The sequence below is a fragment of the Anabaena cylindrica UHCC 0172 genome (assembly GCF_034931625.1).
Lineage (GTDB): Bacteria > Cyanobacteriota > Cyanobacteriia > Cyanobacteriales > Nostocaceae > Anabaena > Anabaena cylindrica_A.
Genome location: NZ_JAYGGY010000013.1, coordinates 1 through 57,671, shown reverse-complemented (window position 1 = coordinate 57,671; position 57,671 = coordinate 1). Strand labels below are relative to the sequence as shown.

General features: G+C 38.8%; 53 protein-coding genes and 1 other RNA gene (1 of these 54 running past the window's edge). 25 read left to right on the top strand and 29 right to left on the bottom strand.

Annotated features, from left to right (window positions below; all coding sequences use genetic code 11):
- The 3 genes in view from VB713_RS05930 to VB713_RS05920 are tightly spaced (at most 28 nt apart) and all read left to right on the top strand, a layout consistent with a single transcriptional unit that may run on beyond the window.
- On the top strand, positions 1-1,023 hold the 3' portion of the coding sequence (locus VB713_RS05930; RefSeq protein ID WP_323310655.1) for a hypothetical protein. Its footprint begins 345 nt before the window's first position; the window shows 1,023 of its 1,368 coding nt (coding positions 346-1,368); its start codon lies off the left edge, out of view; its stop codon occupies positions 1,021-1,023.
- Between the two features lie 28 nt (positions 1,024-1,051).
- Complete coding sequence (locus tag VB713_RS05925; protein WP_323310654.1) at positions 1,052-1,189, top strand: hypothetical protein; 138 nt, start codon at positions 1,052-1,054, stop codon at positions 1,187-1,189.
- Positions 1,186-1,413 carry a type II toxin-antitoxin system MqsA family antitoxin gene (locus tag VB713_RS05920; protein WP_323310653.1) on the top strand — a complete coding sequence of 76 codons (228 nt, stop codon included), beginning with the start codon at positions 1,186-1,188 and terminating at the stop codon, positions 1,411-1,413. Before VB713_RS05925 ends, VB713_RS05920 begins: the two co-directional genes overlap by 4 nt.
- Positions 1,414-1,659: 246 nt before the next feature.
- Here the strand turns inward: VB713_RS05920 and VB713_RS05915 are convergent, their stop codons facing one another.
- The 4 genes from VB713_RS05915 to VB713_RS05900 all read right to left on the bottom strand — a co-directional run bounded on the left by VB713_RS05915 (position 1,660) and on the right by VB713_RS05900 (position 2,979).
- Complete coding sequence (locus VB713_RS05915) at positions 1,660-1,923, bottom strand: hypothetical protein (protein WP_323310652.1); 264 nt, start codon at positions 1,921-1,923, stop codon at positions 1,660-1,662.
- Positions 1,920-2,150 carry a hypothetical protein gene (locus VB713_RS05910; protein ID WP_323310651.1) on the bottom strand — a complete coding sequence of 77 codons (231 nt, stop codon included), beginning with the start codon at positions 2,148-2,150 and terminating at the stop codon, positions 1,920-1,922. Before VB713_RS05910 ends, VB713_RS05915 begins: the two co-directional genes overlap by 4 nt.
- Positions 2,151-2,221: 71 nt before the next feature.
- Positions 2,222-2,779: a Uma2 family endonuclease gene (locus VB713_RS05905; RefSeq protein ID WP_323310650.1), complete on the bottom strand. Its 558-nt coding sequence runs from the start codon at positions 2,777-2,779 to the stop codon at positions 2,222-2,224.
- 53 nt (positions 2,780-2,832) lie between these two features.
- Positions 2,833-2,979, bottom strand: a complete 147-nt coding sequence (locus VB713_RS05900; protein ID WP_323310649.1) for a hypothetical protein — start codon at positions 2,977-2,979, stop codon at positions 2,833-2,835.
- A gap of 405 nt (positions 2,980-3,384) precedes the next feature.
- On the opposite strand from VB713_RS05900, the gene VB713_RS05895 reads away from it, so the two are divergent.
- The 3 genes from VB713_RS05895 to VB713_RS05885 all read left to right on the top strand — a co-directional run bounded on the left by VB713_RS05895 (position 3,385) and on the right by VB713_RS05885 (position 8,306).
- Positions 3,385-4,071 carry an alternative oxidase gene (locus tag VB713_RS05895; protein WP_323310648.1) on the top strand — a complete coding sequence of 229 codons (687 nt, stop codon included), beginning with the start codon at positions 3,385-3,387 and terminating at the stop codon, positions 4,069-4,071.
- A 609-nt stretch (positions 4,072-4,680) separates the two neighbouring features.
- Positions 4,681-6,495: an ATP-binding protein gene (locus tag VB713_RS05890; protein ID WP_323310647.1), complete on the top strand. Its 1,815-nt coding sequence runs from the start codon at positions 4,681-4,683 to the stop codon at positions 6,493-6,495.
- A gap of 158 nt (positions 6,496-6,653) precedes the next feature.
- The gene (locus VB713_RS05885; RefSeq protein WP_323310646.1) at positions 6,654-8,306 is read left to right on the top strand and encodes an RluA family pseudouridine synthase; all 1,653 of its coding nucleotides are present in this window, start codon (positions 6,654-6,656) and stop codon (positions 8,304-8,306) included.
- Positions 8,307-8,557: 251 nt separating this feature from the next.
- Here the strand turns inward: VB713_RS05885 and VB713_RS05880 are convergent, their stop codons facing one another.
- Positions 8,558-8,959 (bottom strand): hypothetical protein, encoded by a 402-nt coding sequence (locus VB713_RS05880; RefSeq protein WP_323310645.1) that lies wholly within the window; start codon positions 8,957-8,959, stop codon positions 8,558-8,560.
- A gap of 277 nt (positions 8,960-9,236) precedes the next feature.
- On the opposite strand from VB713_RS05880, the gene VB713_RS05875 reads away from it, so the two are divergent.
- Positions 9,237-10,031, top strand: coding sequence for a type 1 glutamine amidotransferase (locus tag VB713_RS05875; RefSeq protein WP_323310644.1), 795 nt, complete (start codon positions 9,237-9,239; stop codon positions 10,029-10,031).
- Between the two features lie 185 nt (positions 10,032-10,216).
- Here the strand turns inward: VB713_RS05875 and VB713_RS05870 are convergent, their stop codons facing one another.
- On the bottom strand, positions 10,217-10,819 hold the full coding sequence (locus VB713_RS05870; RefSeq protein ID WP_323310643.1) for a hypothetical protein: 603 nt from the start codon (positions 10,817-10,819) through the stop codon (positions 10,217-10,219).
- Between the two features lie 121 nt (positions 10,820-10,940).
- On the bottom strand, positions 10,941-11,768 hold the full coding sequence (thiD, locus tag VB713_RS05865; protein WP_323310642.1) for a bifunctional hydroxymethylpyrimidine kinase/phosphomethylpyrimidine kinase: 828 nt from the start codon (positions 11,766-11,768) through the stop codon (positions 10,941-10,943).
- Positions 11,769-11,812: 44 nt separating this feature from the next.
- On the opposite strand from thiD, the gene VB713_RS05860 reads away from it, so the two are divergent.
- Positions 11,813-13,291 (top strand): PAS domain-containing sensor histidine kinase, encoded by a 1,479-nt coding sequence (locus tag VB713_RS05860; protein ID WP_323310641.1) that lies wholly within the window; start codon positions 11,813-11,815, stop codon positions 13,289-13,291.
- Between the two features lie 108 nt (positions 13,292-13,399).
- Here the strand turns inward: VB713_RS05860 and VB713_RS05855 are convergent, their stop codons facing one another.
- Together VB713_RS05855 and VB713_RS05850 are read right to left on the bottom strand one after the other, a co-directional pair.
- On the bottom strand, positions 13,400-13,864 hold the full coding sequence (locus tag VB713_RS05855; RefSeq protein WP_323310640.1) for an SMI1/KNR4 family protein: 465 nt from the start codon (positions 13,862-13,864) through the stop codon (positions 13,400-13,402).
- A gap of 14 nt (positions 13,865-13,878) precedes the next feature.
- Positions 13,879-14,310, bottom strand: coding sequence for a hypothetical protein (locus VB713_RS05850; RefSeq protein WP_323310639.1), 432 nt, complete (start codon positions 14,308-14,310; stop codon positions 13,879-13,881).
- Positions 14,311-14,401: 91 nt separating this feature from the next.
- Here VB713_RS05850 and VB713_RS05845 point away from each other — a divergent pair, with 91 nt between their 5' ends.
- The 5 genes from VB713_RS05845 (at position 14,402) to VB713_RS05825 (ending at position 17,700) form a co-directional block, all read left to right on the top strand.
- Complete coding sequence (locus VB713_RS05845) at positions 14,402-16,243, top strand: S8 family peptidase (protein WP_323310638.1); 1,842 nt, start codon at positions 14,402-14,404, stop codon at positions 16,241-16,243.
- Between the two features lie 69 nt (positions 16,244-16,312).
- Positions 16,313-16,540, top strand: coding sequence for a hypothetical protein (locus VB713_RS05840; RefSeq protein WP_323310637.1), 228 nt, complete (start codon positions 16,313-16,315; stop codon positions 16,538-16,540).
- Between the two features lie 131 nt (positions 16,541-16,671).
- Positions 16,672-16,965 (top strand): hypothetical protein, encoded by a 294-nt coding sequence (locus tag VB713_RS05835; RefSeq protein ID WP_323310636.1) that lies wholly within the window; start codon positions 16,672-16,674, stop codon positions 16,963-16,965.
- A complete protein-coding gene (locus tag VB713_RS05830; RefSeq protein WP_323310635.1) occupies positions 16,966-17,370 on the top strand; it encodes a PIN domain-containing protein in 405 nt (134 codons plus the stop codon).
- Between the two features lie 126 nt (positions 17,371-17,496).
- Entirely contained in the window at positions 17,497-17,700 is a 204-nt protein-coding gene (locus VB713_RS05825; RefSeq protein ID WP_323310634.1) for a hypothetical protein, read from the top strand.
- A gap of 193 nt (positions 17,701-17,893) precedes the next feature.
- Here the strand turns inward: VB713_RS05825 and VB713_RS05820 are convergent, their stop codons facing one another.
- The 12 genes from VB713_RS05820 to VB713_RS05765 form a co-directional block, all read right to left on the bottom strand.
- Complete coding sequence (locus tag VB713_RS05820; RefSeq protein ID WP_323310633.1) at positions 17,894-19,216, bottom strand: CO2 hydration protein; 1,323 nt, start codon at positions 19,214-19,216, stop codon at positions 17,894-17,896.
- 121 nt (positions 19,217-19,337) lie between these two features.
- On the bottom strand, positions 19,338-20,012 hold the full coding sequence (locus VB713_RS05815; RefSeq protein WP_323310632.1) for a GUN4 domain-containing protein: 675 nt from the start codon (positions 20,010-20,012) through the stop codon (positions 19,338-19,340).
- Between the two features lie 177 nt (positions 20,013-20,189).
- Positions 20,190-21,692, bottom strand: coding sequence for an NADH-quinone oxidoreductase subunit M (locus VB713_RS05810; protein WP_323310631.1), 1,503 nt, complete (start codon positions 21,690-21,692; stop codon positions 20,190-20,192).
- 115 nt (positions 21,693-21,807) lie between these two features.
- Positions 21,808-22,518, bottom strand: coding sequence for a carbonic anhydrase (locus VB713_RS05805; protein WP_323310630.1), 711 nt, complete (start codon positions 22,516-22,518; stop codon positions 21,808-21,810).
- A gap of 71 nt (positions 22,519-22,589) precedes the next feature.
- Positions 22,590-24,449 carry an NAD(P)H-quinone oxidoreductase subunit F gene (locus VB713_RS05800; RefSeq protein ID WP_323310629.1) on the bottom strand — a complete coding sequence of 620 codons (1,860 nt, stop codon included), beginning with the start codon at positions 24,447-24,449 and terminating at the stop codon, positions 22,590-22,592.
- Positions 24,450-24,708: 259 nt separating this feature from the next.
- A complete protein-coding gene (locus VB713_RS05795; protein ID WP_323310628.1) occupies positions 24,709-26,553 on the bottom strand; it encodes an HTTM domain-containing protein in 1,845 nt (614 codons plus the stop codon).
- 141 nt (positions 26,554-26,694) lie between these two features.
- Positions 26,695-27,933, bottom strand: coding sequence for an NAD(P)/FAD-dependent oxidoreductase (locus VB713_RS05790; RefSeq protein ID WP_323310627.1), 1,239 nt, complete (start codon positions 27,931-27,933; stop codon positions 26,695-26,697).
- Between the two features lie 93 nt (positions 27,934-28,026).
- Positions 28,027-29,052 carry a hypothetical protein gene (locus VB713_RS05785; protein WP_323310626.1) on the bottom strand — a complete coding sequence of 342 codons (1,026 nt, stop codon included), beginning with the start codon at positions 29,050-29,052 and terminating at the stop codon, positions 28,027-28,029.
- A 45-nt stretch (positions 29,053-29,097) separates the two neighbouring features.
- Positions 29,098-30,654 (bottom strand): MBOAT family protein, encoded by a 1,557-nt coding sequence (locus VB713_RS05780; RefSeq protein ID WP_323310625.1) that lies wholly within the window; start codon positions 30,652-30,654, stop codon positions 29,098-29,100.
- A gap of 16 nt (positions 30,655-30,670) precedes the next feature.
- The gene (locus VB713_RS05775; RefSeq protein ID WP_323310624.1) at positions 30,671-31,069 is read right to left on the bottom strand and encodes an acyl carrier protein; all 399 of its coding nucleotides are present in this window, start codon (positions 31,067-31,069) and stop codon (positions 30,671-30,673) included.
- Entirely contained in the window at positions 31,035-32,843 is a 1,809-nt protein-coding gene (locus tag VB713_RS05770) for an acyl-CoA dehydrogenase family protein (protein ID WP_323310623.1), read from the bottom strand. The genes VB713_RS05775 and VB713_RS05770 overlap by 35 nt, the downstream gene beginning before the upstream one ends.
- A 10-nt stretch (positions 32,844-32,853) precedes the next feature.
- Positions 32,854-34,653, bottom strand: coding sequence for a fatty acyl-AMP ligase (locus VB713_RS05765; RefSeq protein ID WP_323310622.1), 1,800 nt, complete (start codon positions 34,651-34,653; stop codon positions 32,854-32,856).
- Between the two features lie 1,991 nt (positions 34,654-36,644).
- Here VB713_RS05765 and VB713_RS05760 point away from each other — a divergent pair.
- The 3 genes from VB713_RS05760 (at position 36,645) to VB713_RS05750 (ending at position 40,428) form a co-directional block, all read left to right on the top strand.
- The gene (locus tag VB713_RS05760) at positions 36,645-37,007 is read left to right on the top strand and encodes a hypothetical protein (protein ID WP_323310621.1); all 363 of its coding nucleotides are present in this window, start codon (positions 36,645-36,647) and stop codon (positions 37,005-37,007) included.
- A 453-nt stretch (positions 37,008-37,460) separates the two neighbouring features.
- Positions 37,461-39,950 carry a cell division protein HetF gene (gene hetF / locus VB713_RS05755; protein ID WP_323310620.1) on the top strand — a complete coding sequence of 830 codons (2,490 nt, stop codon included), beginning with the start codon at positions 37,461-37,463 and terminating at the stop codon, positions 39,948-39,950.
- Positions 39,951-40,089: 139 nt separating this feature from the next.
- Positions 40,090-40,428 (top strand): P-II family nitrogen regulator, encoded by a 339-nt coding sequence (locus VB713_RS05750; RefSeq protein WP_323310619.1) that lies wholly within the window; start codon positions 40,090-40,092, stop codon positions 40,426-40,428.
- A gap of 782 nt (positions 40,429-41,210) precedes the next feature.
- Here VB713_RS05750 and VB713_RS05745 read toward each other — a convergent pair.
- The 4 genes from VB713_RS05745 to ruvC form a co-directional block, all read right to left on the bottom strand.
- Positions 41,211-42,614 carry a hypothetical protein gene (locus VB713_RS05745; RefSeq protein ID WP_323310618.1) on the bottom strand — a complete coding sequence of 468 codons (1,404 nt, stop codon included), beginning with the start codon at positions 42,612-42,614 and terminating at the stop codon, positions 41,211-41,213.
- 38 nt (positions 42,615-42,652) lie between these two features.
- Complete coding sequence (locus VB713_RS05740; protein ID WP_323310617.1) at positions 42,653-44,983, bottom strand: hypothetical protein; 2,331 nt, start codon at positions 44,981-44,983, stop codon at positions 42,653-42,655.
- A gap of 31 nt (positions 44,984-45,014) precedes the next feature.
- Positions 45,015-45,434 (bottom strand): hypothetical protein, encoded by a 420-nt coding sequence (locus VB713_RS05735; protein ID WP_323310616.1) that lies wholly within the window; start codon positions 45,432-45,434, stop codon positions 45,015-45,017.
- 704 nt (positions 45,435-46,138) lie between these two features.
- Positions 46,139-46,630 (bottom strand): crossover junction endodeoxyribonuclease RuvC, encoded by a 492-nt coding sequence (ruvC, locus tag VB713_RS05730; RefSeq protein ID WP_323310615.1) that lies wholly within the window; start codon positions 46,628-46,630, stop codon positions 46,139-46,141.
- 269 nt (positions 46,631-46,899) lie between these two features.
- On the opposite strand from ruvC, the gene VB713_RS05725 reads away from it, so the two are divergent.
- Together VB713_RS05725 and tsaE are read left to right on the top strand one after the other, a co-directional pair.
- The gene (locus VB713_RS05725) at positions 46,900-48,273 is read left to right on the top strand and encodes a gluconeogenesis factor YvcK family protein (protein ID WP_323310667.1); all 1,374 of its coding nucleotides are present in this window, start codon (positions 46,900-46,902) and stop codon (positions 48,271-48,273) included.
- A 116-nt stretch (positions 48,274-48,389) separates the two neighbouring features.
- The gene (gene tsaE, locus VB713_RS05720) at positions 48,390-48,845 is read left to right on the top strand and encodes a tRNA (adenosine(37)-N6)-threonylcarbamoyltransferase complex ATPase subunit type 1 TsaE (protein ID WP_323310614.1); all 456 of its coding nucleotides are present in this window, start codon (positions 48,390-48,392) and stop codon (positions 48,843-48,845) included.
- On the opposite strand, the gene VB713_RS05715 is transcribed toward tsaE, so the two are convergent.
- Entirely contained in the window at positions 48,831-50,150 is a 1,320-nt protein-coding gene (locus tag VB713_RS05715; protein ID WP_323310613.1) for a dihydroorotase, read from the bottom strand. The genes tsaE and VB713_RS05715 overlap by 15 nt on opposite strands.
- Positions 50,151-50,379: 229 nt before the next feature.
- Here VB713_RS05715 and lepB point away from each other — a divergent pair, with 229 nt between their 5' ends.
- From lepB to VB713_RS05690, 5 genes are all read left to right on the top strand, one after another.
- Positions 50,380-51,033 carry a signal peptidase I gene (gene lepB, locus VB713_RS05710; RefSeq protein WP_323310612.1) on the top strand — a complete coding sequence of 218 codons (654 nt, stop codon included), beginning with the start codon at positions 50,380-50,382 and terminating at the stop codon, positions 51,031-51,033.
- Between the two features lie 203 nt (positions 51,034-51,236).
- Complete coding sequence (gene corA / locus VB713_RS05705; RefSeq protein WP_323310611.1) at positions 51,237-52,379, top strand: magnesium/cobalt transporter CorA; 1,143 nt, start codon at positions 51,237-51,239, stop codon at positions 52,377-52,379.
- A 66-nt stretch (positions 52,380-52,445) separates the two neighbouring features.
- Positions 52,446-53,165: a hypothetical protein gene (locus VB713_RS05700; protein WP_323310610.1), complete on the top strand. Its 720-nt coding sequence runs from the start codon at positions 52,446-52,448 to the stop codon at positions 53,163-53,165.
- A gap of 45 nt (positions 53,166-53,210) precedes the next feature.
- Positions 53,211-53,611: RNase P RNA component class A (gene rnpB, locus VB713_RS05695), an RNA gene on the top strand.
- 214 nt (positions 53,612-53,825) lie between these two features.
- Positions 53,826-54,164, top strand: coding sequence for a hypothetical protein (locus VB713_RS05690; RefSeq protein ID WP_323310609.1), 339 nt, complete (start codon positions 53,826-53,828; stop codon positions 54,162-54,164).
- 230 nt (positions 54,165-54,394) lie between these two features.
- Here VB713_RS05690 and psaK read toward each other — a convergent pair whose 3' ends face one another.
- Positions 54,395-54,655, bottom strand: coding sequence for a photosystem I reaction center subunit PsaK (psaK, locus tag VB713_RS05685; protein ID WP_323310608.1), 261 nt, complete (start codon positions 54,653-54,655; stop codon positions 54,395-54,397).
- Between the two features lie 464 nt (positions 54,656-55,119).
- Here psaK and VB713_RS05680 point away from each other — a divergent pair, with 464 nt between their 5' ends.
- Positions 55,120-55,554 carry a SufE family protein gene (locus VB713_RS05680; RefSeq protein ID WP_323310607.1) on the top strand — a complete coding sequence of 145 codons (435 nt, stop codon included), beginning with the start codon at positions 55,120-55,122 and terminating at the stop codon, positions 55,552-55,554.
- Positions 55,555-55,607: 53 nt separating this feature from the next.
- On the top strand, positions 55,608-56,513 hold the full coding sequence (locus tag VB713_RS05675) for an alpha/beta hydrolase (protein WP_323310606.1): 906 nt from the start codon (positions 55,608-55,610) through the stop codon (positions 56,511-56,513).
- 137 nt (positions 56,514-56,650) lie between these two features.
- Here the strand turns inward: VB713_RS05675 and VB713_RS05670 are convergent, their stop codons facing one another.
- Together VB713_RS05670 and VB713_RS05665 are read right to left on the bottom strand one after the other, a co-directional pair.
- On the bottom strand, positions 56,651-57,067 hold the full coding sequence (locus tag VB713_RS05670; RefSeq protein ID WP_323310605.1) for a hypothetical protein: 417 nt from the start codon (positions 57,065-57,067) through the stop codon (positions 56,651-56,653).
- 12 nt (positions 57,068-57,079) lie between these two features.
- A complete protein-coding gene (locus VB713_RS05665; RefSeq protein WP_323310604.1) occupies positions 57,080-57,457 on the bottom strand; it encodes a papain fold toxin domain-containing protein in 378 nt (125 codons plus the stop codon).
- Positions 57,458-57,671: the final 214 nt, after the last annotated feature.

The window sequence follows — 57,671 nt, the reverse complement described above, 5'->3', positions numbered from 1 at the left end:
GGAAAATTAGATTTAATTGACTTTCTCAAACGTATCTGGTCATTAGATACAATGCCACCTAGCGACAAATATTTTAAATCGGCAACACAAGAAATTACACAGCGTATGGTTATGACCCATGAATGGGACTACCATCACTTGTTCAATAGTTATTTAGGCTTAACAGATAGTTCCGACGAAATTTTATTTCGATTTATAGAGGAAGTTACTCATCCATTAGTACAAGAATTAGAGATTCAAAAATTTCTAGTTAATCTCATAAATAATCATTTAGTTAAAGATGGTTATCGCTTAGAAGCAAAAGAAGAGATATCAGGACTTCCAATTTACAAAGTAGTTAAGATTGGATCAGGTGTTAGTGGTAACATAAAAAACTTAATCTTTGCAGCAAATGGACCCAAACCAGAATTAATACTCGAAGACTCTATCAACAATGATATTCGTATTGTTAAAAATGAAAATTTTTGTCTTATTTATGACCAACCTATTCCTATCTCTGGATTATTTTGGAAAGACTTAGTTTCTTGGTGGGCAAAAAAATTAAATGATGAATGTCCTACTATAGAAACAGAGCGATCACTTTATAAGCGTTTAGTAAGTTCTTTAGCTTCCTCACCTGAAAAATTATTATTTTATACGTATTATAAAAAATTGCGGCATACTCCCGGTGAATTTTTGCCCGCCTTGATACCTCAAGTTTATTTACACTATGATCCATACACTTTAAGGGAATTAAAGGAAAAAAGAATACCAAGACAAAGAATGGACTTTTTAATCCTCTTTTCTCATCAGGAAAGAGTAGTAATAGAGGTTGATGGTAAACAACATTATGCTGATGATGATGATATTGCAAAGCCTAAAAAATATGCTGAAATGGTTGCTGAAGATCGCAAACTGAAACTAGCTGGTTATGAAATATATAGATTTGGAGGATACGAATTACAAGGAGAGTCTGGCAAAGATTTAGTCGATATATTTTTTGATAAACTTATCCAAAAATATATTAATAGAAGTAAATTCTGACCATACACCATACCCCAGTTATTTAATATTGGATTTTATAGAAGGTAAACCAATTCATGTTGTATTTTCCTATGATGAAGCTACAGATACAGGATATGTAGTAACGGCTTATATTCCTGATGCTAATATTTGGTTAGATGGGTTTACAACTAGGAGACTAAGATGATGAAATGCGTAATTTGTAAGCATGGAGAAACCAAGCCAGTTTTAGTAATTGTGACATTAGAAAGAGATGAATGTATTATTGTCTTGAAAAAAGTTCCAGCAGAAATTTGTGATAACTGTGGTGAATATTATTTAAGCGATACAGTTACCGAACAGGTCTTAGAAAAAGCAGAATTAGCTATTAATAATGGAGCAAAATTAGAGATTATTAGATACGCGGCTTAGTGTTTTTATTGATTAATTTTTGTGTCTTATATCTAGACTTGTAAGCTGTAAAATATAACTGTCTGAATCAGGATTTACAGGATTTAAGGATTTGCAGGATGAAGAAAAACAACTAACATTCAGAATCTGGAATTGGACAAAATAGTTTTTTATACAAAATCCTGTTCGTCCTTTAATCTTGATAGCGTACCCTACTGGAAGCAAGCCACACTTAGTGTGCCGTAAGCCATAAAATCCTGATTCTGACTATGAAAAAAAACTCTCATAATCGTCATGACTACCAATCCAGAACCATGTAACTGTATCACCATCCAAAACCCCAATTGCTCGATAATTGCGAGTTATTCTGACAGACCAAATATTTTCCTGATTATTTATACATTTGAAATGTAAAGATGGATGAAAATGATTTTCTCTCCATAACCGATAAGCTTTTCTCGCGCTTTGTCTAACTTGCTTGTCAAGAGACTGATATTCATGCCAAAAAGAAGGAAGAGTTGCGGACTTCATAATTTGTCGTAGTCCATTGGCTTTGCAAGTCCTTCTGCTATATCTCTTTTAGCACGTTGAGCAGATGCAATCAATGTTTGTTGAGTTTTTTTAAATGAATTATCCCATTTTAATTCATCTTGTAAATCTTCCAGGTATTCTCGAAGATGTTCTACAACTTTGTCTTGTACATCTTCAGATAAAGATTCCATCATTTGAATTACAGTGGTAATTGCTGGAGATGACATAAAAAATTTCCTTTTCAACTATATCAGTTTATTTTACTAAAAAACTCAATTGTAAATCCTGATTCTGACATTTAAGGGATTCCCGCTTGTTGAAAAATTTGTTGAGGTGTAATTTCCAATCCTGGAAAAAGAGCATCTTCTAAACTATTTGTACCTCTTTTTGTTTGCGGGCGTGCATCAGGATAGAAAATAGTCACAGTTTTAGCTTTTGCATCTACAACCCAAACTCTCATGACACCAGCATCAAGATAATCTGTAGCTTTTGCACTCATTTCTCCAAAAGATTGGTCAGGTGATATAATTTCAATCGCCAAATCTGGGGGAATAGGACAAGCTTCATTCTCAATTACATCACTCGAAAAACGCGAATAAGAGATATAAAGTAAGTCTGGAACAGGAACCCAATCTCGACCATCACGTTTTAAAGTCACTGCCCATTCTATCCCAACCTCACCTTGATTTTGCGCCCATTGAGTAAGGAGCAGACACAACGCAATAGTTAATCGTGAGTGAAATCTTTTTGGTGATATTTTGGGTTTGGCTTGGCCGTTAATTAATTCGTAGGTAATATCCTCTTCTGGAAGAGCAAAGAATTCTTGTAGTGTAAGTTGATGTTTAACAGAAACCATAGCTAGTTTATCCTTGACAAGGATGCTATTTTATAGATGAAAACATCTCTAGCTTATTGTCCTAAAAAACCAGCAAGCAGCAGGGGTATGAGTATCAAAGTAGAAGCAATCAAAACCAGGGTGGCTGGATCAATTTTAATATGGTTTTTCTGTGGATCTCGCATTTGATACCATTCCCAAAAATAGCTACTTAAACTCATTTTAAATTATTCATAACTCTTTTGTGCAACTTCATGAGTTGAGAAATGTGAAGCAGTCATAAGTTATTTTTTCCCAGGTAGTTTAGTACCCATTTCCGTTAAGGCAGAGAAGATGAGATAGGCAATCAGTAAACCCGCACCTGCGAAAAAAGCCAGTAAATCGTTATTCATGACCCTAAATTTAATCAAACGCTACACGTAGCTAGTATACAGCAGTAATACTATTTGAGAAGTCAGAGATATATCTTCTGTGGGCTATCTTAATAAAGAATTATACAATTTATTTATATTTTACTCAGTGATACTCACAAGATCCTCAAATTTTTTGTTTAAGGTTGGAGGTGTTAGAAAGAAGCTGAAAGTTCGAGCAATACCTCAGAAATTGATATTTAATGGAGATTGACAATGATTAAGTTGCTTGTGGGAATACTTGTTTTTGTTATTAATACGGTTTATCGCGATCGCCCTTATCCTCGCTTCTATGTCCTGGAAACCGTTGCACGAGTCCCTTATTTTTCCTATCTCTCTGTTCTGCACCTCTACGAAACACTGGGAATTTGGCGGAAAGCCGATTGGCTAAAAGTGCATTTTGCCGAATCCTGGAATGAGTTGCATCACCTGTTGATCATGGAATCTTTGGGAGGTTCACAATTTTGGGGCGATCGCATATTAGCAAGAACAACCGCACTAATTTATTACTGGATTATAGTTGCGCTCTATATTGTCTCTCCTAGTTCTGCTTATAATTTCATGGAATTGGTAGAAAATCATGCTTATGAAAGTTACCAAAAATTCTTGACAGAAAACGAAGCCGAATTGAAATTAAAACCTGCCCCAGCAGTAGCAATTAGCTACTATCGTGATGGTGATTTGTATATGTTTGATGAGTTTCAAACTGCTAACTCACCAGAAACACGCCGTCCAAAAGTTGATAATCTTTATGATGTCTTTGTGGCCATTCGTGACGATGAAATGGAACACGTCAAAACAATGGTTGTTTGTCAACAAACAAATGCTCAACTCACGTTTAAGAGTCCTCACGCTCTTCCCCAATCTGATATTAATGATAGTGAAGTTTTATCTACTCACTAGTCTAAAATAACGATATAAAAAATAATAACTTCGATTTTTAAAGAGATCGGAGTTATTATTTGTAACTCTATTTTATTTAATTTTATGAAAAATTGCATATTTTTTTATTAGAAAAACCGGCATTAGTGAATAAAGGTATGAATTTTTCTCACGCAGAGGCGCAGAATCCCAGAGAGGAAGAGTTTAAGAGATGGAATTTTTGATTTTCATACTTCAATTCAGCAAAGCCGAAAAACCAATTTATAAACTACATACAGTAGAATTCAGGAGACGCTACGCAGACCTTTAAGAGTAGAGCAGTATTTGACAAGTAGTGAAGACTTTAAATATATTTAAGCTTAATTAGCAAGCAACCAAAATTTGCATCCAGGTAACGAAAGAGCAAAGCCTAGTGATATTACTTTGATTAAAAGTGTACATCGTGCATAATTTCCCGGATAATGTTCTTATTTTAAGACAATAGGTAATTATAAGCATAAATAAATCTATGCTCTGAAACAAGCACACATTGATGCTCCAGCATATATTGTTGCAGTTTCAGGTTGAAAAACCATAATTCATATCCTTCTAGAGAATATGAACTGTGAACCAATTAGGGAGTTACAAAGCATGAAACAACTAATAAATAGCTCTACCAAATTGAACTTAAGTTCAATCAGCAGTATGAAAATTTGGCAACGATTTCTGGGATCTTCGATAATATTTGCTGGGCTGATCTGTTTAACAGGTGGTGGTGCTTATTATTTATATCAAGCTGAAATAGCTGCGGAAAAAACTCATAAAAAAACGGCACAGGCACTTACTATTACTGATGGTCTAGAAAAATCTCTCAAAGATCAAGCTCTCATACTCAAAGATTTTGTAGTTTTAGACCACAACGCTACAAGCATGATGGAATATCAGCGAATCAGGTCTAATTTTATAATTGATCTTGATAAGTTAGAACTATTGATTAACAAAACATCAGAGTTATTGGTTGTACGTCGTCGTCATGATTTTTTGACGCGTTTAGTAAATGAGCTAGATGGCAATATAAATACTTTAGTAATATCGCAGGAGGATGTACAAGCAATTAAATCTTATATACAAGATATTGATTTTTATTTAAATATCATTTCTCAAAATGCTCAAAAACAGGATGATATAGCAAGTAAAAAAGTTGTAAAGATCAGGACAATTAATGCTAACTTTATATTCGCTGGCATTTTGAGTATATTGTTAGTATTCTTAGCCCAATTTATTATTATAATAATTCCAGTTATTCGCTCACTTCATCAACTTCAAATTGGAGTAGCAAAAATTAGTGCAGGAAACTTAAGTTATCATTTAGATATTCAAACTAATGATGAAATCGAACAATTAGCGAATGATTTTAATCAAATGACGTTGAAATTAAGTAATTTTTATCAGTCGCTAGAATCTAGAGTTACCGAAAGAACATCTGAGCTTTTTCAAGTTAATCAGGATCTAGAAAATGAAATTATTGATAGACGTAATACAGAAATTGAGCTCAAAAAATCTCAGCTACAGTTAACACAAAAAGCCGAAGAACTTGAACAAACACTAAAAAAACTTCAGCAAACTCAAATTCAATTAATTCAAACTGAGAAAATGTCAAGTTTAGGACAGTTAGTAGCTGGTGTAGCTCATGAAATTAATAATCCAATAAACTTTATACATGGAAATATTCAGCCATTTCATGAATATTTGCAAAACTTAATCGAATTAATATATTTATATCAAAAATATTATCCTCAACCAGTTGATGAGATTCAATATTATATTGAAGACATAGATTTACGCTTTATTCTTCAAGATTCTACTAAACTAATTTCTTCTCTGGAAATAGGAACTAAAAGAATTCGTGAAATTGTTGTATCGTTGAGGAATTTCTCTCGACTAGACGAAGCTGAAATGAAAGAAGTAAATATCCATGAAGGTATTAATAACACTCTATTGATCCTCCAGCATAGAACTAAAGCAACACCAGAATCTGCTGAAATTGAAATTATTAAAGACTATAGTGATTTGCCATTAATTGAATGTTATGCAGGTCAGCTAAATCAGGTATTTATGAATATATTAAGTAATGCAATTGATGCTTTGGAAGAGTATAATAATCCACATTATATTCAAGAACAAAATACTAACTATAAAAAAATTCATATTCAAACAAAAGTTATCAAAAAAGATCGTATTGCTATTCATATCACAGACAACGGTATGGGAATTCCTGAAGCAAGTCGTAATCGGATATTTGATCCTTTTTTCACAACAAAAGCAGTTGGTAAAGGAACAGGACTTGGTTTATCAATCAGCTATCAAATTGTGACTGCAAAGCATAAAGGTAATTTGCGATGTATTACTAAATCTGGGAAGGGAACAGAATTTATTATTGAGTTGCCAATTAAGCAGAATTATTAATTGCTATAAATGGGAATTATAGAATTATATATAATAGATATCTCCGGTAATGTAGAGACATTCCATGGAACGTCTCTACAGGGGTTTCAGATCACGCATATTTAATTTTTGGAGATGTCTAATTTATTTATGATTTAAAAATAAAGCTGAAAGTTTCTATGAAATTAATCCACCCCCTGTCAGATTTTATTAACTCTAATTCCACAATTCTCTCCACACCTCCCAGCTATTATTACGAAGGGAAATGTCCTCAAACTGGGGAACTGCTGAGACTACCTCGCACCCCTTTAGCTGAAGCTATAGCTGAGGGTTTAATGCAGCAACTTCAGCAAAATCACCTTTATTTCTCTGAAGGTAAAATGTATGGGATATTACTAGTTGAATTATCTAATGGTGAACAAGGGGTAATTAAAGCCTTTTCCGGTTTATTACATGGTTGTAGTGTGCATGAGGGTTGGGTTCCACCTATTCCGGGACGTGAAGAAATTGCACTAGCAGAAGCCAATACTTTAGCTGAGTTAGAAGCAATTAAACAAGAAATAATTCATCTGCAACACCTTCCAGAACGAGAACAATATGAAACATTATTGACTGAGTTTAAACAGCAGTTAGAAATAATGAGTTGCCAACATAGCCAAAGTAAAAAACAACGACAGGAAAAACGTCAGCAATGCGGTGACAAATTGACAAGAGAAGTTCTTGAAGAACTGGAAGCAGAAAGCCGTCAACATGGGATTGAGCGAAAATACTTCAAACGTCATCAAAATGAAGTTTTGCAACCATTTCAGCAGGTTATAAATGTTGCAGATGACAGAATTAGGGAACTAAAACAACAACGAAAAGAATTATCTCGGCAATTACAAACACAGATGCACGCTGTTTATAGCTTAACTAATTTTCATGGAAAATCCCTATCTTTACAGCAATTACTACTAGGAAGAATACCTACAGGTACAGGAGATTGTTGCGCTCCTAAGTTGTTGCATTATGCTGCAACTCATGGACTAAAACCCCTGGCAATGGCTGAATTTTGGTGGGGTAAGTCTTCAGTACAAGATAAAATTCAGGGACAATTTTATGGTGCTTGTGCAGAAAGATGTCAGCCATTAATGGGGTTTTTATTATCAGGCAAATCTAATTCTATTCCTCAATTTTCAATCAAAAAAGAAGAAGTTATTAACTCTATTGGTGAATGGGTTATTTATGAAGATAAATGGTTGATTGCTGTGAATAAATCACCAGGGTTGTTATCTGTACCTGGACGTTATTCTTATAACCAAGATAGTGTTTTGAGCCGATTGAGGAATTTGTATGATATGGAATTGATGACGGTACATCGTTTAGATCAAGATACTTCTGGTATTTTGTTATTAGCTAAGAATTTATTTACCTATTCTCAACTAAGTAAACAATTTGAAAACCGGCAAATTAATAAAGTTTATGAAGCTATACTTGCAGGTTCCCTCGCTATAGCAGAAGGTGTTATTGATTTACCATTATGGAAAAATCCTGAACAGAGTTTTTATCAGAAAGTTGATTTAGAACGGGGTAAACCTAGCTTAACGCGCTTCCGAGTTATGGGAAAAGCAGGTGACTATACCCGTGTAGAATTTATCCCTCTGACAGGACGTACCCATCAATTAAGGGTTCATGCTGCTGATCTGCGAGGATTGGGTATAGCTATTTTGGGCGATCGCTTGTATGGTTGTAATATTGATGCCTGTAGACTATATCTGCACGCGAGAGAACTGAGTTTTTATCATCCCCATTTAGATGAAACTATTCATTTACAGACAAAAACGCCATTTTAATTTGTTGGGGTTGGTAATTGGTAATTTTTTTTCCTGGGAATACTCCAAGAGGATGTTTTAAAAGTTTTCGGCTGATGTATGAGAAACTTTAGATTCTCCTAAATCCTCCTTAAAAGGAGGACTTTGAGAAGTTTATTCCCCTATTAAAAAGGGGTTAGGAGGGATCTTGATACAACTTTAAACTTCTAAAACATTCTCTTAAGGAAATATCGTCAACCACATTTAAATTATGTTCTGAGGTTGGGGTTGAGTTATTGCAATTTTACCGCAGCACGTTGTAAAGGTAAAACTTCTTCTAAACTCAATTCATGGTCAGTAGTAAGATGACTACTACAACAAATTGTACTAAAGAAAATAGGCTTGCCAACAACTTCTGAAAAATGCTTTTCTAGCAATAATCGGGAGGTGATATCACCTAATAATTCACCTATATCTTTTGTTAATTGGTCTTGATCATCTCGGTGAACCATTCTAAACTTAAACTTGGGTTCTCCAACTAAATTTTTAATTGCAGAATCAAATTCATGTGCTTTACCTTGAACATAAGCAAAAGCTTGTTCTTCTAAAAACTTCCAAGCTTCTGGAAAAATCTCCTGGATTTTTTCTAGATGATTTTCCGTTTGGTAGACCAAAGTTGCAGTTTTACAATCCATATATTGATGTATTTGGTTGGGAAATAAACCCGATTACTTCTGTAATCTCAACAGAAGCAGTAAAATTTTTTGCCTATATCCTTAAAATTATGGACATAAGGTGATAATAAAACTGTTACATAAAATACAAAATATCTAGAAATTATGGCAAATAGAACAAATAAGGTGTTGCTGAATTGGAGTATAAAAATCAACAATTCCCTGACTTTAAATCAGCAATATCAAAAATAAGCTAACATTGAACGCAAATTAATTGGAATTGCTAGAGTGAGGATTTATGAGTTCTGCACAGATGGAAATTATTATTGGTTGGCTATATCCTAAATTAATGAGTACCTATGGCGATCGCGGAAATGTTATAACTATAGAACGCCGCATCCAATGGCGGGACTATGATGTGACCGTTTTACCCCTTGACCAAAACTCCACTGCAAATGATATAAAATCAGTAGATGTGATCGTCGGTGGAGGCGCACAAGACCGTCAGCAAGAGATCGTTATGCGCGACTTGCAAGGTGCAAAAGCTGACGCAATGCGGGAAAAAATTGAAAATGGCACACCGGGAGTTTTTACCTGTGGTTCTCCCCAACTGCTGGGAAATTATTATGAACCAGCCTTTGGGAAAAGAATTGAAGGTTTAGGAATACTCGATTTAGTTTCCATTCACCCTGGTGAAAATACTAAACGCTGCATAGGTAATTTAGTTATAGAAGTTACAGCATCACGCCTAGCCCAAGAACTCGAAGCAATGACAGGGACAAAACCTTATCTAGTCGGCTTTGAAAATCACGGTGGACGCACCAAATTAGGGAAAGTGGAAGCTTTGGGGCGTGTGGTATACGGTTTAGGTAATAATGGTGAAGATGGCACAGAAGGTGCTTTTTATCAAAATGCGATCGCTACATATTCTCACGGGCCATTACTACCGAAAAATCCCTTTGTTGCAGACTGGTTAATTCAAACAGCCTTGCGGTTAAAATATCAACAAGAAATCAAACTTTCACCTTTAGATGATACCTTGGCAATGCAAGGAAGAGAAGCGATGTTTAAGCGGTTGAAGGTTAGTAGGTAGTACTGAGTTGTGAGTACCGAGTGCTGAGTACCGAGTGCTGGGTTGTGAGTTGTGAGTTATGAGTTATGAGTTATGAGTTATGAGTTGTGAGTTATGAGTGCTGAGTTATGAGTTGTGAGTGCTGAGTTGTGAGTTGTGAGTTGTGAGTTATGAGTGCTGAGTTGTGAGTGCTGAGTTGTGAGTAATTAGGAATTATTCTGGTTTTGCAACAAAGGACGCACAATCAAATACCCAGCACCAAAACCAGTGATCATCATCAACACAATCGTCATGATTAACCACCAACCATTAAGCCCTTTCAACTCTGACTCTGGAGTGGGATAATAGTGTACCTCTTGTTCTTCAACAAACACTGTTTCTGATACCGGAAAATTCATATCCATGATAGGTACAGAAAACTCCTCTCGTCGGCTTTTGCTAGGTGGAACTTTTGTAACTGCGGGTGGACGAGGACGAGAAGCCTGTTGACGTGGAGGTGCAGCTGTAACTGGGGGCTGACTTACCTGTTTTAGTTCAGTATTAATACGTGGCTTTGGTTCAGCAATAGGTATATTAGAAGATTCAACCAAATTTTGCAGGTGATTAAAAGCCTGAATAACTTTAGTAATTTCTTGACGCAGAAGTTGATTTTCTTGGCTTAACTTTTGATTGTGGGTAGTAACTACATCTAACTTTGATTGTATTGCTTGTAACTCCGTTGCTAATTCCCGGTACACATGAAGGGGTACAGAGGGGGAATAACTGGGAGTAGGTGGTTGACGGTGAACATGACCTGTAGTTGTTCGCATTGGGAATATTATATAAAAATAAGGACTTTAGATTAACAAAATATACTATCAGCGTAAAGGTATCCCGGAGACTATAATCCAAAAACTCTTTGATGGTAATTGTTTAAGTTTGAGTCTATTTCTAAACGTCGCTTTTTTGCAACAACGGGAAAAAGTGTCCTACAGGCCCTTGTCCTTTACCAATATCAAGAGAGTAGGTGAGTGCAGTTGTTACATATTCTTTTGCGTGTTGGACTGCTGTCCATAAATCTTTGCCTAAAGCTAGATTAGCAGCGATCGCAGCTGATAGAGTACAACCAGTACCATGAGTGTTTTTTGTCTCTACCTGTTGCGTCGTTAAAGTCTCCAACTTTTCCCCGTCAAACCAAATATCCACCCCTCGCAAATTTCCAGACATTCCCCCACCTTTAACCAAAACAGCCTTATTTCCTAATTTTTGATGGATGATTTGGGCGGCAACCTGCATATCTTCTAGGGAATCAATCTGTACCCCGCTTAAAATCTGTGCTTCATAACGATTTGGTGTAATTATAACCGCTTGAGGAATAAGTTCATGACTGAGAATTTGCACAGCATCATCATCAATCAACTGCGCCCCTGTGCGTGATACCATGACTGGATCAACTACTAAGTTATTAATTTCGCAAACTTTTACTTGCTGGGCTACAGCCGAGATAATTTCCTGGTTAAGTAACATTCCCGTTTTCGCAGCTTGGACACCAATATCTGCAACTACCGCCTGAATTTGCGCCACCACAGCCTCTGAAGGCATTGCATCAACCCGTAACACACCGAGAGTATTTTGGGCTGTAATGCAAGTAATAGCACTTGTACCATGAACACAATGAAAAGCAAAAGTTCTTAAATCACTTTGAATTCCTGCACCACCACCACTATCCGAACCGGCAATAGTTAAAGCAACAGGAGTGAAAGTTGTGTTTGTTGTCATTATGATAGATTCTAAATATTAAAATACATATATATTACTGTTTTATGTCCAATCAATCTCCAGATGAGGAAATTGCATTTTTACGTCAACGTGTTGCTGAACTTGAGAAAATATTAGAACATCATCATCAATTACAACAAGAGCTAGAAGAATGTAAACAAGCCAAGGCCGTATTAGAAAAAGATTTACAAGATACGGAAGAACAATCTTCACTACTTAAAATGATCATGGAGGAAACCCTTGATTGGATATTTGTCAAAGATCAAAATTATCGTTATCTTCTAGTTAATGTAACCGTAGCTACTTCTCTTGGTCACACAATTGAAGAAATTATTGGTAAAAATGATTTAGAAATCGGTGTTTCCGAAGAAATAGTATTTGGCAATCCTGATAAAAAAATTCGTGGGTTTCGCACAGACGATAAACTGGTTCTATCCGGTGAAACAATTCATAATCCTTATGATCCTGTACCTGGTTATGATGGTAATTTATATATTTTAGATACACATAAAATACCTTTACGTAATAGTAAAGGAGAAATTTTTGCTATGCTAGGTGTAAGTCGAGATATTACTGATCGTCATCGAGCCGAGGAAGAATTACGAGAATCAGAAACTCAACTTAGACAGCAAACATTAGAATTAGAAGCTACTTTACAAAAACTACAATACACCCAATCTCAACTTATTCAAAGTGAAAAGATGTCTTCTTTAGGTCAATTAGTAGCAGGAGTTGCCCATGAAATTAATAATCCGGCTAACTTTATTTTTGGCAACCTTATTCATGCGGATAAATATACCCAAGATTTATTAAAATTATTAGAACTTTATCAGATTAATTATCCACATCCAGTTAATGAAATCCATGAGCAAGCCAAACTTATAGAACTAGATTTTTTGCAAGAAGACTTACCAAATCTCATCTCTTCTATGACAATTGGTACAGAACGTATTCAGCAAATTGTTGATTGTCTGCGGACATTTTCCCATCTTGATCAAGCTGAGTTAAAGCCTACTAATATTCATGACGGTATTAATAGCGCATTGATGCTTTTGAAACATCGGTTAAATAATCAGCCGCATATTTCCAGAATTCAAGTCATTAAAGAATATAGTGATTTGCCATTAATTGAGTGTTTCCCAGGACAACTCAATCAAGTATTTATGAATATTTTAATTAATGCTATAGATGCTTTGGAAGGAATAGGAATTCAAAACGCTATATTACCCATTCCCGAACCCAAAATTCACATTTCTACTCATGTATCTAATTCTGATTATATCACTATTCGCATTGCTGATAATGGTTTGGGAATGTCAGCAGAAATACAACAAAAAGTATTTGATCCTTTCTACACGACAAAACCAGTTGGTAAAGGTACAGGATTAGGTTTATATATCAGCTATCAGATTATTAATGAACAACATAACGGTTCATTAAAATGTATTTCTTCTCCTGAAAAAGGATCAGAGTTTGTGATTGAAATTCCTATTCGTCAAACATCCTCTAAATCTTCAATTTAAACTTCTGACTTTTCTTATATTTTGTAGCCTCATATTTTCAGTAAGCCCAAATTAGCAAAATGGTTTGCACCACAAGAAACTTTTGGGTATTTTTTTACTTGGAAGTCTCTAACTCGCTAGAAGCATCGAATACTCCAAATAAAGCTCGATTTCCACTGCTAGAAAGTCACTAAACTGATCATGGATTTTAACAAAATAAGGCTCTTTCTGCCCTTCACAATATGAGTAAGTTGGTGGGTTATCACCTTCTGAAAGCCTGAAAAAGCTAAACTGATAGCCCTGGTGCATGAAAAATACAAAAGCATCCTCTGGTAAAGCTTGAGGAAAATCATTTTCTACTAAAAGTTGTTTAGCCCATTCTTGAATTTGTGGTAAATGCTGGTAGAAACAATCTGAACCACGCAGAAACTTACCTGCTCCATTCCCCATCATCTTCAGAAAGTCTTTGTAAGTGCTGGGCAGAATAATACCTTGTTGTTGTTCAAGCTGAATTATTTCTAAATCCGAACATGAGACACACTGATTCCCTTCAAAAATAAGTCTAAGTGGTTTGGGTAAATTACAAATTGACATTTCTACTGACTCCTTTATGCAATGTTTCCTGGTTGCAAATTCTTCAATGTCTTCTGTAAAAATTTACCCCATTCTGCTGCTAAGGGAATTTCTGTAAACGGCACGCGAATTGATTTATCGGCAGTCAATAAAAACTCTAATTCAATTTTTCGACCTTTTTGGGGTGGATTTTCTATATCTGCCGAATTACCATTTACCAAAAAGCGGATTTCTTGAACATTCAATAAAGAAAAAGTTTCTAATGCAATTGGTCCTTTAGTTGTAGGTTTTCCCCAAGTGATATCATTACCTTTTTGAGCTAATACTGCATAGATATCATATTTAGCTCGTTCAAACTGTTCTGCCCAGATTCGATAAGCTTCAAGTTTCTTAAATTCCTGTGAACCTTGCCATGCTAACCAGAAAAATGCCACTAATAAAGGCAACCATAAAAGACCACGTTCCATAATTCGTAATTCTTAATTTTTTCTAGTCTCTATTTTCCCAAAAATACCATGAGATGAGTTATCGTAGTGAGCAAACTGACAAGAAGCGGTGATGAAAAAATTTATATTATTGTGCTTATTTGTCATCGGTCTAACTGCGGCTGTGTTTGGGTTTCTGAATTTTCAGGGACTAGCAGCTAAAGGTGACTTTGAGACAATTTTGCTGGATTTTCGGGAAGATATTGCAGAAACTGTCATTCAGAAAGATTTGCAAGCGATCGCACAACAATACAATGTTACACCCCAACTGGATAATAAATATTCAGCGGCTGACAATGTGTATATTATCAAAGGCGATCGCACCAGGCTCAAAGAATTACGAAAATCTCCTTATGCTAAAGTTACAGAATTCATCGAGCCAAATTACATTTACAGGACAGTTCCCGAAGGGAAAATTGCTGGTTTAGCAGGACTCCCAGACGATAATCAAAATACCAATCCTTCATTAGTTGGTCCCAATGACCAATATTACAGCAAGCAGTGGAACCTGCATAAAATTGGTGTAGAAGGCGCTTGGACTCGGACTAAAGGTAGCGGAATTACAGTAGCCGTCATTGACACCGGCATTACTCAGGTACGCGACTTAGCTGAGACAAAATTTGTCAAAGGCTACGACTTTGTTAACGACAAAGAACAAGCCAAAGACGATAACGGACATGGAACCCATGTCGCCGGTACAGTCGCCCAATCCACTAACAATCAATATGGTGTCGCTGGAGTCGCCTACGAAGCCAGTCTCATGCCCTTAAAAGTGTTAAGTGCGTCCGGGAGTGGAACAGTTGCAGACATCGCCGAAGCCATCAAATTTGCTGCCGATAATGGTGCAGATGTGATTAATATGAGCTTAGGTGGTGGTGGTGCAAGCCAACTCATGGAAGATGCAATTGAATACGCCTATAAAAAAGGTGTAGTTATTATTGCCGCCGCAGGAAATGAAAGTACTGATGGCGCTAGTTATCCAGCCCGTTATCTCCATGTTATCGGCGTTTCTGCCATTGGCCCAGACGGAGAAAAAGCATCCTATTCTAACTATGGTGCTGGTGTCGATATATCTGCCCCTGGTGGTAGTGAAACTGGGACAATTCTCCAAGAAACCATCAACGAAAATGGTGAAGGCGTATTTTTGGGACTCCAAGGTACAAGTATGGCTTCTCCCCACGTTGCGGGTGTAGCAGCATTAATTAAAGCTGAGGGAGTTAAAGAACCAGATCAAATTTTAAAAGTCCTACAACAGTCAGCCAGAGTTATTCAAGATGATGGTTTGAACTATTATGGTGCTGGACAACTCAACGCTGAAGCAGCAGTAAAATTAGCCAGCGAAGGACAAATTAGTTTTCCCGATTTCTTCCGGTGGTTGCGGGATAACGGCTATATCAACCCTGGTTTTTGGATAGATGGTGGTGCGATCGCACTATTACCTAAAATATTAATGGTAGTAGGTTCCTATCTCCTTGCTTGGTTTCTACGGGTTTACTTCCCCTTCGCTTGGAGTTGGTCTTTATCCAGTGGCTTAATATTTGGTAGTTCTGGCTTATTCTTCCTCAAAGGATTGTATATCTTCGACCTTCCCCAATGGCCTTTCCGAGTTTTGGGTAGTTCCATTCCCGAACTAGGTAACAGCTTACAAGGAACAGGCGCTTTAAATCCTCTCTTTGCCAGCGTCCTAATTCCCATTGTTTTGATAGTATTACTATTAGGACATCCCAATTGGAAATGGTTTGCCATTGGTTCTAGTCTGGGAGTAGCAGCTTGTTTAACAATTAGCGCCATTTATGATCCCGCTGTTTGGGGATTAGGAGATGGTAACATAGCCCGTATTTTCCTTATTGTTAATGCTTTACTTTGTTACGGACTCGTGCGTTTAGCATTAAAAGACGAAAAACAAACAGCTTAAATAATTAGGTAATGGGAAAGATTTTTTCCTATTACCTATTACCAGTCAACCGATTACAAATTCCTAATTATGACTATTACAGTAACAGGAAAAATTGAACGTCGCAATATTGGACTTGGCGCTTGGGCATTTGTTACAGATGAAGGCGTTACTTATGAAATTCCCAAAAGCACTGATAAAAACTTACTCAAGTCAGGACAAACAGCCAAAATCACAGGAAAAGTGCGCGAAGATATCATGACAACGGCAATGATAGGTTCTGTTTTAGAAGTTCATTCTTTTGAGTTGATAACATAATTTTGTTCTCAGAAGTGGCTTAGGCCACGCTACGTGAACAGGAGTCTAAATCAGGGTGCTTGATTTTATAAAATGCTATAATTATGAATTAGAATTGTAAAACAATTCCTTTATTGTTAGGAGATGAAATCATGACTCAAGGTATTAACCAGCAATCAAATTATCAAAAATTAACAGAAATTGTCAACAATTTGATTGACAATAATCATCTTTATCAAGAAAATTTAGATGGACAGAAAATGATTGAAGTTATGAAAAATACCTTTGATCCCGGAAAAGTTGTTGATGTGAATAGTATTTCTGAGGAAGAATTAAGGAAACGTATTAAAAGAATTTTGTCTTTGCATTTAGTATCAGGAATGCTAAATGATTTTACTCCAGAGCAAATGAGACTTTTTGATGAATCTGTAAAACGTGGTGGGTAAATGGGTTATTTACTAGATACGAATATTGTTTCAGCTTCACTCAAACAGAATGTCACTATCAACTTAAAACTAGAAGAAGTAGGTAGTTTAGAAATAGACATTTTGATTAGCGGAGTAACTTATTATGAAGTTCAAAGGGGAATTTTGAGAAGCAATGCTACTAAAAAATTAGCTTTGTTTGCACAATTTTGTCAAGATTATCCGATTTTGTTCTTAGATGATCTGAGAATATTTCAGAAGGCATCGGAAATTCATGCTGATTTAACTAATAGAGGTAAAATAATTCAAGATGCAGATATTTTGATTGCTGCTACTGCGATTATTCATAATTTAATTTTAGTTTCTCACGATTCTGATTTAACTAGGGTTAATGATTTACAGTTAGAAAATTGGTTAGTTTCTTAGTTTATTTTTTATAAAATGTTAGTTTAGGTTGATGCAAAAAAAAATCAACAAATTAACATTATGAATGATTTTATTCAACGTAACGAGGAAGGAATATATTATGAAGAAGAGTGAACAATTGATCGGATGATGCAAAACTCTGATTTTCAAGCAAAATTTGAATCAGGATATGAGGAATTTTTACTATCTGAATTCTTAATATCTATAATGGAAAATGATAATATTGCTGTTGAACAATTAGCTAAACAAGTTAATCTTTCTCCTGCTGTTATTCAAGATATTTGCGCTGGGAAGCCAGGGGAAACGCATCTTATCAATAAGGACGATTAAATCTCAATAATGACCACAATATTCGCATTAATAACCACTTATTGACAATAATTTAATCCATCACTATGACCATAAAAAAATCAATCAAACGATAAATTGGGATTTATTGGTTTATACATTAAAACGGTATTTTGTCAATAAAATTTAGATGCGTTTCCCCTGAAAGCCCCCTTCTTAAGGGGGGTTAGGATGATCATCTATAATCCTGACTTTGAATACTTCGCAACTTCGCCGCATCACGCATACCATAATCAGCACGAGTGAAGCGATTTAACTGCATTTCAAAAAACTCACGATTTGCCTGTAAATGCTTGGGATTTGGATCATCTAGTGGATATAAAAGCGCAGTTCTTAAAGCTTGAATTACCGCAGACGTAACATTATACATTGAACGTTGGAAAGTCACACCCAACTGAATCAAGATATCATCTTCACCCCGACAATGTTTTTTATAATAATCAACAAGATATTCAGGGAGAAAATGCAACATATCCTGCATTAATAATGTGGGAGGAATACCCGCAGTTCCTACAGGGAAAACATCAGCATAAAGAATGCCATAATGAAAATCTTTTTGGTCATCTGGGACTTGTTTTGCTTGGGCATTATATGATTTTGTCCCTCTAAATGGTGCAGTTCGGTAAAACACAGCTTCTACATAAGGTAAAGCGGCTTCATATAACCAAGTAAAACCTTTAGATTTAGGGATAATCTCATAACATTCACCATCAACATAAAGATGATGATAAATGGGACGACCGGCAATGGCAAAGATACCATTAATCAAGAAATTCATGGCATCGGGAACACCTTTAAAACCGCCTTCATCGTAAATATCCGACATTTCAAAAAATACCGGTGCCATCACTTCCCAAAAAAGTCCTAAGTTGGAGTAATAGGACATCATTCGACACTGTTCCAAAAACATATCTGGAAACAGTTTATAAAGTCCCAACATGGCCGGATTTTTTTTGAAGTAGGCTTTAATGGCTTTATCAGCATTAGCTTTATATTCTTCCGAATCTAAATAAGCATCAAATTGGTTAACAGGGGCATACATTTGACGATGCCACAACATTGCCTGCATACAAGCTTCTGCAAATTCCATGTTGATTCTATCATGGAATAAATGATGCAGGATTTTTGGCATTTTGCGAGTTTCGCCTTTTTCCATAAATGCCAAAAGTTCAGGATGTGCTGTAGCGACACCACGCCAAATTCTTAAATCAGCATCATCACCTGCATAATGGTTATGCAGGTCTAAATATTCTTGAGGTAAGAAGTATTTAAAGGCTGGAAGAGGATTTAAAAATACTCTTTCGGCAATATAAAGCAAGTCTCGCCAATAGAAGTCCATCGGTACGGCGTAAGCTTTATAAATACCGATGATTTGCATTAAGTTTTCCGGCGTATCTGGCAGCATGGAACCACCAGCTTCGAGACGATGAATTACTTCTGCAAATTCGTGGTTTGATGGAGGTAGTACTGTGGTTGGTTTATCGGATATTTGTACCATTTTGGTTAACTTAAGAAGTAGGACTATTTTGTAAATTTTGGTTTAAAGTTTGAGAAATTTTTAAGGCGTGAAAAGGGAATCTCTAGTCAGAGAATAGGAACGAGATAAACTCCTTCTTAAATTACTTTAATGCCACTTTAACCCGTGCAAAAAGTTGGGGTAGATATGTATAAAATCGCTCATTCCGCAGGGACATTGCATCTATGCTACAGCTACCACAGTGTTGTTCAGGGGGAGGAACTGCAACCGACTGTACAACTGCGTCCGAAACACCAGCCCAAGGTAAGTGTCCGAGAGGAGCTTGCAGTGAATAATTGAGTTCGGATTCATTCAGCCAGTCGCTGCTGATATAATCATTTTCAGTGCGAGGAGCTTGGAGTTTCCAACCGACGCGATCGCGAAAGGTATTGACGGCAGTTTCGGAATTTTTGGGATGAGCTGCTATGATTTTTTGCCAAATCTTTGCTTGGACACTGAGTCCAAACCGTCCGCTACTAGCTACTAACCAGGCTCGATCAATCTCTTGAATCAAATCTAGGGGTATAGTAGCAGCGTTAGCTGCAAACGGGTCTTGTTCAGGTAACAAGAGACGACGGGTTTCTTTGTCGGCAGCACTCCAGTTTTGAGAATTGAGGAACTGCTGAAGTTTTGCGGTTGCTTTGGATGTGCTTGCTCCATTACTAGCAGGATTTTTCTGAGATTCAACAGTACGTGGCATGATTACCACTGCACCCAAAGTAGTCAGAGAAATTGTTGTGAAGAGAGAAAGAAATAATTTGTAGTGAAATTTCGCCACTATCTGTGATTTCCTTATTTGTTATCAAAGACTTAGAAATGATCAATACCTCCGCCAATTTACAAAATATAGGGTTGAAAGCCAATAAGATCGTTACGAGATAAATAGGTTTTCAGGATTTTGGCACGTTTCCATAGTCTATAACCTGTATGGGAACAAGGTAAACTCATTCTTAAATTACTTCAATACCACTTGTGAAATTACGGTTTTTTCAGGGGTAGGAATAGCAGCTACCATTGCTGTAGTTGTAGTTTCACTCCAACGCACTAACCAGGTGGGTTGTATTCCTAAAAAAACAATAAGGGAGGCTAATATTAATGCGGGTATTTTTTCTGCCCAAATAACTCTAGGATAATAGGCTAAGTCGTTGTTGAGTCTGCCAAAACAGGTACGATTGAGAAGAATAACGAAGTAAACCGCAGTTAAACCGGAGGAAGCTACGCATAGTAATGTCGGTAGAGGGAAGGTAGCAAAACTGCCTTGGAAAACGATAAATTCAGCAATAAAGCCTGTTAAACCAGGAATACCTGCGCTGGCCATGCCACCAAGAACTAGTAAGGCACTGATGAGAGGTAAACCGCGTATGGGACTCATTAGTCCGTTGAGTTTATCTAATTCTCTTGTACCAACTTTAGTTTCAATAACTCCGACTAAATGAAAGAGGATAGCGAGAATAATTCCGTGACTGAACATTTGCGCCACTGCACCAACTAAAGCTAGGTTGGTACTGGAGGCTGCTGCTAGGAGAATATAACCCATGTGTCCGATGGAACTATATGCTACCATGCGTTTGATGTCTTTTTGCGCGATCGCTATTACTGACCCATAAATTGCAGTGATAGCACCCCAAATGGCTAATGTTGGTGCAACCATATTCCAAGCTTGGGGAAATAAACCAAACCCAAACCGTAATAGTCCATAAGTTCCTAATTTTGCTAATACTCCACCTAATAAAATGGCAATAGGTGCAGAAGCTTCAACGTAAGCATCAGGTAGCCAGGTATGGAAAGGAATTAAGGGAATTTTGATGCCAAAACCTAAAATTATTCCTATTAACAATAACAATTGCATTCCAGCAGAAATGTTCTGGGTAGAAACTGCATTTAAGGCAAAACTATGAGAACCACTTAACCATACTATGCCCAAAAATGTCGCCAGAATTAACGCCCCGGAAACTGCCGTATAAATCAGAAATTTCATCCCTGCATAGGCTCGTTTTTCCCCTCCCCAAATAGAAATTAATAAATAAAAGGGGATTAATTCAAGTTCATAGAACAGGAAGAAAAGTAGTAAGTTTTGGGCTAAAAATGCACCTGCAACACCACCACTAACTAATAAAACCATTGAGTAAAAAAGTCGGGGGCGTTCGGTATCTTGACTACTGCTGTAAATAGATATCCAAGTTAATAAGCTATTTAATACCAACATTAGTATTGATAATCCATCAACTCCTAAGTGATAACTCAAACCCAAAGTTTCATTCCAAGGTAGATATTCTTGAAACTGCATTCCTGGATTGTTAATATCAAATTTCAGCAGAATGAAAATATTCCACAGTAGAACTAAAAACGCCAGGGTTAAAGATACTAGTCTAGTTTTCGTTTTAGAAATAACCGTATCTGGTGAAAATCCGATAATTGCCGCGCCAATAATTGGCACCCAAATTAAAACACTTAGCATAATTGGTAATTGGTAATTGGTAATTGGTAATTGGTAATTGGTGATTGGTAAGAGGTGATTGGTAAGAGGTGATTCTGTTATATGAAAAAACCTCTTCTCAATTTATTCAAGAAAACTAACTAACTAAGCTGACTATACCAGTGTCTAAGTCGTAGTAACCGCCAACTATTTTGAGTTTATTGGCATTGATTAATTCAGATAGAACTTGTGATGTTTTCAAGTTCTCAATTTGTACCAGAATATTAGCTTTGCTGGCATTCTCTAATTTATCTCCTGGTTGTCCTTTAGATTTTTCTACTCCGGGTTTAATCGCTTCTATTAATTTACCAATTTGCCCTGGTACTTCTTCACCTTTAAGAGTAGCAGTTACAGCACCACATCTTTCATGTCCCAGTACAAGAATGACTTTTGCACCTAATACTAAGCTGCCATATTCTAAACTACCAATTCCTTCTGGAATAGCAATATTACCAGCAACACGACAGACAAATAAATCACCTAATCCTTGGTCAAAAATAATTTCTGATGGCACTCTAGAATCTGCACAACCAAGGATAGAAGCAAAAGGTTTTTGACCTTTTGCAACTTCTAATAAGCGTGAATAACTTTGGTTTCCATAGCGACGTTTTCTGTTGGCAAATCTATTATTACCATCCAGTAATGCTTTGAGTGCTTCGTCAGGGGTAGTAATATTTTGAGCGGTGGCTACTTCAGGCGTAACTACATTGGAAGCTACACTTAAAGCAACTCCTGCACCAATTACACCTGTACCTAGTTGGAGTAAATTTCGGCGAGAAAGATAGTTTTTTTGCTGTTTGCTGCTCATTGATTTGTTCTCACAATTGTCAAGAGGTTTTTCTTATTCTAGATGTTTAGAGACATCTAAGACATAGAGATTTAAAAAATTAAATCAATGAACTGAAACCTCCAGAATGGCCATGTCATCCATGCACCTAAAATGCTAACTCCTAACAAAATTGTGAAGGCATAAAATTGAGTTTGTCCATTAGTGCTGTATTTTAAACCTTCGCCACCCAACAGGGAAAATAAACCCACAAAATTGACGATACCATCAACTACGAAGCGATCAAGCATATCGGCAAATTTGGAAAGTTGAGCAACTCCAAAAATTATAGTTACTTTGTAAAGTTTGGGTGTATAAAAGTCGTAAGCTAGTAAATTTTGTAAACCTTGCCAGGGCAAGCGTATTGGTTTGGCTATGTTACCTAAATAAATGACACCACCAATACTGCATCCAAAGATACTCGACCAAATTAAAAGCAGTACTACATCTTTATTCAAGATTGCCCAATTAGGTAACAAAGATAAACTTTGTAACACTAAAGGCAGATGTAAAACAAAGCCGAATAAAACCATCATTGGTAAAACCATCAACCAGATAACTTCGGGGGAACGTTCACTCATTTGTTTGGCTTTACCACCAAAAATTAAACCGAATTCTCTAGTTAAACTAAAAGCAGTTAAGCCATTGACAGCAATAATAATTCCGACTAACCAAGGTTGAGTTTCCCATAACCCATCAGCTAATTTTACTAATGCCCAAAAACTGCCTAAAGGTGGGAACCCAATTAATCCCAATGTACCTACAATAAATGCTAAACCAGAAATGGGACGACGTGACCATAAACCACCGAGTTGGGTAACATCTTGGGTGATATTGTTTAAGATGATGCTTCCAGTACTCATGACTAAAAGTGCAGCAGATAAAGCATGAGTGAGGACTAACAATAATGCGGCTTCGTCTTGTTGTGTGCCTACGGCGATAAATACTAATCCCATGTAAGCACTGACAGAATAAGATAAACAGCGTTTGATGTCAATTTGAGCGATCGCTATTAATGAACCTCCAATAGCTGTCACCGCACCAATACCTACCATTGCGGAAGAAGCCACAGGGGATAAACTCAACACAGGTTGCAATTTAATCAATACCCATGCACCACTAGCTACTACCACTGAGTTCCGCAAAATGGTACTAGGAATAGGCCCTTCCATCGCTTCATCTAACCACAAATGCAAAGGAAATTGGGCGCATTTACCCATTGGCCCAGCAATTAAAGCTAAACAAACTAAGGTAATAATTGTCGGGTCTACTTTTGCCGTTTGCGCCCATATTGTTAAGTCTTGATAATCCCAAGTTCCGGCTAAAGTCCATAGTCCCAAAACTCCCATTAGCAAGAATAAGTCACCAACCCGTTTGGTTAAAAATGCATCTCGCGCACCAGTCACAACCAGAGGTTGACTAAACCATAAACCCACTAATAGATAAGTTCCCAGGGTAAGAATTTCTAGAATTGCATAACTGAAAAACAGGTTATTACATAAAGCTAATGCACACAAACCAGCTTCAAATAATCCTAATAAAGAATAAAACCTTCCCCAACCCCAGTCCCTTTCCATGTAGCCCACAGCATATACTTGGGCAAGGAAATTTAAACCGGTAATGATAATTAATGCACCAACACTAATAGAAGACAGTTCTAAATTAATAGTTAGATCTAATCCAACTGTGGATAACCAAGGTATCAATACTTCTTTTGCTGGATGATTCCAGGTAGCGGTAAATGCCAAGACAGAATGCAAAAGAGAGAAGAACGTCATAATTAAATTGACGTAACCTGCCGGTCTTGATCCTGTACGACGAATAATTCCCGGCGACCAAGGTAAGGCTAAAATACCTCCTAATAAAGCATAGCAAGGGACCAACCAAACGGTCTCTAGCAGTGACTCAAACATGAATTTACCTCTATATTTGTATGAAAAAATCCTGACAGAGCATCATTTACCGTTGATCCCTGTAGTTTCTTGTGATGAAATTAAGACAATTTATCTTTGCTTAATATTTATGAGATATAGCTTACCGTTATTTTTACCAAAAATGAATTAGTTGATTAGATAAATTAACGATATGTACTCTAATTTATTCTTATAGTTATATGGATTGGATTATCTAATCAAGAACATTGATTTAAATCTATGCCATATTCTGAACGCCTCAACCAGTAGGGGCAGGGTCTCCCCGCCCAGTTGATGATGCAGAACAAGACTGTTCCCAAGTGAGCTTTTTCTCCACGGTTTGCTGTTCACCAGGTGGGACTGTACGCTCATCCATAAAGTAAATGTTGAATTTCTCTAGTTTTTCGCTGCCTTGGTGTTGAGTGTTCCAAACGCGACAGAGATATTTGCCATAAAAAGGATAAAGCTTTTTACCAACTGCTCGATTGAGATTAATAAAGTAAGTGCGCCATTGCATATTGTGATAAATAGCGCTTCTGACAACCAAGCTAGGTTTATCCCAATTCACAGCACTCCCATCTCGGAAAATATCCACTTCGCTGCCATTTTCCAGACTACCAGGAATTATATGCCAGCCATCATCTCTAGGTGGCGCAGGTGCAAAAATACTCCAAGATTGATCAAGTCGTGTAACTCGGCCAATAACTTCTGTATTTTGCCAGATTTTCCGCTTGAATAAATCAGGAGCATAACTACTGATATTCCAGATAAAAGCGTAGATTAACAGTACCACAGCCAAAATATTCAAAAACCGGGATTTACGAACTTCCAGAGGACGGAATTTCAGAGGTTTGGTGAAATTACCAGCGAATTTACGGTTAGATGCGATCGCTTCATAAAACTTTGTCCCCCCTGCCATTACAGGCTTCCAAGTCAACACCGGCACTAAAAACTTAAATATCGGCGACAAGCTCACCACATAAGCAATGCCTTTAAATTTAAAATATCGCTTTCCTTGCCAATCTTCAATTACCCAAGAATTATGAGCTTCCATATCAGCACAGATATCTGGGTATTCCTGCGCCATTAATAATGGTGTCTCCGGCAAAATCAACAGCGTTCTTAATATATGCACTACTTTTTTACAAAACCCACAATCAGCATCAAAATAAATTTTTAAACCTTGACGTGCTGGTGTTTGTAAATGCCTTTCCAAATAATTCCAAAAAGAACTGGGGAGGAATGCTAACCAACTAAAAATACTCAAAAATGGGAAAATACCGATATTTAAAGTTAAGGCAAATCCGGCATGAAGACCGATAAAAGTGATAACTGCACCCAATCGAAACCAGCTATTCCGAGAAGGAATGAATATCATCAATGGTCCAATCCATTCCAACACCAAAGTAATTTTAGTGAAGACATTTAAAATCGGCTGAAAATTGAGGAGAAAATGACCAAAAGGAGTGACATATTGGTCAAAACTCAAAGCATAATAAACCGCACTACCATCAACCCAAATGGGACTTTTAGTTTTAATTGCAGCGGAGAAGATATAGATAAAGCACTGCTGACACATGAGAGCGAAAGTAGCACCGGAAAATACTCGTTCTGGCAACTTGTGGCTAGAAGTGTTGAGCGCACTATCCAGGGAATAACAAGCTCCTAACGGCAGGAACATAGCCCAAAACATGAGAGCGCGGAGGACATCATCCGCTGCAAAAATCAGGGCTGGATTGCGATTGTGGAGGGATATCAGCAATACCCAGGAAGCAATGACAGCAACTCTTGTGCGATAACCCACCAACATCAAAAACGCCATCAAAGTTGCGATCGCAAATAATAGTACCTGAAAAATCGGTTCACCGCTAATGGCGTGTAAAGACCAATATCCAGTTTTAGCGATTTCCTTGAGTAAAGTCCGGGGAAGTACGCCGATATCAGTATAGTGGGCGGTAATATCTCTAAAGCGAGTAAATAAGTCTGTGAGGATGATTAAGGAGATACCGATGCGAAAAACTGCAAGCGATCGTAAATCTAGTCCTAAAATAGTTTCTAGATTTTTTCCCCAAGATGTTTTTGATGTTTGTTTGTGAATGGACATAATTTTTTTAATAAACCGCGAAGGAAGAAATATAAGTATTTTTTTTAGTTAGGAAGATAGGAGGGATGATTTTTATCACGCAGAGGCGCAGAGACACAGAGAGGATAAAGAGTTTGAGATTTCATCCTGATTCAGCAACACCTATTTTCTTTTTAGCAGTTTTTTCATACCTCCTACTATCCACCTTTTAGCTACTTGAAGTTTATGTTTTAGGGTTGGTAAACGTTGAATATACACTCCTTTGCGAATAATGCGAGCTAGATTACCATCTAAGGTGATCCCAAAGCTATGAACTACAGCATTCTTAATACCTAAAGTCAGCATTTCTCCCAGGTGTAAATAGCTAAATGATTTTAATTTACGTCCTGTGATTTTTGCCCAGATATTACGAGCCGCACAGGGAGCTTGTTGAAAAGCTGCTTGGGCTGTAGCAGGAGATTCATTACCTTGAATATCTCTAATTTCTGCCAAATCTCCTAATACAAATACATTTGGATATTCTGCTAGTTGCAAAGTTGGTGTAGCAATTAATTGTCCTTGTTGATTATGTTGACATTTTAGGTTTTTTACCCATTCAATTGATTGATTTCCTCCTGTCCATAAAACTAAATCTGTCTTGAATTCATGAGTTTTACCTTGATGATTAATAATAATCGCATCAGATTTTATAGCTTCGATATTGGTGTCCAATTCTATTTGCACACCCCGTTTCAATAAAGCCCTATATGAGGCAGTACGACTACCTTTAGAGAAAGTTTTAAGTATGTTATTTCCTCGGTCAATTAAACGAATTTCCCCGCGTTTTTTGAGTCTATCTGCCAATTTACAAGCTATTTCCACACCATTAGCACCTGCTCCAGCGATCGCTATTCTAATTAATGGTATATTTGATGCTTCCAAAAACCGTAACTGTTTTTTCAAATATTCAGCATCAGCCAAAGTGCGAAAGGTGCGAGCATATTTTGTTGCTCCTGGAACTACATCTAACCTTGTTTCTTTGCCAACAGCTAACACTAAATAATCATAAGTTAGTATTTCTCCATTTTGCAAATTTACCAATTGGTTTTCTAAGTCAACGCTTTGAATTTCTGCCTGATGAAATTGAGCTTGACTATCTGAGAGTAATTTTTTATAAGCTGGGGCAATTTCACTATTATGTAATTCTCCTGTTACCACTTCATAGAGTAGGGGAGTAAACAAAAAAAGCTCTCGTTTTTCAATTAAAATAATCTCATAATTAGGCTGACGAATTTGAGAAAATTTTCCTAATTCTAAAGCCGTATATAGCCCACCAAACCCACCACCTAAAATGCAAATCCGCACCGGATATGATTGTTTTATCTTACGTTTTTGAGGATTTTTGTCCTTTATTTCATACATGATTTATAATTCCGTCTTTTTTTATTGCACGCAGAGATACAGATGAAAATAGAAATTTTTTATTTAAATTGTATGAGGTATATCATAGCCTCCTCATCGCTTGCGGTGAACCAGCGCTGTAGGCGGGTTTCCCACCGTAGGGGGAGGGGGTTGGGGTTCTTGTAACTCATAATATCGGGAAGTGCTGTAATTACGAACTATATTTACAGCTTTCAACTGTTCCACGAGGTCACTTGTGCGAGTCCGGCGACCATCAGGATTAAGATGATAATGAGTATCAGCAAATAAACTAGAATCTTTTTTAACGTTTAAGGTTTGTTTGTCATAAAGTACAGGAGCAATTTTGCCCAAATCTTCTGCTGTCTTGCGGATATTATTGAGGGTTTTAGTATCAGTACTGCCATAAATCCAAGAAAGCCCTAATATCAAAGTTGCTCCCTTGGCTTCAACTTCTTGTTTAAATTGTTGAATCCGTTTGAGAGAATGAGGAGAAACGCTATCATTGATTTTCAATTCCCACCATTCGCTTTTAGTCCGTTTTTTCATGACTGTTGGATCACCTTTGGCTGTAATTGGGTCAGAATAATAGCCTGTTAAATGACCTTTTTCTAGCAAATCTAAAGATGATTTAGTGGCGGCGCGTAAGGAGGGTATACCTAATAACATCAAGTCTTGGGCTAGTTGCTTGGAGGGTACATTTCCTAAACCGGGTTTACCGATAGCAACACCAAATTGACCGGAGCGATCGCCCCATCCGTCTTTATCTAGTAACAATAAATATTCGGGAATAAGAATGACAATATCGTCTTTTTTGATGACATCGGCAACACTAGGCAAAATTACATCTAAACCGATTGGTCCATCTGTGGCTATGTTGAGGGTGGGGATTCCCAATTTTTGTTGTATTAGACCTGCATCTACTGTGTAGTGAGCGCCAGAGCCACCAACGATGAGAATCCGCTGGGGTGCTTGTACTTCCTTAGCTATAGCCATTTTTTGCTCATACATCATCCGCAACCAGCTAAGTTCACCACCATAACGGGCATTGTAGAAATAACCAACACCCCAAGTTAAAGTAGCGATCGCAAACCAACTAGAAAATCTAAGAAACTTTTTCATAACAGGTGACAGTTAAGACTAAAGGGTTTTAACTGATAACAAAATCTAGAACTCGAAGTAAATAAACGGAGAAGGTGTATTAGCTGCGAACAAAATAGTCAGCACTAAAAGCGCTCTCGATACCCAAGGAGAAATCAATAAATCATAGTCAGTTTCTCCTTGTCGCCAAACTCCTATTTGTTCCATCATTAATAATCCTATTGACAGTACTAAGGTTAATCCCAAAGCTACTGCTCCATTCCCATTAAAGAATGTCAAAGCTTCACCTAAATTAGATAAAGAATAATTCCCAGGATTTACCAAAACTTTCAGCTTTTCCACTAACCGCAAAGTATTGGTTTCCATAAAAAACAGACATCCTAAGATGATAGATCCAAAGGTCAAAGCCCAGGAAATGAACTGAGGCATGAGGAACTTTTGCTGTCCTAAAAATTTATAAAAAGGTCTGCCGGCATAACGCAGTACTAACAGCAGTAGTCCATGATAAGCTCCCCAAATAATGAAGTTCCAGGCTGCTCCGTGCCAAAAACCAGAGAGGGTAAATGTAATAAATAGATAGAATGGGGCTAACTTCATGTTTTTACCCATTAAAGGCAGAAAAACATAGTCCCGAAACCAAGTGCTGAGGGTGACGTGCCACCTACGCCAAAACTCATTAATACTCTGGGAAGTATAGGGAGCGAGAAAGTTAAGGGTTAAGTTAATACCTAAAATTTTGGCTAACCCCAGGGCAATAAAACTATATCCACCAAAATCAAAATAAATTTGTAGAGTAAATAAAAAGGCAAAAAACCAGACTAACCAAGGGTTTTCAACTTGATCTAATTTGATGTATGGTGAAATATTGTCTGCCAGGACAAATTTCATAAATAGTCCTAGAGACAACCAACGAAAACTAGATTCAAGGTTATCAAGTGTAAATTTGAACTGAAAGTTTTCAATCTGCGGAAATAAGTCGCTCCGACGTTCAATTGGCCCTGCGACAACTTGAGGGAAAAAGGAAACAAAGTTGACGTAATCTAAAGCTGCAATTGGTTGTTTTTTGGCACTCTTGTAGGAATCAACCACAAATGCCACCATCTGGAAAGTATAAAACGACAATCCAGGAGGGATTGAACCCATACCAGGAATAGAGCGTGATTGCCAATTTGCTGCCAATCCTGGTATGACTAAGCCCAAAACATCTTCGACAAAAAAGTTCAGATATTTGAAATAGGCCAGAATAGCGATATCAATCACAACTACAATTGTAGCGATCGCTTTGGCTGTCCATTTTTCTTGCCTCAACATCAACCACACCATCACGTAGTTGAAAATAATTTCGCAAATAAAGATGACAAAACTAGATTTAGAGGCGTTGAGAAACAAGAACAACGACATTGATACCAAGCCAACCGTGTCGAAAATACCTCTCCACAGGTTCAAAGACTTGGCAATATAACGGACTGTAAAATAAGGGATGCCAAATAGCAGTAACACCCACCAGAAGGAAAACTCTGAAAAATTCAATTCACCTTGCCTCCAGTTTGTGAAATGTTTAATTGGTAATTGGTAATTGGTAATTGGTAATTGGTAATTGGTAATTGGTAGAAGTTTTTCCAATCACCAATCTCTAGCATCAGCTACCACTGATTTTGCTCCAAATTCCACCCCAGCCTTTGCCTTGGATAGTTGTTTCTTCTTTTGGTTTGCTGGCAACAGTGGCTGGTTTAGCAACAGTGGTTGCGGCAGGTAATACACTCAATTCATTGACTAAATATTGAGCAGCTTTTTCAATAGTTGGATAGTCCCAAAGTAAAGTGGAAGGCAGTTCTGCATCTAACCAATCTTCCATATCACCAACAATTGTGACCGAATCAATGGAGTCTAAACCATAGCGAGTCAAAGGTTCAGTAACTTTGATAGTTTGAGCATTGATACCCAGTTGCGTGGCAATCTGATTAACTAACCATCCTTGGATAGTATCAACAGCATTCAGAGTATTAAGCTTGGAGTTGGAGTTTTGGACTTGCATCATTGGTAGTTTCCTGTTGTGTAGAATTTGCTAGTTGGAAGGGAACGATGGAAAACATCTGGTTTTGGGTGTACAAGTCGATCAACTGTTGGGTGACAGCCCCGTCGTCGATTCGTCCAGGCAATGCTTTGGCAGGACGAAATGTTAGCAGCAGTTTACGCAAGCTAAGTGCCAACCATTCTCCGTTAGCAAAGAAGTATCCCAGATGATTGCGGTTATGAAGCCACGTATGCACACAAGCAGCTGCTACGTGCATAGTGCAGTATTGTTTCGCCATATCGAATAATTCTGGCGATTGCTCATGCCCAAACTGGAAGGTAGAAGTTGTAATCTGCTCATCAAGAGTGTTTAACTCTTCCCCAACTATGTTGGTGAGGGTGATGATTTGGTACAGAATGTCTGGGTTGAGATTTGAGTCTGCTTTGAGCTTCTCCAGGGATATCAGAGCCAGGTTTAGCCCTTGGAGTACATCGTCACCGCCCCGATTGACCAATTCCAATTTTTTGCCGTCAAAGGGGGGTAAAGGCTGTGTTAGGTCAAAAGTTTTAACTAGACGTGTTTGTAGTGTGTCTAGATTGCATCCAGCATTTCTAGCGCGAGATTTAGCTAACTGCCGCAGTTGCAAAAGTAGGGCATGGAGATTAACGACGGTACTGCCATCAAACATACTAATAATGGCGTTATCCCGCAAAACTTTTTGGAAAATCCCCCAGTCATGTGCTTCCCGCATATAGAAGCGTGAACCTAAAACGACGGAGACATTCTGCACCGTTGTTTCCAGGGTGGTAGTAACGAAGTATTTAACGACTGCTGACCAAACGCTAATTTGCTCTGGCATGGTGTTAAATCCCCGCGCAACCCCGATGGTGGCACAGTCACAAATGAGGATATCCAAAAACGCATCGGTAAGAGTGCGTTGGGGTTGGGGCATATCAAAGACTGTTTTGCCATATAGTTTGCGTTTTAGGGCAAATTTGAGGGTAGTACGTAGGGCTGTATCTGCTGCTCCTTGGGAAAAGGCTGCACATAAAGCTCTGGTGATTTGGAAGCCTTTGAGTGCTAGTTCTAGTCCTGCACCTTCTGCTCCTAACCGCATGGATTCTGGAATAAAGCAGTTCTCGAAACGAATCCCACTCATATCAGAACCACGTACTCCGTGAGTGAGGATTTTTGGGAGGTGGCTATAGTTGGCTTGGTCAATTTTGCTCTTTTCTACCATGAACAAGGAAAGGCTTCTTGCTCCTCCTTCTTCGTCGGTTCTGCCTAGTACGAAAGCAATTCCAGAAATGGTGGCACGATTAATTGGCCATTTCTCCCCATTGAGGATGTAGCCTCCGGGAACTTTTTTGGCCTGCATATCTCCACCCAGGAGGTCGCTACCATGTGCTTTTTCTGAATAGGCTAGACACATAGTACCGTTGGCTTCTTTCATGAAGCTGGATAGGGTTTGCTTTTGCTCGTCAGTTCCTGCCATCCATACCAAGTAGGACCAAAACATGGTGGTGAATGCGATCGCTGCTGTTTGATCTCGCCGTGAAAGCACCCTCACAAAGGAGATAAACTCGTCAAAGCCAGTAAATTCACCACCGCATTCTGTGGGGATGTAATAGTGTTGGAGTTTCCAGTTATAAAGCCAGTTAATAATTTCGTGGGGAAACTCTTCCTTTTCATCCAGGTCTATCACCTGTTTGAAGGACATCATCTTATCTGGGTTGCCAGGGTCGCCTAAATCCTTTTCTAGTGCTTCGGCAACCCAAAATTGCTTGAGTGGCTGCATGGTTTTCTCCTTAGTGGGTAACTTGATCCAGCAAGGAATCGACTTCCTGTGATAGTTGTCGGTAGCTGGCACTGAATTTAGGGTTTTCGCTCCAGTCAGCTAAAACACCCAATTCACCTGTGAGGAAACTGGCTTTACAAGCACGACGCTGAATCTTGCCACTGGATGTTTTGAGGACGTTACCTGGCTTGGCTAAGACAATGGCATAAACTTGCAGTTCATGAATTTCGGCGATCGCTTGTCGAATACTGTTAATTAGCTCATCGGCTACAAACTCTTCAGAATTGCGTTTAATTTCCTGCACTATTACCAGTCGCTCTACCGCATCCACATCTATAGAAAAGGCTGCACCGTAGTCTGGACGCAGGGCGGGATGAATTTGCTGTACTGTCCATTCCAAGTCTTGGGGATAGTGGTTAGTACCCCTGATAATGATCAAGTCTTTGATCCTGCCCGTGATGAATAACTCACCACCTTTGATAAAACCTAAATCACCAGTTCGTAGGAATGGACCCTCTTTTGTATCGGCAGTATAGGCACGGAAGGTACTCTCGCTCTCTGCTGGACGATGCCAATAACCCCCAGCCACACTAGGATCAGATACCCAAACCTCACCCACCTCATCGGGTAGACAACGAGTTAAGGTATCGGGATTTGCGATCGCTACTTTGGTATCACACACCAACTGACCACATCCAGGAATAGCCCGCACACCATCACCCCAAGCACTGGCTTCGACAATCTTATTTTTCTCAATTTCCGACGTTTTTACCAGACAAAGTACAGGTGCTTCTTCTCTAGGACTCGTTGACACCAGCAATGTATCCTCTGCCAATCCATAAGCGGGAGCAAAGCTTTCCCAACGGAATCCACAAGGTGCAAACTTCTCAAAAAACTCTGCCAACACTCTAGGATTAATCGGTTCTGCCGCATTACCCGCTGCTACCCAACTGCTAAGATCAAGACCTTCCATTTGTAATTCGGTAACACGTCCGACACACTGCTCATAAGCAAAGTTAGGAGCCTGACTATGAGTACCCCGATAGCGAGAAATAGCTTGGAGCCAGCGAATCGGCTGTTTGATAAAAGCTAAAGGAGACATAACATAGCAAGGATGACCATTGTAGAGTGGCTCAGTCAATCCTTCCACCAGTCCGTAATCATGGAAGTAAGGCATCCAAGTGATAGAAACACTCTCTGCATCATAGCCACAAGCTTTTTGCAGATAGCCACAGTGGTGCATGATGTTGTGGTGGCTGATCATCACCCCTTTCGGTGTGGAAGTCGAACCCGATGTATATTGCAGATATGCCAGGGTATCTGGACTCACTTGAGGATCTTGCCACTGTTCCGCCATTTTCAGATCAATATCTTCAGTGGCTATCCATTGCATCTGCTCAAACTCTGGAAAATCTAATTCTGCCTCTTGCAAGATAGTGAGAAAACGTTGATTAGTTAAAGCAAAAGCCGCATTCGCATCTTTCACTATCGCCCTTAACCGAGGCAATGCTCGCTTCAACCTACCCGCATCAGGCGGTGGCACAGGTATAGCTATCACCCCACCATAGAGACTACCCAAAAAAGCCGCTATGACATCCAATCCTTGAGGATAAAGCAATAATGCCCGCTGCCCTTTGGCATTGTGTTGCTGCAACAGTGCGCCAATGGCACGGGCTTGGAGGTCAAGTTCTCCATAGGTTAACTTGCTTCCCTCTTTTTTTCCATCAATCAGAAACCTATAGGCGAGTTTGTCAACTTCATGGGTAGCACGCCAGCGCAGTAATTCTATCAAGGTAGAGGCGTTTGTCATTGGCAAATTTTGGGTAGAGGGGCATTGATTCATTTGGCAACACCATACAGAGTAGGGTGATCTGAATCTATGGCTCTACACATATCTCATCTGTACGGAGTAAATCTGTATAGCCATGTGTTTGATGGAATTTTTCTATCTCCACACTTAATCGTGACACATACAAGCAATTTAGTTAAATGCCTATCCGTATTTTTACTAAATCAATAAACTCAACCTTTCTTAACATCCGTTAATTCACTAGTTTTGAACTGGCCAAAGAATTGTTTCTGAAGAGGTTTGCCTTTTTAATCAGTGTAAATACGAGATAATAATAACGATTCTCTTTATGAATTTTCTATGAATTTTTTTTTGAGTAGAAAATTGTTGCCCTTATTATGCTTTGAGGGTTTTAACTACTTAGTCGAATTTTTACCTGAGAGACCACTTGTACTCACTTCAGGGTTTCTCATCTGGTAAAAACAATTGTTTAGTGACCTATTCCAAACCCCATAGTTAAAACTAGTACCGTGCGGCGTAAGTGAATGAACCATTTTCAAGCCTTGTAATCAATCAAACTTTCGTAGCTTTTAATGGTCATCCTATTTACGCTGTGTTGTACTAGTGGTCTGTCAATAACTAATTGACGGGTAAATAATTCTTCCTTCTTCCTTCACGTTCTTCGCGTCTATACCTACGGTACGCTACGCGAACGCGGTTCGTTTCTTCTTTATTCGTCAAAATATATTTGACAGACTACTAGTACAGCACGGCATAAATAAACCAACTATTCTAAATCTCCGACAATCCTATGCTGTCTTACTTTTGATTTCCGCCCTGCGGTACTAGGCTGCCGACGAGAGCGTTAATTGTGGAAAAATTATTAAGAACCCTATTTATATATCACGGCAATCATTCTGAAGTCATAGCTTCATCCCAAAATGGAGTGAAAGCGATTTAGGAACGGGGTTCTGTTTTTGGCAGACAACATGGTTAACCTGGGACTTTCTAGCCGGCGGTAATTAGGCTAAAATATTGCAACAGCCCCAGCCTGTTAGCAAATGGTTATATGCAGCTTGTCTTTGCCAACAAAAAACCCCCAGTAGGTATTAACCAGCTAGGGGAGATTAGTTATCAGGGTGCATCTACCAATTTAATTTTCTCAGGTGCTTCACCATCATCCGGATAAATTTCTCCTCCAGAAGTTTGTTTCTGTTTCTGAATCAAAAACTCTCAGTGAGTGTTAGTCAGCTAGAGGAAGTTAGTTATCAGGGTGAATATAGCAACTAACTGTTATTTTTAAATCTACTGGCTACGGATAAATTTTTCAGAGATAGGTGTAGTATGATTGTTGCTATACTGCAAACGGGTCAAACTTGGACTTATGTCATACTGACCGTAACGTAGTGCAGGGAAGTATCTCGGAGATTCTTCACTTCGTACCCTACGGGAAGCAAGCTACAGAATGACACTTTTAACCCGTTTTTAGTATAACTACAAAAAACCCCTAGCGGGTGTTAGCCTACCAGGGGAAATTAGTTATCAGGGTGCATCTACCAGTTTAATTTTCTCAGGTTTCACACCGTACTCCGGATAAATCTTTGAGAATCAGGGTTGTATTACATTACAAAACTTTAGTTGATTTATAGTCAGACATAGGCTATTTTAGGCATAAATAAACATCTTTACGCCTTCATAGTCGATAAACTAAGTCAATGTCTTGGTGAAATTCTAGCAATTAAGAAATAAACCCTGATATCTTTGTCTATGGTTTTATGAACTATGATTGGTAGTAGCTACAAAAAACCCCCAGTGGTGTTAGCCAGCTAGGGGAAGTTAGTTATCAGGGTGCATCTACTAATTAAATGTTCTCAGGTTTAATGTTATCTCCGGATCAATTCAGGTGCATGATTGTTTTTGTTTATGACTAAAAAAAACCCCCAGTGGGTGTTAGCCAGCTAGGGGAAGTTAGTTATCAGGGTGCATCTACTAATTAAATGTTCTCAGGTTTAATGTTGTCTCCGGAAAAATTTGGTGGCGTTTCAATCATTAATATTTGCCAACCACATAAAAAACCCCCAGTGAGTATTAATCAGCTAGGGGAAGTTAGTTATCAGGGTGCATCTACTAATCCAATGTTCTCAGATTTAATGTTATCTCCGGAAAAATTTGATGGCGTTTCAATTATTGATATTCACCAACTACATAAAAAACCCCCAGTGAGTGTTAATCAGCTAGGGGAAGTTAGTTATCAGGGTGCATCTACTAATCCAATGTTCTCAGGTTTAATGTTATCTCCGGAAAAATTTGGTGGCGTTTCAATTATTGATATTCACCAACCACATAAAAACCCCCCAGTGGTGTTAGCCAACTAGGGGAAATTAATTATCAGGGTGCATCTACCATTTAAACGTTCTTGTTTATCTAACTATGCTCCGGATAAATTCAACCAAATCGGGCTATTACTTACGGAAAAAAAATCCTGTGGCTAATAGTTGGTTAGGGAAGTTATTTATCAGAATTTGATCTACTGATAGTTTGAGAAGAAATTCTTGGGTCAAAGATTGCTTTTTTTGCCAAAATTAAAAAGAAAACCCCCGGCGGGTGTTAGCCTACCAGGGGAGTTGAAGATCAAGGTGCATCTACCATTAAAGTGTTCTAGTCTGAAGTAATCCAATCCGGATAAAGTTGTTCGTGCAAAAAAGGCGAAACAACACAAAATCAGAAACATTCCTTGGCAATATGCTTCTAAAGTATCAGCTAGAGGGAAAAAGGACTAGAAAATTTTTACGGTTCAAACCGGATTTAGGAGGCAAACAGGAGAAGTTGTGACCCAGGAATTTCACATTTCCGTAACCCCAGTAGGGCAGAATGACTACTTGGTGCGGACGGAACAAGTCGCACCTGGGGTGCCATTGGCAGAGGAACTGGTAACTTGGCCTGTGGCCGAGTGGTTAGTGGCAGCAGGACATTTAATGAATGACCCTTTACAGTTAGTGCTACAGGGGGATGCTGCAACGCAGTCTGCCGCAGGCATCGCTAGAAACTCTGTAAACTTGGTGGCATTGGGTCAACAATTGTATAATGCTCTGTTTCAAGGCACTCTGAGAGATAGTTGGATTACTGCCCAAGGTATTGCCCAGAATCAGCAGCAGGTGCTGCGTTTGCGTTTAGGACTTAAAGATAATAAGTTGGCGCGTTTGCCTTGGGAAGTGATGCACGCAGGCGATCGCCCTCTGGCTACTGGGCCATATATCGCTTTTTCTCGTTACCAAAGTGGAATTCCGGCAACATCAAGACTAGCAACTCGCAATATCCCCACGCTACAGGAAGATAGCGGGGTAAAGGTGTTGATGGTTATTTCTTCCCCCACTGATCAAGTGCGTCTTGATTTGCTCAAACAAGAAGCGATTAACTTACAAGCCGAATTACATCGCCAAAACCCCCGAACCACTGAAAATGGAAATTATCTTCCAGAAATTGAACTAACGCTCCTTGATCAACCAGGAAGGGAAGAGTTAACCCAAGCTCTAGAACAGGGACGATATCACGTTCTGCATTACTCTGGTCATAGTAACTTGGGGGCTAATGGAGGAGAAATTTATTTAGTCAGCAGAAGAACTGGCTTAACAGAAACCCTCAGCGGTGATGATTTAGCAGGGTTGCTGGTGAATAATAATATTCAAATGGCAGTATTTAACTCTTGTTTGGGAGCATACAGAGCTAAGTCTGATACATCTGGAGAGACAGGGGAACGTAACCTAACTGAAAGTTTGGTGAAAAGGGGTTTGAGAAGCGTTTTGGCAATGTCAGAACGGATTCCCGATGAAGTGGCGCTGACGTTAACGCAATTGTTTTACCGTAATTTAAGTCAGGGCTATCCCCTAGATTTGTGTGTGAGTCGGGTACGTCAAGGCTTAATTTCGGCCTATGGTTCTCACCAGATGTACTGGGCGTTACCAATGCTGTATCTACAGCGGGAATTTGAAGGTTTTCTGTCTCCGCAAATTGGTTTGTCTGCAAATGCGGAATTGTTCAATGAATATCACTCGCCGGTGGGAACATCAGTTAATTCGATGTATGCTGCTGTGACAGATGATGCCCAGATGGCTTTAAATTTTGAGGATATGATGCCCTCAGGTTTAGCACGGGATGCATCTGAGCTAGATTGGCTAGGGGATGATACTTGGGGGGATCTTTTAGATGAAATTGAGTATGATCAACCTGGTTATGATGAAGATTCGGCAATTGTTTCCGATTTGTTTCGTCAGTTAGGTAATCCACAAGTTTCTACTGAAGAAACTTCCATGAAGGCGGAACTAGAGCAACCTGTACGAGAAAATGATCACCAGGAAAAGCAGCCTTCAGAGGTAGAAGAAAATTTAGATTTATGGGGAGATAGTGTCACAGAAACAGCGTCAACTACGCCAATTGTTGAAGGTAATCAGGAAAACTTTCAACAACCCCCATTACCACTAATTCATCTACCACGTCGCCGTCGTCTATTATGGCCAATCCTTGGGCTTGTAGGTGCAGGACTGGCAATTCTGATGGGTGTGATGTGGTGGCAATATCGACCGTCAGTGATCGGCAAAATCCCGCCGATTCCTACCGATAATTTTGCTAACCGCAAATTAGAACCCATTAATCTACAAACATCAGCTACAGGAATTGTCACTGCTACGGCTACAGAACAATTGAGTCAAGGTAATTTAAAATCAGGGTTAGAGGCTGTAGATGAATTACTGAATCGTGGCGCTTTGAAATCAGCAGAAACTGCTTTAGCTTTGATTCCTACTAAGCAAACTGAAGATCCATCTGTCAACTTTTTACGGGGACGCTTGGCTTGGCAATTTGCTCAAACCAGAGATAACAAATACAGTTTTGATGATGCTCGTCGTTACTGGGAAATTGCAGTGCGAGATCGACCGGATTCTGTGTTGTATAATAATGCTTTGGGATTTGCTTACTATGCAGAGGGAAATTTAAATCGCGCTAATGATGCTTGGTTCAAGGCTTTGAATTTGTCACTCAATCCCCAGAATACAAATTTGACAGAAGCAGAATCTCCCAATCCGATTATGCCACCAGCGGCTTTAACTTCTTATGCGGGGTTAGCTTTAGGTTTATATAAATCTGTAAATAATCAACCTGTTGCTAGACAAGGGCAATATCTTAAAGAAGCAATTAAACTGCGTCAAACAGTTATTGAGAATGAACCGGCAAAGTTTACAGTCGATAAATTGGCTCAAAATTGGCTGTGGACAGAAAAAGCGATCGCAGATTGGCGATCGCTCCTTCAGGAACAAAGCCAGTAAGTAAGGTCTAGACACCTGAGCAGTGGTGAAATACAATACATCAAACTCAAGTTAAACGGTAGCTCTATAGTTACAGCTTTAGACAACTAATCTGGTTAGATATATAAACGATGCTCTTAGAAGTCAGGAATTGCAAAAAATGAGAAAAGTAGAAGCTATTATCCGTCCATTTAAGTTGGATGAGGTAAAAATTGCCTTGGTTAATGCGGGAATTGTGGGAATGACAATTTCTGAAGTCCGTGGTTTTGGACGACAAAAAGGTCAAACTGAACGCTACCGGGGTTCGGAATACACGGTTGAGTTTCTACAAAAACTCAAGGTGGAAATCGTAGTTGAAGATTCCCAAGTGGATATGGTGGTTGATAAAATTATCTCAGCCGCCCGGACTGGAGAAATTGGTGATGGTAAGATTTTCATCTCTCCTATTGAGCAAGTTATCCGTATTCGTACTGGGGAAAAGAATACGGAAGCAGTGTAAGTACTGTAAGCGGTAGCGGGGCATTTAGCCTGTGCTGAGTATTAAAATAGTGGGCGTTGTTGAATTAGAGGATGAGGTATTATCAAGATTTTTCTTCATCTCTAACATCAGCAGCGCCTTTTGTAGAACGAGAATAAAGATAGTTCGGTTCATTCATCTGAAAATCGCCATAATAACCAATCTAATTTTTTACCTGTTGCGCCAAAGATTCTAAAATTGCGATCGCTTTGCTCGCCGTAGGAATCGCATCACCAGTTAAGCTATAAGTCTCAAATGTATTAGCTGGTAGTTGATAGGCTTAAATTACAGATTGGAGTAAAACCATGCCAGCTTCTCCACTACTTTACTGTTGAGTACCGATGAGATCGCATAATGCTATGGAAAATCAGGGGGTGAATTTGGAAACCAATCTCCCAAACCACCATTTTTCGCATTGTGTGGCATCTAAGTCCGCTTTGGGTACTTATTCAGCAAATCCTACTTAGAGCTTGCTGAGTAAAGCTAGAATCGATTCTCAATAAGGGTTTCGCGGGTTTTGAGAACAAAAAAGTGCAAGGCTATGGCATTTAGAGCCTCAAAATCCTTGCATTTCTATGGAAAATCAAGGGGTAAATTTGAAAACCAATCTCCCAAACCACCATTTTTCGCACTGTGTGGCATCTAGGTTCGATTTGGGTACTTATTCAGCAAACCCTACTTATATTTTCAATAATCAAACCGGATTCCTATATCAAGCTTCTTCGTTACACAAATTGGGTTTTAGGGATTAATCAATCGGTATTTTATATAGCCGGAATTACGTCGTACCATTTACCTGGTGTGTATTCTCTAATTACAGGAATATCAGATCCAAAACCTACCTGTAAAGTCAGGAAAAACTCACCATCAACTGAGCCAGTCTTGGCCAATGCACCTACCCGATCAAATACCCATCTGGATTGGCTAGTAAATTTACCCTGAATTTTATTACCTTGTTTCATTAAGGTTCCTTGACTTTGAATTCCTACTTTAATCAAAGCGTCTTTAACTAAATGAGTAAATTGCTCCCCAATCATTCTTGATGAGTTTGGAGCATACGTTCTTGGTATAATTTTCGTTACTGTGAAGGAAATAGGAACACCATCAACTAAAAGAGAATTAAGAGATATTTCTGCTTGTCTACCTTCAATTTCTAGAGTAATTTTTTGAGTAGACGAATCATAGCCACCAGTTACTTGACTAACCCCTATTCCAGTAGGTACAACAGCAGGATAATCACTGCGTATAATTCGACCTGATCCACTTACCACTTTAAGAAAGTTTGATGAATTTGAGGCAATAGACTCGGTAGGTAAACCTAAAGCAGCACGATCAGAGGCTATTTGATAGCCTATACTATTGCTAACTCTTTCGGAAATATTGGGTGAAGACCAATTATTAGGATTTAAAAAATCCTGCATTTCAGGACTTCGGGCTATATCATTGGTATCAATTGGTGTAATTGTATCTTGCGGATAAGCATATCTTTCTCCAGCTTTGATGCGTCTCCCCCCTGGATTTCTGGCTGATTTCGCTAGGATGTCTCCTGCCAAAACATCAATAACAATACCATTGCCAGTGTTACGAGTTTGAATAGTTGTTGCTCCTATACCTGGAACAGCTACAACTTCATCATCAGCTTGAGCTTTCAATAAATTTTTGAGATTTTGCCCTAAATTAAAAGGTTTTATCAGAGGAAATATACTATGCGAATCTTTATTAGGTCCTACAGTTATACCCTGATTACAAGCTCTATCTTGGTTTTCTCCTTGAGATCGCCATGCAATTGTAAAACCGCCTTTAGCTCGACAAGGAAATCTATATTCAGATGACATAGGACTAGGAATAGTACTAATTAATAAACCAGCATATTCCCAAATTTGTCCGACTACAAACGCAAAGCTGGCTTGAGAACTTTTATCTCCAGGTACATAGAGAATATCATTGTAACTTTCTAATATGTTGCGTTCTCCTTGGCGTACAGATTTAACCTTGCGATTAGTTCCCTGGCGTATATATAAATTATCCCCTTTGGGTTTGACTACTATCGCAATTGAAGGATCTTCAGCCCCATAGCTGGGCAAACTATTTATCAATAAATATGAAGGTGTTAATATTGTTGATAAAATGAGAATTAACTGCTTTAAAATATATCTTGGATAGTTCATGGTTTTTGCACTACTATTATTTCACTTTGTTTATATTTTTAAGGCGTTGTTGTTGCTGGTATAGGTGCTACATGACAGCTATTAATTCGGTCAATAGGAATATTATAAGGGTAGACAAATACTAAATTTATCAGCGTTTTTCCACCTAATTCCCGACATACAGGTTCTTCATAGTAAGATTGAGATCCATACCATCCACAACGGTTAGCCGTTGAACGTCGCCACATTTCTTCAATAGCTTTGATAATTTCGCAAGGCATTCTCTCTGCCTCATCTTTGTTTTCAATTAAACCACTGTTGTTCAAGTCTGCTGCTACACCGAAGCGTCGCAAGAGGATAGCATAACTTGTCCGCAAAGCACCTTCTGTATACTGTTCTTCAAAGTCAGTGTATTTTAAGTTTTGGTCATCTTTCAGTTTTCCAAATTGTCCCTGTTTGAGTTGTGCTTCTAGTTGAGGTAGCCGAAATTTTTGAATGACTTCGCCTAGAGATTTTTGCGATTTTTGGGATATTTCTTGCAATTTTTGCTGATTTTCCGATGTTAGACTGATAGAGTTGGCTTTTACTTGGTTGAGAAGTTTGTTGCTTTCTGTTAAAATTTTGCGGTAGTAGGCGATCGCTTTATCCACATCTCCAGACTGGACGCGCTGGTCAGCAATTTTCAAAAATTCAGGTAAATTTGTTAGTAGTTCTGGAGTGCTTACGTCACTATTAATAGAGACATTTTCAATAATTTGAACAGACTGTTGGCGTTGCCACCAAGCAAAACTGCCAGAAACTACAATAACTATTAAAGAAGCAATAGTAAATCCTGCGGTAACTTGAGCCGCTTGGCGCGCTTTTCTCTCCTGTTGTAGTTCTCGCTGTTGTCGTTCTTCCTCCTGTTGTTGAAGGTGATCGCGTAACTCTGCACTTGTTTTAATAAAAACTCGTTCAGATGAGCTAATTTCTTCTAGACGTTGCTGCAACCAACTTTCTGCTTCTGATAATGCTACTCCTCGCAACAAAGCACTATCATCATTATCAATAAACTCCCACTGACGCATTGCTGCCTTTAGCCGCTCTTGCCAAACGCGAAAAGCACGATTATCCTCTATCCATCCTTGCAAATTGGACCAAGCTCTAATCAAAGCTTCATGCACGATTTCTACTGTATCTATTCGATCTTTCGTATTACTAACTACTAAACGTTCATTAGCTAGACGAGTAACTAAATCCCAATTTTCTTCTCCTACTTCAGCGCGAGTTGCTAATCGCTTGGTGTCTTCTGTTCCTTCCCCCGGAAGCACCAATTGAATAAAAATGCGCCGGACTTTTTCCTTATCTTTGTTTGTTAAGTTGCCATATTTTTCATCAGCATGACGAGCTAATGCACCTTCTACTTCACCAATTTCTTCATAGATTTTGTGGCTTAAATGTTTACCCGTTCGCTTGTTCCACAACTGTGTCAAAGCAAACTCTAGCAAAGGTAAATTTCCCGGTTGATCTTCTACATCTTTAAGAATGCGTTTTACTAGTCCCGTATCAAATGTAATTCCTACTTTTTGGGCAGGTTTTTCAATGACTTCTGTTAGTTCCTCCCGATTCATCGCTCCGAGTTTCACGTCAGCATTCTGCAAGACATCAGCAAAGGGACGATAGGAGAGAGCATTTCCCAAAAAATCTGCCCGCATTGTTGTCACCAAAACTGTAGCTGATGAAGACAGAGAAGTCGCAGTTTCTAAACTGACTAATAAGCAGTCTAGAAACTTACAGCGAATTTCCTGATTGTTACAGAGAGTATAAATTTCTTCAAATTGGTCAGCAATTAGTAGCACCCGATGATTAGGGTGATTTTGTCGAATTGTAATAAAAACATCAGATAGAAGAACAGAGCCATCTTGCAAGTAATTAGCTAACTTTCGCGCTTGGGCAATTTGTTCGGTTTGATCTAATCGGGGTGTATAAAGAGAAACAAGAGCTAAAGCTAAAGCATGAAAAGGATCTGAACCAGGACGGAAGTGAGTAAACTGCCAATGACCCTCTTTTTGTAACTTAGGGACTAATCCAGCTAATACCACTGAAGATTTACCGCTTCCTGATGCACCTAGCACGTGAATAAAATTATTGGTTTTAGTTGCACTATAAAGTTTTTCTATGAATGTTTCACGCCCAAAAAAAACATCCGCATCATTAGGTCCAAAATGAAACAAACCACGATAAGGACAAGGGATATTTTTATCAACAGCGTCCGTAGAATCAGAAGAAACTAATCTTGCTTCTTCCCAATAGTAGTAGTTGGTAATGGTGATAGTTGCATCGCCAGTCGCTGAGGTAGCAGCGATTTCAGCCCCTGTAACCCTTTGTTGGATCTTGCCTTGCTCAGACATGACAGCTACCCTGATTAATTAAGTTACAGTTTCAGTCCTCCTTTGATGTGCCTTTTTCCGTGATACCACTGATACTTGCATTACCAGAACCAGAAGTAGCGGCATATTTGACATTACTGATATTTTGGTTAATAGTCTGCTGTCCACCGGGCTGTTCTTTGACTTGATTGAGTAAGTTTTCAGCTAACTTAATAATTTCCTCATTCTTATCAAGTTTATCAAGCCCTGATTCTAGTAACTCATCTTCCAAAAGAGCTTTCGTCTTTTCTGGTTTATGTTCAAATTTATCCAAAATTGTTGAGGAATCGGCTTTTCCTTGCTCTGCAAACTTCTTCTTAATCAACGTTTTCAAACCCTGATAGGCATCTTTAACGGCTGTTCCTGCTGTTTCCTTACTAGCTGCGATCGCACCGGCACCCAAAGCAGCAATAATTAGAGAAATAGCTTCCATAGTTAATCATCAATAATTTGTAACAGCGAAAATACTTATCTTCGATACCTAGACTATTATACAATGTGTAACTTGTTTTTTATTCCCTAATTAAAAACTTTATTATTTGTAATCAAACTCTGTAAAAAGAGAATAGTTAGTTAAACTGGGAATGGCTAAAACCGCTGTTTTTGCGTGACAGTTTTTTTTACCCCACATTCCGCAGGTGTTTTTTGAATTTTCGGAATTATCCATAACCCAATGATAACAAGGCTTTCAGGCAATGACATGCAATTCTATATTAGGGCGATGCCTTCGGCGCGGCGTAGCCATCGCATCTCTATCTCAAGCTCAAATCAAGCTTATTGAGAATACTGTCAATAAATTAGTTGGTTTGAGATTAAATTCATTGAATACCGACCTAGATGGCAAAAAGTATGAAGTGGTTATTATGATTGGGTTTTAGCTGTTTTATGAAATTCTTTTTTTGACAAAATAACCTGCTAGGGAAAATATTTTGAGTATATTTACTCATGCTGAATGTGGGTTTTACAACTGAAAAATAGGTAATATCCAGAGTAGTGATATTAACCGCAGTAGTGTGAATTATACTCCGGGAGAAAGTAGAAATTCTGAGTCGATCTCCCGTAACCTCAGTCATCCTTATTACTGGTCTCCTTTTATCTTGATTGGTAATGGGTTGTAGATCGCAAATAGCAGGAATATCACAACTGAAACGAAGCCGTCAAAGCCACTGCTAGAGCATCTGCGGCATCATCTGGCCTAGGAATTTCATCTAAATCTAACTCCCGCATCACAGCATCTTGGACTTCTGCTTTATCTGCGTTACCATAATTTGTTAAAGCTTGCTTAATTTGAGCAGGGGTAAATTCCACATAAGGAAGCTTGCACTGTCCCAGAACTAACATTAATACACCCCTAGCCTGGGCAACAACGATAGTATTTGCCATACGATAGAAGAATAGTTTTTCAATTGCCACCAAATCTGGTTGCAACTCCTCCATTAGGGTGTGTAGATCGTCATATAAAATACATAACCGTTGTGACATTTCAGTATTGGCAGAAGTCCTAATTACACCAAAATCGATCATTTTTACAGTGGTGTCTTGTACTTTACCTTCACTTTGTTGCCAAGTTATTGCCCCAAACCCTAAAATTGCTAGTCCTGGATCTAATCCTAAAATTCGCTTTTCCATAAAATTCATCTTTACAGATTTAGGGTGTGTTTGTATACAAAATAATCACAAGTGGAAATGTTTCTAATTTTATGAAACATCCTCACAACAAGCGTTACCAAGCCAAAACTGAAAATTCCGACCTAGTAAGAAAGGTAATATTGGTAACTTTAAAGATTTGCTCTAAATATAAAGGAATTGAGAAATATCATGGTTCCAGCCTTGGTCTTAAAACCAGGTGGTGTACATTTTCTGTTAAACATTGTTTGTACCACTGTTCCCTATTAGGTATGTCAATCGGTTTTCTCAGACAAGCCCTCAACACCCTACAACTACAGTCGCACAGCCGCACTTCCCACCGGGTTAACCAGTGGTTTAAGTGGCTATCCCCTGGAATATCGGTGAAACGCTGGTTCTTAATCAGTGTTGGGGGTGTTTTTTTAGCAAGTTTGGGGTTGGCTATTTGGATTAAGCTCACTCCCATTTTTTGGGCGATAGAATTGCTGAAGGGTTTTCTGGGATTCCTCGCCAATATTTTACCCAACTACGTTAGCGGTCCTTTGGTTTTACTGTTCGGTGTGTTGTTAGTGTTGTGGGGACAATCCCGCACAGTCGGTTCAATTACTGAAGTTTTAAGGCCACAAGGCGATGATGAAGAACTGATAGATGTGCTGTTAGCCCATCGTCGCTTGTACCGGGGTCCAAAAATTGTTGTAGTTGGTGGTGGGACTGGACTTTCTACTTTACTCAGAGGTTTAAAAACCTATAGTGCTAATATTACTGCCATTGTTACCGTAGCTGATGATGGTGGTTCTTCTGGCAGGTTGCGCCAAGAATTTGGTGTTTTACCTCCTGGGGATATTCGCAACTGCTTGGCTGCACTAGCAGATGAGGAAAAGTTATTAACAGAATTGTTTCAATATCGGTTTCGGGCTGGGGATGGTTTGACTGGTCACAGTTTTGGTAATTTGTTTTTAACTGCCATGACTGATATTACTGGGGATTTAGAACAGGCTGTTGCGGCTAGTTCCAAAGTATTAGCAGTGAGAGGACAAGTTTTACCAGCTACCCTCAGTGATGTGCGTCTCTGGGCAGAATTGACAGATGGACGGCGGATTGAGGGGGAGTCTAGTATTCCCAAAGCTGGGGGAAAAATTGTCAAAATTGGCTGTATTCCTGAAAATCCACCAGCCTTACCCGCAGCAATTAAGGCAATTAAAGATGCTGATTATATTATTATTGGGCCGGGTAGTCTTTATACTAGCTTAATACCGAATATGTTAGTTCCAGAAATTGCGGATGCGATCGCAGAAAAAAATATTCCCCGCATCTATATCTGCAATATCATGACCCAGCCAGGAGAAACTGACAGTTACACAGTTGGCGAACACATTCAGGCTATAGATGCCGCTTGTGGTAACAGAAGGCTTTTTGATGCCGTATTAGTACATAAAAAAACACCCTCTGCCCAAGCACTTATCCGCTATGCCCAACAAAATTCTCATCCTGTTTTCTTAGATCGTGAAGTTATCAGCCAATTAGGTCGGCGTATTATCCCCGCTAACATCATCTATGAAGATGAAAATGGTGCAGTTCGCCATGATCCGCAGAAATTAGCTAAGGTTTTACTAAAATGGTACAGTGGGGCGCATCAGGGGAGATGAGGAGGCAGGAGGCAGGAGGCAGGGGGCAGGGTGCAGGGGGCAGGAGGCAGGGGAGATAAATAACCCAATGACTAATGACTAATGACTAATGACTAATGACTAATGACTAATGACTAATGACTAAAATTTTCCTTTCTGATACAGAGGCAACACAGAGATTAGGTATTACCCTAGGGGAAAACCTGACTGCTGGAAGTGTCATTTTACTAGAAGGTGATTTAGGTGCAGGTAAAACTACCTTAGTCCAGGGTATTGGTAAGGGTTTGGGAATAACTGAATCTATTGTCAGTCCTACTTTTACCCTGATTAATGAGTACACCGAAGGGCGCATTCCCCTTTATCACTTAGATTTGTATCGCCTCGAATCTCAAGAAGTGACAGGCTTGAATTTAGAAAGTTACTGGGAAGGCATGGAAGTTATACCGGGAATTGTTGCCATTGAGTGGGCAGAACGAATGCCATATCTACCAGATAGTTATTTCAAGGTATCTTTAACCTATGGTGAAAATGGCACTCGTCAAGCGGAAATTACTCCTGTAAACTGTACGTTAAATTGTTTACAAGAATGTTAAAGCTTGACCGCGAATTTCCGTATTTACCTGCCCTTGATCATAGACAATCTCACCACCGACAATTGTTGTGACAGGCCAACCAGTCAGGTTCCAACCTTCAAAGGGACTCCAACCGCACTTGCTTAAAACTTCTTCACGTTTAACTTCACGGTAGTTGTTTAAATCCACCAGCACTAAATCAGCATCGTAACCAGGGGTAATTTCTCCCTTATTAGGAATACCATAAGCCACAGCCACAGCCTTAGACATCCAATTAGCGACTTGGGCAACAGTACATTTTCCTTCCATAGCAGCCGTTAACATTAAAGGTAGGGAAGTTTCTACACCAGGCATTCCAGAAGGGGTATTGGGATAAGGTTGAGCTTTTTCTTCCAAGGTGTGTGGTGCGTGGTCTGTAGCGATGAAGTCAATGATGCCATCACGTAAAGCTTGCCATAGTATTTCATTATCGTGGGGCGATCGCAATGGTGGATTCATCTGTGCTAAAGTCCCAATGGTTTCATAAGCACTGGTATTTAACATCAAATGTTGTGGTGTCACCTCTGCCGTTACCCAACTCGGTTTATCCTCACGCAGCAACTCCGCCTCCTCAGCCGTTGACATATGGAGAATATGTAACCGTCGTTGGTATTTTTTAGAAAGTTTTAATGCCAGTTGGGTTGCTAACAGTGCAGCTTGATTATCTTGAATTTGGGAATGAACAGCAGGATCATGGACTCCAGCGAACTCTAGACGGCGTTGCTTGATTCTCTCTTGGTCTTCAGCATGAACAGCAATCAACCTATCTCCCTGGGCAAAAATCGCCTCTAGCAGCCCTTCTTGGTCAACTAGCAACTGCCCATGCATCGATCCCATAAAAATCTTAATTCCCGGTGTCGGCTTTGCCAAAAGTAATTCTGCTAAATTATCAGCCGTCGCCCCAATAAAAAAGCCATAATTAACTAAGCACTTATCGGCAGCACGTCGTAACTTGTCATCCAAAGCTGACTGGCTAATCGTCAAAGGTTTTGTATTCGGCATTTCTAAAAAGGAGGTGACTCCCCCTTTAGCACAAGCACAACTAGCAGTAAACAAGTCTTCCTTGTACTCTAGTCCCGGTTCCCGGAAATGTACCTGTGGATCAATCACTCCAGGCAACAAAGTTAACCCTTGTGCGTCAATCTCTAGAGTTGATGTAGCATGAGCAATTTGAGTCCCTACCTCGACTATTTGCCGTCCAGCCGTCAGCACGTCCCCAATCATCAACTCACCATTGGGTAGAATTAGGCGTGCTTGGCGAATCAGTAAACTTTTTGGAGATGACATGGATTTAACAGCGTTAGGTATAGAGATTCATTGATAATAGATAAATTTATCTCCCAGGTAAACTTTTTATGCTTTATTCGGAATGCTTTATCTGGCGATAGTTTTACTAAACACGCTCCCCAAATACCATATTAATTAGGAAAATATGCTTCTCTAGTTAAGATAATAAATAAAGTTTCCCCCCAATGAGTTAAGTACTTGCTTCTTACCCTAAAATTTAAGTAATTTCATGCAAAATCAAGTGTCTGATAACAAGTCTAGTCCACAACCTGATAACTCCTGGATCTTAGAGCTAGGTAAAACGATTATCTTGAGCGTCTTTCTTGCTCTAGGAATTCGTACCTTTGTCGCTGAAGCACGTTGGATTCCCTCTGGATCAATGGAACCGACGCTGCATGGTGTACCAGACCAATGGAAGGCAGACAAGATTATTGTTGATAAGGTGAAGTATAAATTTACTACTCCTGAACGGGGAGACATAGTAGTATTTTCACCAACAGAGGAACTACAAAAAGAACAGTACCAGGATGCCTTTATTAAGCGAATTATCGGTTTACCTGGAGAAAAAGTAGAACTTAGGGACGGCAAAGTCTATATTAATAACAACCCTCTCCAAGAAAATAAATATTTATCCCCTTCTGTACGTACAGTTGTCGATGTTTGCACATCAGGACCACAACCTCCCTTTTTAGCTACACCTGAAACCATACCACCCAACTCATACTTAGTGTTAGGTGACAACCGTGGGAGTAGTTATGATGGTCGTTGTTGGGGACTAGTTCCTCAGAAAAATATTATTGGTCGTGCTGTAATCAGATTCTGGCCGCTCAATAATATCGGGGCGCTAGACAAGTCACCTTTGTATCCCACTTCCAATCCTTAAACCTACATTCCGCTATATCTATAAGCTATAGCGGTGAAAATAATTATAGAACTACTATTTAGGGTTTGCTGATAGCGTGGCGTGGCGTAAGCCATTGATTTTTGTTGGCATAGACTGCACTTTGCGCTTACAGACACGTAGAGTGGATATAGCTAAGTACAAGTTTCAACCTGGGAGTCTTCTGTTGTACAAAGTAAAATTTCATGATTAGAAAAATTCACCATCTTCCCAAAGTTATAACGAAACGTTTCACAAAGTCATACTATCACCAAGCTGGAACTTTACCAGGTACAATCATCATTGATGAAAATGCTGAACAACCAAATATTATTTTGATTGACTATAACCAAGCGACTTTAATTCGTGAACAAATAACTAACCCAGAAGATTGCGCCAATTATTTGGATACAGAATCTGTTTCTTGGGTAGATGTACAAGGTTTAGGTAATAAAGATATTTTAGAACGATTGGGTAAAGTGTTTGATTTACATCCTCTAGTTTTAGAAGATGTGGTCAATATGGTAGAGCGACCAAAAATAGAAGATTATGAAGACCAGTTAGTGATCATTGCTCGCATGGTAATACCAAAAGAACGAGGCTATGGTTTTTATAGTGAACAAGTAAGTTTAGTTTTGGGTCAACATTATTTACTCACTATTCAAGAAGAACCAGAATATGATTGTTTTGAAGGGGTAAGAACGCGCATTACTAAAGGTAAAGGCATAATTCGCAAACAAGGATCAGATTATTTAGCTTATTCTTTATTAGATGCAATTATTGATGGGTTTTTTCCAATTTTAGAACTTTATGGAGAGCATATTGAAGAATTAGAGGAAGAAGTAATAGTCAAGCCTACTCCACAAACCTTACAAAAAATATATCAAATCCGGCGAGAATTATTACAGTTACGTCGAGCAATTTGGCCTCAACGGGATACAATTAATTTTTTGATTAGAGATAGCAGTGAACTGATTAGCGATGAAGTAAGAATCTATCTGCGAGACTGTTACGATCATGCTTTACAAGTCATGGATATGGTAGAAACTTACCGAGAATTAGCATCTGGATTAATGGATGTCTATCTTTCAGCAGTCAGTAATAAAATGAATGAAATCATGAAATTCTTAACAGTGGTTTCATCAATTTTTATTCCCTTAACTTTTGTAGCTGGAATTTATGGCATGAATTTCAATACAGAAAAATCTCCATACAATATGCCTGAACTGAATTGGTATTGGGGCTATCCATTGTGCTTGGGGTTAATGGGCGTAATTGCCTGTGGGTTAATATTCTTTTTTTGGCAACGAGGTTGGCTTTCAAATGCAGTAAAGATGAAACGAGATTAAAAATAATTAATTGGTAATTAAAGAAAAATATTCAAAAATATTCAGAGGGAGTTTGTATTTGGGTTTATGGCAGTACAAAATAGCGATCAAAATCTCATTGTTTTGACGGTTTATATTCTGGGAGTGTATTACATATTCAATCAAATGATTGAATCTATTGATGATATGGTGATGCTAAATTTTGAAAAAGGTATCGTTGATCAGCAATTGAAAGAGCAAAATCTCCAAGACCAAGTAGGAATTTCTTTTAAAACTGGCACATATTCTTTAGAAAAGCTGAAAGATGATTTAAAAGAGATGTCTATGAGTATTGAGAATAAGTCAGAAAGTTTAGCTGTATACGTTGACTGGGATAATAGCTCTTGGGTGGTTGAACATACTAAACAATCCCGCCGTGTAATTCGCAAATCACCAGACTTAATCCGCGATTTAGCAATACCACAAGTTCCTACTATCATTGCTCCTAAAAAGACAATTTCTGAGACTATTACCGCAGAAGATGTTTTACAACGAGATAAAGATACGGGAACATATAAAACAGGTTCACCATTAATTAATATAGTTGGGCTAAAGGGTCAGAAGCCTTTCAAGAGTTTGTACAAAGATTTTATGGATGGTAAAAAAAAGGTGGAATTTTCTCTCCAACTAGTGCTAAGGATATCTGAGTTGCGTGTCGGTTTAGCGCCTGGTGTGAATGTTCCACCGATATCAATTATTAATTGTCCATTCACTATCGAGAAACTACATTGGAGTTATGCCCTACCTTGGAATAAAAAGAAGTCTTAATCATCCGGACATAAGGGGCTATCAAGGCTTAAACTGGATGTAGGGGATAGTAGGCGCAGGCAGTTGCAGATCAGTTGTAATGACTGGTTTGAGGAAAGTCCGGACTCCCGAAAGACCAAACTTGCTGGATAACGTCCAGTGCGAGCGATCGTGAGGATAGTGCCACAGAAAGATACCGCCAATTTCAGTTCTGAGTAATGAGTTCTGAGTCCTGAGTCAAAAACTCAGATTTGGTAAGGGTGCAAAGGTGCGGTAAGAGCGCACCAGCAACGTCGAGAGGCGTTGGCTCGGTAAACCCCGGTTGGGAGCAAGGCCGGAGGAACTATGGTTGGTCTTTTTCCAGTTCCGCAAGTAAAGAGCCGCTAGAGGCGTTTGGTAACAAGCGTCCCAGATAGATAACTGCCCTCGCAAGAGAACAGAACCCGGCTTATGTCCTACTCTCTTCTTAAACGGACTGTGGATGTTTTATTTCCATAGTTCGTTTTTTATGGCGAAGGTATTGGAATAACTCAGACATTTTCAGGGAATTTGTATAAGATAGACTGATTAACAACCAATTAATCTGAAAAGGTCATTTGGGTTGTTTCTCTTGTTACAAAGTCTTTAAAGTAAATGAACAAAAAATTCGTTTTGGCCTTGCTTTCTAGCCCTGTCCTTTTTATGTCTATACTATCTACGGTCATGATAGCTAGACCTGTTCACGCTGGTCAAACGGTTATCCCTGTAGGTACTCATCTATCTTGCGTCCGTTCTAACCATTCAGCAACACCACGACAGGTATGTATACAGGTAGATAATGCTACTGTATCGACAGCTAAACCAACCATGCAATTAGCTCAAGTTCAAGGGGAGGAAAATCAAACTAATAAAAATCAGCCAGATGAATTAGAATTCACAGAAGCAGAAAGCGATGAGGCTATCAAGTTGTTTGGCTGTGACTGTCCAGCTTGCATCAGTTCTGTGCGTCAATTACATGGTTTAGCACCTTTACCAGTGTAGTTTGATAAACCATATTTATAGATACCTGAACTGCTAACAGAAATACAAGTAATACTTATTTACGCAAAAGTGTTTTTTCTTGAGTAATTCTTCTGCGTTGTCATCGAATACTCAAAGCAGGTTTTGGGATTTAGTACGAATAGGAGAGGCCAGAGAAATGCCTCTCTGGCTCTTAACTGCAAAACTCTCAACAATCAATCGTTGAATGTAGGGCAGTTGGGAACTAAAGCCTAGATACGGCCTATATTGTGTAGTCCTAAGATGATCCCTACTCCCAAGATATGACCAAAAGCGGTAGTTGCGAGTATAGCAGGTAAGCCAAAACCGCCAAAGAAATTGGGGGCTGGTGCTGCGGGTTCTGCACTAGGATACTGGATTGTAAATTTGCCGAAAGCGATCGCAATAATGTTGGCAATAATCATGATGATACCAACAGTAGGACTCCATTCTAGGGGTGCGGGTACAACAGCGAGTAAAGTTGATGTCAACACCGGGTTTGCTCCTGAAATTTTTGCTGGACAATATGCTCTTAAAGTTTCCTCATAAAAGTGAATATAAATCTCAAATTTGCAGCAATTTTTAATATTTTGTCTAAATACTTCATATAAAGCGCCACCTTATGAAAAGTGAATTTTAAGCGATAATTGCTAAAATCGTCACAGCTTCTGCACTAAGTTTTGCGTCAAACTTAGATTTAGGTGCTATGAAGACTACGAAGACCACATCCATAAGACGTAGCTTGCTTCCCGTAAGGTACAAAATATTTTTTCTGGTTACACGAGTTGCATGATGATGTTATTATGAATGTGTAAATACGGTAAGGTTGACACCATAATTTCGATAGCTATGAAGACCGAGGCAATTTCCATTGAATTGGGAAGTCTACATTTTACCATTAGGGTTCAGTGTAGATAGTTCACACTAAAGTTAAGACTCATAATTTATTGAATTTACTATGTCCTCAAGTCTTGATTCTTTACCACCAGCACTATCTAAAATCGTTCAACGCTTCCAACGCGCTGCTGAACCAAAGCGGCGTTATGAGCAATTAATCTGGTATGCTCAGAAACTGCCAGAGTTTCCCGAAGTTGATAAAAAACCCGAAAATAAAGTTCCTGGTTGTGTCTCACAGGTATACGTGACTGCATCGCTGGATGATGGTAAAGTAGTATTCCAAGGCGATTCTGATTCCCAGCTAACTAAGGGATTATTGGCACTGTTGATAGAAGGATTAAACGGACTAGCACCAACACAAATTGTCCAATTAACGCCTGATTTCATTCAAGCCACAGGTTTAAACGTTAGTCTGACACCCTCCCGCGCTAATGGTTTTTACAATATTTTCAAAACCATGCAGAAAAAAGCTTTGGAATGTAAGTTAGAAAATTAGGGACTGGGGAAATGGGGAGGAATTAGTAATTACACATTACGAATTAAATCAAGATGTCTACCCATTTATTAACAAAACCTGCTGCCACTGTATTTGGTGGTGAAGTTAAAGAATTTCTCTGGAATTGGGAAAACCAGCAATTGCGGGTAATTTATGAAACTATAGGACAAGGTTCACCGCTTTTATTACTTCCTGCTTTTAGTAGTGTTTCCACACGGGGGGAAGTGGGGGAACTCGCTCAATTACTTGCTTCCCATTTTCAAGTTACTGCTTTTGACTGGCCAGGTTTTGGAGAATCTGACCGACTGAGTTTAGATTACAACCCAGCAATATATCAGCAATTTTTGGCAAATTTCGTTAAATCTGTTTTTGATCAAGGAATTAGTGTAGTTGCATCTGGTCATGCTGCTGGTTATGTCCTGCAACTAGCTGTAACACAACCAAATACTTTCTCACGGATTGTGTTGGTAGCACCAACTTGGAGAGGTCCTCTACCGACAATGGGAGCAAATGCAAATATAGCTGCTATGGTCAGGGGGTTGGTGCGATCGCCCATTATCGGTCAAGCACTCTATAAACTCAACACCACCCCATCTTTTTTAAGTTGGATGTACAGCCGTCACGTTTTCACTGATACAGCAAAACTTACACCCGACTTCATCACCGAAAAATGGCAACTTACCCAACAACCAAACGCCAGATTTGCGTCTGCGGCCTTTGTTACTGGAAATATTGATACTATCCATAGTCAAACAGAGTTTTTATCCCTAGTACAGTCCTTATCTGCCCCACTGATGGCAGTAATTGGCGAATCTAGCCCCCCCAAATCACGCCAAGAAATGGACGCATTAGCGGCTTTACCAGGAGTTAACAGCATTGTTGTTCCTGGTTCTCTGGGAGTGCATGAAGAATACCCAGCAAGAGTTTTTGAAGTAATATTACCATTTTTATTTAAGTAGGTTGGCGTTAAAAATCTGGATATTAAATTAATTGAAAGCATTCAGTAAAAGCGATTCCTGCGGAGCGCTGAGTGCAAGGCACACGCTACGCGAACGCGATCGCATCCCCACACCCCAAACAGCGATACCTCAAGTAATTATACAGTAACTCTTTCCTGTGTTAGTTGAGGATTTGATTCAGTAAATTTTTCTTGATTTATCTCCTCTCTTGTAGCATTTTCACTATTACAAAATTGCTCAAATAATTCAAAAAAGTTATTTAGTGCATCTCTTTCATCAGCAGAATAAAAAAGAATAATACTATCCCATCCATGTGATGAACTAATTTTAAATCTTGTCTGTACCCATTCTTGGAATTGATTAAATTCTAGCTCTTGTTGAGTTGGTGGTAAACCTAAATCTGATCTAGAACCCATATATCCATCTAAAAAAGCTCTTAGTCGAGTAATCGAACATTGACCTAAAAACATTCCTGGTCTTTGTTTAATCCTTTGGAGCATTTCATAGAAATATTCATCGGGAATTATAGTAATACTATGATGATTTTTTTCCATAATCTTTAACTCCTAAAAAGTTTCTTCTGTGATTTGGAACTGCTGGCGGTTATACAGTTTATTATAAAACAGTAAGTTGGCTAACCATTGATTTCTGGTGATTCCATCAGGATGATGATTATCAAATATCATTTCTATTCCATCTATTATAATCATAATGCCTTGATGACGACCATTAATAGAGATTGCATCCTCAGAAACACTTTCATCATAGATATAACTATCGCGTCCTATTGCTGCTCCAGTATATAGTTTTATCCGCTTACCCGAAATTCTCTGTGATACCAAGTAATCTTGGATAGCTTGAGCGCATTCAACACATTCCAGATTCTTATATTTGGCTATAATTTCTTTAAGTTTGTAGATTTGCTCAATACTAATTGAAATCAAGTTTTCTCCTAGGTAGTCAAAGATAAGTGGTTATTTTATCACTAAAGCTATCGCACCCCCACATCCCCAAAAGCCACATCCTCAACAAGCGATTCCTAGGTCGCGCTTCGCTATCGCATCCCACACATCCCCAAAAAGCGATCGCTTATCCATAGTGTATATACTCGGCAAGGGCATAAATTGAGGATAGAAAAGAAAAAAGTGGTATAAAATA

Coding starts and splice junctions, on each gene's coding strand:
- VB713_RS05895 (WP_323310648.1), top strand. CDS start 3,385: ATGATTAAGTTGCTTGTGGGAATACTTGTTTTTGTTATTAATACGGTT.
- VB713_RS05915 (WP_323310652.1), bottom strand. CDS start 1,923: ATGAAGTCCGCAACTCTTCCTTCTTTTTGGCATGAATATCAGTCTCTT.
- VB713_RS05825 (WP_323310634.1), top strand. CDS start 17,497: ATGATGCAAAACTCTGATTTTCAAGCAAAATTTGAATCAGGATATGAG.
- VB713_RS05855 (WP_323310640.1), bottom strand. CDS start 13,864: ATGTCAATTTGTAATTTACCCAAACCACTTAGACTTATTTTTGAAGGG.
- VB713_RS05725 (WP_323310667.1), top strand. CDS start 46,900: ATGTCAATCGGTTTTCTCAGACAAGCCCTCAACACCCTACAACTACAG.
- VB713_RS05805 (WP_323310630.1), bottom strand. CDS start 22,518: ATGAGCAGCAAACAGCAAAAAAACTATCTTTCTCGCCGAAATTTACTC.
- VB713_RS05785 (WP_323310626.1), bottom strand. CDS start 29,052: ATGAAAAAGTTTCTTAGATTTTCTAGTTGGTTTGCGATCGCTACTTTA.
- ruvC (WP_323310615.1), bottom strand. CDS start 46,630: ATGGAAAAGCGAATTTTAGGATTAGATCCAGGACTAGCAATTTTAGGG.
- tsaE (WP_323310614.1), top strand. CDS start 48,390: ATGACTAAAATTTTCCTTTCTGATACAGAGGCAACACAGAGATTAGGT.
- VB713_RS05740 (WP_323310617.1), bottom strand. CDS start 44,983: ATGTCTGAGCAAGGCAAGATCCAACAAAGGGTTACAGGGGCTGAAATC.
- VB713_RS05875 (WP_323310644.1), top strand. CDS start 9,237: ATGAGTTCTGCACAGATGGAAATTATTATTGGTTGGCTATATCCTAAA.
- VB713_RS05835 (WP_323310636.1), top strand. CDS start 16,672: ATGACTCAAGGTATTAACCAGCAATCAAATTATCAAAAATTAACAGAA.
- thiD (WP_323310642.1), bottom strand. CDS start 11,768: ATGACAACAAACACAACTTTCACTCCTGTTGCTTTAACTATTGCCGGT.
- VB713_RS05920 (WP_323310653.1), top strand. CDS start 1,186: ATGATGAAATGCGTAATTTGTAAGCATGGAGAAACCAAGCCAGTTTTA.
- VB713_RS05905 (WP_323310650.1), bottom strand. CDS start 2,779: ATGGTTTCTGTTAAACATCAACTTACACTACAAGAATTCTTTGCTCTT.
- VB713_RS05790 (WP_323310627.1), bottom strand. CDS start 27,933: ATGTATGAAATAAAGGACAAAAATCCTCAAAAACGTAAGATAAAACAA.
- VB713_RS05810 (WP_323310631.1), bottom strand. CDS start 21,692: ATGCTAAGTGTTTTAATTTGGGTGCCAATTATTGGCGCGGCAATTATC.
- VB713_RS05675 (WP_323310606.1), top strand. CDS start 55,608: ATGTCTACCCATTTATTAACAAAACCTGCTGCCACTGTATTTGGTGGT.
- VB713_RS05700 (WP_323310610.1), top strand. CDS start 52,446: ATGGCAGTACAAAATAGCGATCAAAATCTCATTGTTTTGACGGTTTAT.
- VB713_RS05765 (WP_323310622.1), bottom strand. CDS start 34,653: ATGACAAACGCCTCTACCTTGATAGAATTACTGCGCTGGCGTGCTACC.
- VB713_RS05680 (WP_323310607.1), top strand. CDS start 55,120: ATGTCCTCAAGTCTTGATTCTTTACCACCAGCACTATCTAAAATCGTT.
- VB713_RS05775 (WP_323310624.1), bottom strand. CDS start 31,069: ATGATGCAAGTCCAAAACTCCAACTCCAAGCTTAATACTCTGAATGCT.
- VB713_RS05800 (WP_323310629.1), bottom strand. CDS start 24,449: ATGTTTGAGTCACTGCTAGAGACCGTTTGGTTGGTCCCTTGCTATGCT.
- VB713_RS05750 (WP_323310619.1), top strand. CDS start 40,090: ATGAGAAAAGTAGAAGCTATTATCCGTCCATTTAAGTTGGATGAGGTA.
- VB713_RS05745 (WP_323310618.1), bottom strand. CDS start 42,614: ATGAACTATCCAAGATATATTTTAAAGCAGTTAATTCTCATTTTATCA.
- VB713_RS05885 (WP_323310646.1), top strand. CDS start 6,654: ATGAAATTAATCCACCCCCTGTCAGATTTTATTAACTCTAATTCCACA.
- lepB (WP_323310612.1), top strand. CDS start 50,380: ATGCAAAATCAAGTGTCTGATAACAAGTCTAGTCCACAACCTGATAAC.
- VB713_RS05900 (WP_323310649.1), bottom strand. CDS start 2,979: ATGAGTTTAAGTAGCTATTTTTGGGAATGGTATCAAATGCGAGATCCA.
- VB713_RS05760 (WP_323310621.1), top strand. CDS start 36,645: ATGTTGTCTCCGGAAAAATTTGGTGGCGTTTCAATCATTAATATTTGC.
- VB713_RS05910 (WP_323310651.1), bottom strand. CDS start 2,150: ATGTCATCTCCAGCAATTACCACTGTAATTCAAATGATGGAATCTTTA.
- VB713_RS05890 (WP_323310647.1), top strand. CDS start 4,681: ATGAAACAACTAATAAATAGCTCTACCAAATTGAACTTAAGTTCAATC.
- VB713_RS05845 (WP_323310638.1), top strand. CDS start 14,402: ATGAAAAAATTTATATTATTGTGCTTATTTGTCATCGGTCTAACTGCG.
- VB713_RS05840 (WP_323310637.1), top strand. CDS start 16,313: ATGACTATTACAGTAACAGGAAAAATTGAACGTCGCAATATTGGACTT.
- VB713_RS05820 (WP_323310633.1), bottom strand. CDS start 19,216: ATGGTACAAATATCCGATAAACCAACCACAGTACTACCTCCATCAAAC.
- VB713_RS05670 (WP_323310605.1), bottom strand. CDS start 57,067: ATGGAAAAAAATCATCATAGTATTACTATAATTCCCGATGAATATTTC.
- VB713_RS05850 (WP_323310639.1), bottom strand. CDS start 14,310: ATGGAACGTGGTCTTTTATGGTTGCCTTTATTAGTGGCATTTTTCTGG.
- VB713_RS05830 (WP_323310635.1), top strand. CDS start 16,966: ATGGGTTATTTACTAGATACGAATATTGTTTCAGCTTCACTCAAACAG.
- VB713_RS05690 (WP_323310609.1), top strand. CDS start 53,826: ATGTCTATACTATCTACGGTCATGATAGCTAGACCTGTTCACGCTGGT.
- VB713_RS05860 (WP_323310641.1), top strand. CDS start 11,813: ATGTCCAATCAATCTCCAGATGAGGAAATTGCATTTTTACGTCAACGT.
- VB713_RS05795 (WP_323310628.1), bottom strand. CDS start 26,553: ATGTCCATTCACAAACAAACATCAAAAACATCTTGGGGAAAAAATCTA.
- corA (WP_323310611.1), top strand. CDS start 51,237: ATGATTAGAAAAATTCACCATCTTCCCAAAGTTATAACGAAACGTTTC.
- VB713_RS05770 (WP_323310623.1), bottom strand. CDS start 32,843: ATGCAGCCACTCAAGCAATTTTGGGTTGCCGAAGCACTAGAAAAGGAT.
- VB713_RS05715 (WP_323310613.1), bottom strand. CDS start 50,150: ATGTCATCTCCAAAAAGTTTACTGATTCGCCAAGCACGCCTAATTCTA.
- VB713_RS05880 (WP_323310645.1), bottom strand. CDS start 8,959: ATGGATTGTAAAACTGCAACTTTGGTCTACCAAACGGAAAATCATCTA.
- VB713_RS05735 (WP_323310616.1), bottom strand. CDS start 45,434: ATGGAAGCTATTTCTCTAATTATTGCTGCTTTGGGTGCCGGTGCGATC.
- VB713_RS05870 (WP_323310643.1), bottom strand. CDS start 10,819: ATGCGAACAACTACAGGTCATGTTCACCGTCAACCACCTACTCCCAGT.